Annotated in this window: 55 protein-coding genes and 1 other RNA gene (2 of these 56 cut by a window edge); 13 read left to right on the top strand and 43 right to left on the bottom strand. The window is 61.1% G+C overall.

Features of this window, described 5'->3' with window-relative positions; genetic code table 11:
* The 7 genes from ACZ6WW_RS08140 to dusB form a co-directional block, all read right to left on the bottom strand.
* Positions 1-411 carry the 5' portion of a TrbJ/VirB5 family protein gene (locus ACZ6WW_RS08140; RefSeq protein ID WP_465273758.1) on the bottom strand. Its footprint begins 336 nt before the window's first position, so only the first 411 of its 747 coding nucleotides appear in the window; the start codon lies at positions 409-411; its stop codon lies beyond the left edge, outside the window.
* Positions 412-462: 51 nt separating this feature from the next.
* Positions 463-2,883, bottom strand: coding sequence for a VirB4 family type IV secretion/conjugal transfer ATPase (locus ACZ6WW_RS08135; RefSeq protein ID WP_465273757.1), 2,421 nt, complete (start codon positions 2,881-2,883; stop codon positions 463-465).
* 11 nt (positions 2,884-2,894) lie between these two features.
* A complete protein-coding gene (locus ACZ6WW_RS08130; RefSeq protein WP_465273756.1) occupies positions 2,895-3,221 on the bottom strand; it encodes a VirB3 family type IV secretion system protein in 327 nt (108 codons plus the stop codon).
* Between the two features lie 2 nt (positions 3,222-3,223).
* Complete coding sequence (locus tag ACZ6WW_RS08125; RefSeq protein WP_465273755.1) at positions 3,224-3,550, bottom strand: TrbC/VirB2 family protein; 327 nt, start codon at positions 3,548-3,550, stop codon at positions 3,224-3,226.
* Positions 3,551-3,650: 100 nt separating this feature from the next.
* A complete protein-coding gene (locus ACZ6WW_RS08120; RefSeq protein WP_465273754.1) occupies positions 3,651-3,950 on the bottom strand; it encodes a hypothetical protein in 300 nt (99 codons plus the stop codon).
* Between the two features lie 84 nt (positions 3,951-4,034).
* Positions 4,035-4,985: an alpha/beta hydrolase gene (locus ACZ6WW_RS08115; RefSeq protein ID WP_465273753.1), complete on the bottom strand. Its 951-nt coding sequence runs from the start codon at positions 4,983-4,985 to the stop codon at positions 4,035-4,037.
* Positions 4,963-5,949 (bottom strand): tRNA dihydrouridine synthase DusB, encoded by a 987-nt coding sequence (gene dusB, locus ACZ6WW_RS08110; protein ID WP_465273752.1) that lies wholly within the window; start codon positions 5,947-5,949, stop codon positions 4,963-4,965. The genes ACZ6WW_RS08115 and dusB overlap by 23 nt, the downstream gene beginning before the upstream one ends.
* A gap of 81 nt (positions 5,950-6,030) precedes the next feature.
* Between dusB and ACZ6WW_RS08105 the strand changes: the two genes are divergently transcribed.
* A complete protein-coding gene (locus ACZ6WW_RS08105; RefSeq protein WP_465273751.1) occupies positions 6,031-7,824 on the top strand; it encodes a GGDEF domain-containing protein in 1,794 nt (597 codons plus the stop codon).
* On the opposite strand, the gene ACZ6WW_RS08100 is transcribed toward ACZ6WW_RS08105, so the two are convergent.
* Together ACZ6WW_RS08100 and ACZ6WW_RS08095 are read right to left on the bottom strand one after the other, a co-directional pair.
* On the bottom strand, positions 7,825-8,391 hold the full coding sequence (locus ACZ6WW_RS08100; RefSeq protein WP_465273750.1) for a methyltransferase family protein: 567 nt from the start codon (positions 8,389-8,391) through the stop codon (positions 7,825-7,827).
* Positions 8,392-8,546: 155 nt separating this feature from the next.
* A complete protein-coding gene (locus tag ACZ6WW_RS08095; RefSeq protein WP_465273749.1) occupies positions 8,547-9,857 on the bottom strand; it encodes a NupC/NupG family nucleoside CNT transporter in 1,311 nt (436 codons plus the stop codon).
* A gap of 174 nt (positions 9,858-10,031) precedes the next feature.
* Here ACZ6WW_RS08095 and rhtC point away from each other — a divergent pair, with 174 nt between their 5' ends.
* Positions 10,032-10,655: a threonine export protein RhtC gene (rhtC, locus tag ACZ6WW_RS08090; RefSeq protein ID WP_465273748.1), complete on the top strand. Its 624-nt coding sequence runs from the start codon at positions 10,032-10,034 to the stop codon at positions 10,653-10,655.
* Here rhtC and ACZ6WW_RS08085 read toward each other — a convergent pair.
* The 34 genes from ACZ6WW_RS08085 to ACZ6WW_RS07920 form a co-directional block, all read right to left on the bottom strand.
* On the bottom strand, positions 10,578-11,456 hold the full coding sequence (locus ACZ6WW_RS08085) for a hypothetical protein (RefSeq protein WP_465273747.1): 879 nt from the start codon (positions 11,454-11,456) through the stop codon (positions 10,578-10,580). The genes rhtC and ACZ6WW_RS08085 overlap by 78 nt on opposite strands.
* A gap of 68 nt (positions 11,457-11,524) precedes the next feature.
* A complete protein-coding gene (locus ACZ6WW_RS08080; RefSeq protein ID WP_465273746.1) occupies positions 11,525-11,866 on the bottom strand; it encodes a GFA family protein in 342 nt (113 codons plus the stop codon).
* A gap of 121 nt (positions 11,867-11,987) precedes the next feature.
* Complete coding sequence (locus ACZ6WW_RS08075; protein WP_465273745.1) at positions 11,988-13,667, bottom strand: type IV secretory system conjugative DNA transfer family protein; 1,680 nt, start codon at positions 13,665-13,667, stop codon at positions 11,988-11,990.
* Positions 13,668-13,740: 73 nt separating this feature from the next.
* Positions 13,741-15,354: an XVIPCD domain-containing protein gene (locus ACZ6WW_RS08070; RefSeq protein ID WP_465273744.1), complete on the bottom strand. Its 1,614-nt coding sequence runs from the start codon at positions 15,352-15,354 to the stop codon at positions 13,741-13,743.
* On the bottom strand, positions 15,351-15,953 hold the full coding sequence (locus ACZ6WW_RS08065) for a hypothetical protein (protein WP_465273743.1): 603 nt from the start codon (positions 15,951-15,953) through the stop codon (positions 15,351-15,353). The genes ACZ6WW_RS08070 and ACZ6WW_RS08065 overlap by 4 nt, the downstream gene beginning before the upstream one ends.
* Before the next feature lie 69 nt (positions 15,954-16,022).
* A complete protein-coding gene (locus ACZ6WW_RS08060; protein ID WP_465273742.1) occupies positions 16,023-17,360 on the bottom strand; it encodes an XVIPCD domain-containing protein in 1,338 nt (445 codons plus the stop codon).
* Between the two features lie 31 nt (positions 17,361-17,391).
* On the bottom strand, positions 17,392-18,003 hold the full coding sequence (locus ACZ6WW_RS08055; RefSeq protein ID WP_465273741.1) for a hypothetical protein: 612 nt from the start codon (positions 18,001-18,003) through the stop codon (positions 17,392-17,394).
* Positions 18,004-18,093: 90 nt separating this feature from the next.
* Entirely contained in the window at positions 18,094-20,556 is a 2,463-nt protein-coding gene (locus ACZ6WW_RS08050) for a VirB4 family type IV secretion/conjugal transfer ATPase (RefSeq protein WP_465273740.1), read from the bottom strand.
* A gap of 57 nt (positions 20,557-20,613) precedes the next feature.
* Entirely contained in the window at positions 20,614-20,925 is a 312-nt protein-coding gene (locus ACZ6WW_RS08045; protein WP_465273739.1) for a VirB3 family type IV secretion system protein, read from the bottom strand.
* The gene (locus ACZ6WW_RS08040) at positions 20,918-21,322 is read right to left on the bottom strand and encodes a TrbC/VirB2 family protein (RefSeq protein WP_465273738.1); all 405 of its coding nucleotides are present in this window, start codon (positions 21,320-21,322) and stop codon (positions 20,918-20,920) included. Before ACZ6WW_RS08040 ends, ACZ6WW_RS08045 begins: the two co-directional genes overlap by 8 nt.
* A gap of 237 nt (positions 21,323-21,559) precedes the next feature.
* Complete coding sequence (locus tag ACZ6WW_RS08035; protein ID WP_465273737.1) at positions 21,560-22,711, bottom strand: lytic transglycosylase domain-containing protein; 1,152 nt, start codon at positions 22,709-22,711, stop codon at positions 21,560-21,562.
* Between the two features lie 20 nt (positions 22,712-22,731).
* The gene (gene virB11, locus ACZ6WW_RS08030; RefSeq protein ID WP_465273736.1) at positions 22,732-23,772 is read right to left on the bottom strand and encodes a P-type DNA transfer ATPase VirB11; all 1,041 of its coding nucleotides are present in this window, start codon (positions 23,770-23,772) and stop codon (positions 22,732-22,734) included.
* A gap of 22 nt (positions 23,773-23,794) precedes the next feature.
* Entirely contained in the window at positions 23,795-25,081 is a 1,287-nt protein-coding gene (locus ACZ6WW_RS08025; protein WP_465273735.1) for a TrbI/VirB10 family protein, read from the bottom strand.
* Positions 25,078-25,848 (bottom strand): TrbG/VirB9 family P-type conjugative transfer protein, encoded by a 771-nt coding sequence (locus ACZ6WW_RS08020; RefSeq protein WP_465273734.1) that lies wholly within the window; start codon positions 25,846-25,848, stop codon positions 25,078-25,080. Before ACZ6WW_RS08020 ends, ACZ6WW_RS08025 begins: the two co-directional genes overlap by 4 nt.
* Complete coding sequence (locus tag ACZ6WW_RS08015) at positions 25,845-26,873, bottom strand: VirB8 family type IV secretion system protein (protein WP_465273733.1); 1,029 nt, start codon at positions 26,871-26,873, stop codon at positions 25,845-25,847. Before ACZ6WW_RS08015 ends, ACZ6WW_RS08020 begins: the two co-directional genes overlap by 4 nt.
* Before the next feature lie 40 nt (positions 26,874-26,913).
* On the bottom strand, positions 26,914-27,384 hold the full coding sequence (locus ACZ6WW_RS08010) for a hypothetical protein (protein WP_465273732.1): 471 nt from the start codon (positions 27,382-27,384) through the stop codon (positions 26,914-26,916).
* A 153-nt stretch (positions 27,385-27,537) separates the two neighbouring features.
* Positions 27,538-27,699 carry a hypothetical protein gene (locus tag ACZ6WW_RS08005; protein WP_465273731.1) on the bottom strand — a complete coding sequence of 54 codons (162 nt, stop codon included), beginning with the start codon at positions 27,697-27,699 and terminating at the stop codon, positions 27,538-27,540.
* A 656-nt stretch (positions 27,700-28,355) separates the two neighbouring features.
* Positions 28,356-28,946 carry a hypothetical protein gene (locus ACZ6WW_RS08000; RefSeq protein ID WP_465273730.1) on the bottom strand — a complete coding sequence of 197 codons (591 nt, stop codon included), beginning with the start codon at positions 28,944-28,946 and terminating at the stop codon, positions 28,356-28,358.
* Positions 28,947-29,112: 166 nt separating this feature from the next.
* Positions 29,113-30,801 (bottom strand): XVIPCD domain-containing protein, encoded by a 1,689-nt coding sequence (locus ACZ6WW_RS07995; RefSeq protein ID WP_465273729.1) that lies wholly within the window; start codon positions 30,799-30,801, stop codon positions 29,113-29,115.
* Positions 30,801-31,382, bottom strand: coding sequence for a hypothetical protein (locus ACZ6WW_RS07990; protein ID WP_465273728.1), 582 nt, complete (start codon positions 31,380-31,382; stop codon positions 30,801-30,803). Before ACZ6WW_RS07990 ends, ACZ6WW_RS07995 begins: the two co-directional genes overlap by 1 nt.
* 344 nt (positions 31,383-31,726) lie before the next feature.
* On the bottom strand, positions 31,727-32,224 hold the full coding sequence (locus ACZ6WW_RS07985; RefSeq protein WP_465273727.1) for a DUF4189 domain-containing protein: 498 nt from the start codon (positions 32,222-32,224) through the stop codon (positions 31,727-31,729).
* Positions 32,221-33,312, bottom strand: a complete 1,092-nt coding sequence (locus ACZ6WW_RS07980) for a TrbL/VirB6 family protein (protein WP_465274046.1) — start codon at positions 33,310-33,312, stop codon at positions 32,221-32,223. The genes ACZ6WW_RS07985 and ACZ6WW_RS07980 overlap by 4 nt, the downstream gene beginning before the upstream one ends.
* Positions 33,313-33,356: 44 nt before the next feature.
* Positions 33,357-34,172, bottom strand: coding sequence for a hypothetical protein (locus ACZ6WW_RS07975; RefSeq protein WP_465273726.1), 816 nt, complete (start codon positions 34,170-34,172; stop codon positions 33,357-33,359).
* Between the two features lie 21 nt (positions 34,173-34,193).
* Positions 34,194-36,653 carry a VirB4 family type IV secretion/conjugal transfer ATPase gene (locus ACZ6WW_RS07970; RefSeq protein WP_465273725.1) on the bottom strand — a complete coding sequence of 820 codons (2,460 nt, stop codon included), beginning with the start codon at positions 36,651-36,653 and terminating at the stop codon, positions 34,194-34,196.
* Between the two features lie 57 nt (positions 36,654-36,710).
* Positions 36,711-37,016 carry a VirB3 family type IV secretion system protein gene (locus ACZ6WW_RS07965; RefSeq protein ID WP_465273724.1) on the bottom strand — a complete coding sequence of 102 codons (306 nt, stop codon included), beginning with the start codon at positions 37,014-37,016 and terminating at the stop codon, positions 36,711-36,713.
* Entirely contained in the window at positions 37,009-37,398 is a 390-nt protein-coding gene (locus ACZ6WW_RS07960) for a TrbC/VirB2 family protein (protein WP_465273723.1), read from the bottom strand. Before ACZ6WW_RS07960 ends, ACZ6WW_RS07965 begins: the two co-directional genes overlap by 8 nt.
* A 148-nt stretch (positions 37,399-37,546) precedes the next feature.
* Positions 37,547-38,344, bottom strand: a complete 798-nt coding sequence (locus ACZ6WW_RS07955) for a lytic transglycosylase domain-containing protein (protein WP_465274045.1) — start codon at positions 38,342-38,344, stop codon at positions 37,547-37,549.
* A gap of 32 nt (positions 38,345-38,376) precedes the next feature.
* Positions 38,377-39,423 (bottom strand): P-type DNA transfer ATPase VirB11, encoded by a 1,047-nt coding sequence (virB11, locus tag ACZ6WW_RS07950; RefSeq protein ID WP_465273722.1) that lies wholly within the window; start codon positions 39,421-39,423, stop codon positions 38,377-38,379.
* A gap of 6 nt (positions 39,424-39,429) precedes the next feature.
* Entirely contained in the window at positions 39,430-40,584 is a 1,155-nt protein-coding gene (locus tag ACZ6WW_RS07945) for a TrbI/VirB10 family protein (protein ID WP_465273721.1), read from the bottom strand.
* Positions 40,581-41,351 carry a TrbG/VirB9 family P-type conjugative transfer protein gene (locus ACZ6WW_RS07940; protein WP_465273720.1) on the bottom strand — a complete coding sequence of 257 codons (771 nt, stop codon included), beginning with the start codon at positions 41,349-41,351 and terminating at the stop codon, positions 40,581-40,583. Before ACZ6WW_RS07940 ends, ACZ6WW_RS07945 begins: the two co-directional genes overlap by 4 nt.
* Positions 41,348-42,244, bottom strand: a complete 897-nt coding sequence (locus tag ACZ6WW_RS07935) for a VirB8 family type IV secretion system protein (RefSeq protein ID WP_465273719.1) — start codon at positions 42,242-42,244, stop codon at positions 41,348-41,350. Before ACZ6WW_RS07935 ends, ACZ6WW_RS07940 begins: the two co-directional genes overlap by 4 nt.
* 44 nt (positions 42,245-42,288) lie before the next feature.
* Positions 42,289-42,756 (bottom strand): hypothetical protein, encoded by a 468-nt coding sequence (locus ACZ6WW_RS07930; protein ID WP_465273718.1) that lies wholly within the window; start codon positions 42,754-42,756, stop codon positions 42,289-42,291.
* Positions 42,757-43,435: 679 nt separating this feature from the next.
* Complete coding sequence (locus ACZ6WW_RS07925) at positions 43,436-43,792, bottom strand: YraN family protein (RefSeq protein WP_465273717.1); 357 nt, start codon at positions 43,790-43,792, stop codon at positions 43,436-43,438.
* Positions 43,793-44,189: 397 nt separating this feature from the next.
* A complete protein-coding gene (locus ACZ6WW_RS07920; protein ID WP_465274044.1) occupies positions 44,190-46,025 on the bottom strand; it encodes a penicillin-binding protein activator in 1,836 nt (611 codons plus the stop codon).
* A 212-nt stretch (positions 46,026-46,237) separates the two neighbouring features.
* Between ACZ6WW_RS07920 and rsmI the strand changes: the two genes are divergently transcribed.
* The 11 genes from rsmI to murG all read left to right on the top strand — a co-directional run.
* A complete protein-coding gene (gene rsmI / locus ACZ6WW_RS07915) occupies positions 46,238-47,062 on the top strand; it encodes a 16S rRNA (cytidine(1402)-2'-O)-methyltransferase (RefSeq protein ID WP_465273716.1) in 825 nt (274 codons plus the stop codon).
* A 2-nt stretch (positions 47,063-47,064) separates the two neighbouring features.
* Positions 47,065-47,431: RNase P RNA component class A (rnpB, locus tag ACZ6WW_RS07910), an RNA gene on the top strand.
* A 293-nt stretch (positions 47,432-47,724) separates the two neighbouring features.
* Entirely contained in the window at positions 47,725-48,171 is a 447-nt protein-coding gene (gene mraZ / locus ACZ6WW_RS07905; protein WP_281850333.1) for a division/cell wall cluster transcriptional repressor MraZ, read from the top strand.
* Positions 48,172-48,255: 84 nt separating this feature from the next.
* On the top strand, positions 48,256-49,185 hold the full coding sequence (gene rsmH, locus ACZ6WW_RS07900) for a 16S rRNA (cytosine(1402)-N(4))-methyltransferase RsmH (RefSeq protein WP_465273715.1): 930 nt from the start codon (positions 48,256-48,258) through the stop codon (positions 49,183-49,185).
* A gap of 5 nt (positions 49,186-49,190) precedes the next feature.
* On the top strand, positions 49,191-49,454 hold the full coding sequence (gene ftsL / locus ACZ6WW_RS07895) for a cell division protein FtsL (RefSeq protein WP_281852964.1): 264 nt from the start codon (positions 49,191-49,193) through the stop codon (positions 49,452-49,454).
* Complete coding sequence (locus tag ACZ6WW_RS07890) at positions 49,451-51,265, top strand: peptidoglycan D,D-transpeptidase FtsI family protein (protein WP_281850331.1); 1,815 nt, start codon at positions 49,451-49,453, stop codon at positions 51,263-51,265. The genes ftsL and ACZ6WW_RS07890 overlap by 4 nt, the downstream gene beginning before the upstream one ends.
* Positions 51,262-52,737 carry a UDP-N-acetylmuramoyl-L-alanyl-D-glutamate--2,6-diaminopimelate ligase gene (locus ACZ6WW_RS07885; RefSeq protein WP_465273714.1) on the top strand — a complete coding sequence of 492 codons (1,476 nt, stop codon included), beginning with the start codon at positions 51,262-51,264 and terminating at the stop codon, positions 52,735-52,737. The genes ACZ6WW_RS07890 and ACZ6WW_RS07885 overlap by 4 nt, the downstream gene beginning before the upstream one ends.
* Complete coding sequence (locus ACZ6WW_RS07880; RefSeq protein WP_465273713.1) at positions 52,734-54,101, top strand: UDP-N-acetylmuramoyl-tripeptide--D-alanyl-D-alanine ligase; 1,368 nt, start codon at positions 52,734-52,736, stop codon at positions 54,099-54,101. The genes ACZ6WW_RS07885 and ACZ6WW_RS07880 overlap by 4 nt, the downstream gene beginning before the upstream one ends.
* On the top strand, positions 54,091-55,191 hold the full coding sequence (mraY, locus tag ACZ6WW_RS07875) for a phospho-N-acetylmuramoyl-pentapeptide-transferase (protein WP_281850328.1): 1,101 nt from the start codon (positions 54,091-54,093) through the stop codon (positions 55,189-55,191). The genes ACZ6WW_RS07880 and mraY overlap by 11 nt, the downstream gene beginning before the upstream one ends.
* Positions 55,192-55,193: 2 nt before the next feature.
* Positions 55,194-56,450: a putative lipid II flippase FtsW gene (gene ftsW / locus ACZ6WW_RS07870; RefSeq protein ID WP_465273712.1), complete on the top strand. Its 1,257-nt coding sequence runs from the start codon at positions 55,194-55,196 to the stop codon at positions 56,448-56,450.
* A protein-coding gene (gene murG / locus ACZ6WW_RS07865; protein WP_465273711.1) for an undecaprenyldiphospho-muramoylpentapeptide beta-N-acetylglucosaminyltransferase crosses the window boundary here: on the top strand, positions 56,447-56,758 show its beginning. Its footprint extends 762 nt past the window's final position; only the first 312 of its 1,074 coding nucleotides appear in the window; it begins with the start codon at positions 56,447-56,449; the stop codon falls past the right edge of the window. Before ftsW ends, murG begins: the two co-directional genes overlap by 4 nt.

The following is a 56,758-nucleotide window of genomic DNA, read 5'->3' as shown; positions in this document are numbered from 1 at the left end:
TTCTTTCTCTTCTGCGTTGAACTTGTCGCCAATGGCGGTTGCCAGTTCCTCGACACGGCCGCCGCCCTTGTAGGCCTCCAGCGTTTCCTGCCAGTTTCGTGGGATCGAATCCCCATAATCCTGCGTCTGGATACTGCCTTTGCCACTCGAGCCGGTGACCGCGTCATTGGTTTTTTTAACTTCGCCGGTCTGCTGCTTGAGTTCGTCCAATTGCTTGGCCATATCGGCTAGCTGTTGCTGGAGCACGGCGGTCTGTGCCTGCTGCTCCTGATAGGACTTGGCGTCGTGAACGGCTTGCTCGCCGCCCGTCCCGCCGCCTGAGGGTGGCGACGTGGTGTTGTCGACGTAATCTTGGGCATGGCCTGGAATCGCTGCGGCAAAGAGCAGGCACAGCGTCGTGGCTTTCAGCACGGTTTTCCTTTCCATGAATCACTCCTCGTGGGTGGGTGTTGAATGCAGCGCCTATTGGCGCTCGCGGCGAAGCTGATGAAAGACCGGCAGCCAGTCATCGGGTTGAGGGCCGACTCGCGCGATGGCGCGCTCGGACAGCTCGACACTACCGGCGGTGCTGGAAAGCACCGCCAGGTCGTCGTCGAAGCCGTGCAGGTTGAGTTCGCATACGGTCGAATGCGAGCCCTGCTTGAAGAGAAAGCCACGAAGATTCTGCTCGACCATGTCCTTTCGCACGATTTCATACTCGCGCTCGCTGAGCTTGAAGCCGTCGATGTAATCTTCGCGCGCCGCTTTCGGGTTGGGCAGATAAAGCTGGCTGACACATTGTTCGATGAGCTGACGACTGATGCGTGAGCGCAGGACATCGGATGGGCTCTGCGTACCGAAGAGCGCAAGCGCGTTGCGCTTTCGATAGGTCTTGACGGCATCCAGCGCCTTGCCTTCGAAGTATTCGTCCTGAAGCATCTTCCAGAACTCATCCATGTTCAGGATGAAGCGTCGCCCATCGATGAGCTGCTCCATGCGGTGGAACAGGTACATGACAGTGACGGTCCGGGTTTCATCGTTCTCGAGGAAGTCGGTCACATCAAAGCCGAAATGGCGGCCGCCGGAAAACTCCAGCAGGTCGCGCGGATTGTCCAGCAGCCAGCCCAGCGAGCCGCCCGTGCACCATTTGCGGAAACGTGCGGCGTTGCCGTTGGGATCGGTCGGATCGAAAAATTCCAGGAGGGCTGAAAAGCGCCTCGCTTCGAACGGCATGGCATAAATGCCGTCAACCGCATCCTGGATTTCCTTCTCCCGTTGCGGAGAGAAACGATAGTCCAGCTCTTCGCCGCGGATGCAGCGTTTGACTAGCTGGATAAGCATGCTCCGGTTGCCGGGTGTGTCTTCCATGGCGCACGGATTGAAGCCTGTCGGTATGCCGTTTTTGAGGGTCGCGTAATGGCCGCCCATGGCGCGGATGAAGTTGGCCTGGCCTTGATCCTTGTCGAAGGTAAATACCGTCGGTTTGTATTTTTCCGCCTGAGCCAGCATGAACGCCTGAATCACGGTCTTGCCTGCGCCGGTCGGTCCCAGCAGCAGGGTATGGCCCGGCACACGATCGTCGGAATCGGCCTCGTTCACGCCACGGCGTGATGATGGCGGCAGATGAAAATTGAAATAGAACGGGGTGCCCGAGGTCGTTTTCAACAACGTCAGCGCATCACCCCATTGATTGCCGTGCAGGCGGCCATGCGGATAATTGTGGAATCCCGTATAACCGATGATATTGCTCGAACTGATCGGCGCCGGTCGTGGACGAAGCTGAAAGTTGCCCGGCAGTTGGGAAAAGAAAGCCGCTTCGATGCATTCGTCTTCACGGGCGACCAGAAAGCCGGCGTCTGCCAGCACGGATCGCACCGTCGCCACGCGCTCGGTCAGCGTCTTGTTGTCGTCGGCGAGCAATTGCAGGCTCAGGTGATGCTCACCGAATACCGAGCGGCCGGCCACCAGGTCATCCAGCGCTTGAGCGATGTCGTTGACCTGGGTCTGGGAAGCGTCTTCCACGTTGACCAGAAGTCGTTGCTGTTTTTGCAATGCAGCCATCGCCTTGCCACGGCTGAACATGCTGAAGGACTGCGTCAGCACGAACGGAAACGGCAGCGTAAGCAGCACATTCAGATGCCCCGGTTCAGTGCGTTCGATCTGATAGGCAGCCGCGCCGAGCATGGCGCCTATCTGGGACCGGTCGGGCAGCCGCAGTTCGAACTGATCCACGCCGAAGGAAACACGGGCATTGGTCATGCCGTGAGCTGCGCGTCCCTTGGGTACGGCGATGCGTTGGCGTTCGCCATTGATCAGCAGTGCCAGGAATTCCAGCGTTTCGGAAAAAACCACGCCGTTTTGCTGGTACAGCTCAAGTCGGCGTGCGCCGTAGCGGGCGAGTGCAGCCATCACCGTATTGCATATTTCGTCGAGCCGGGCGCTCGCGTCGTGGATGGATTCGCGGACGCTCTCCTGCGTGCGGCGTGTTCCGAAGTTCAACAGCGAACCACGGGATAGCTTGCCGCGAACCAGAACGGTCAGATAATGTGAATTGACCATCATCTGCAAGCCGCTGAGACTCGCGCGATAGCGGCTGTTGAGACGTCCCGCAAAGTCATCGTCGAAATAGCCGCCGGGATACTCCGAGCGCGGTTCGCGCACCGTATGCACCCATAGCGCAATGTCTTCCGAAGCGATATTGCGTATCAGACCGGTCAAGGCGTCGTGCCATGCCTGAATGTCTTCGTCATCGGCGGCCTCGTGCGCGGCGCCGTTGATCTTGATGATCGTCAACGTATCGCCCGCCTGGGTACGCAGATTGTGTGGGGACACCATGGAGGTGTAGGGCACATACTCCTGCAAGGAGCGCGAGCGATTGATCAACGACTGTTTTGGCGACAGCATCGTGGTTCCGGTCAGTAACGCTTGCGGGACGGCAGTGGCGAGTACGAACCGCTATGCCAGTAGGCGCGCGCCATGTGCCGTCCTTTGGTATTGAGCTGAAGGGCGACATAGCGCAGCGCGCGAGGATCGCGGGCGCAGACCAGCCGGGCGAGCCCGTACAGGACGCCGCCCATGCCGAGTGCGCCGATCTTCCAGCTCACATCGGCGTGCAGGATGCCGGCGACCAGGAACGCGATGGTGCTGCCTGCCAGCACGAAGATGAGTACTTCCACCGGCAGACCGAGCATGCTGGGTGGACGGGTCAGGCCACCGAACAACGGGTCGCTTCGCAAGGCCACGATCAGCCGCCGCCACCGTAAAGGGCATTGACCACTTCGGTAGCCAGGCCCGCGACGATGGCGCCTACCAGCACCTGTCCGACCGTCACCCAGCTCATACGGCCGAATGCAGCCAGCACGCCGGAGCCGAGCACAGCGACGACGAGAATGGATTGAACGGCCGTCTTGATCCACTCGACGGCTTTGTCGGCCTTTGCGCCAATGTCCTGAGCAAATGCCAGCTCCGGGCAGAAGAGCACCGTGGTCACTAGCGCGACCATCAGCAGCAGCTGTGTCGATGGCCTGCTGGCGATGGCCAGGATGCGGGGCATGGTGATGGTACGAGACATGATTGACTCCTCCTTGGGTCAGTGACGAGACGAGCGTGACCTGGCGAAGGTCATGGAGACGCTCGCCAAGGCGGTAATGGGGTTGAAGGGGGTTAACGAATCAGCGCGCGTTTTCGGCGAGTTTTTTCCAGCGCGCCTGGCCAAAGACGTCCCAGCTCGGTGGGGTCTTTTCGATGCCAAGGGTTTCTACCGCGCCAGTGAGCCAGCGCTCGACGACATCAGGCGACTCGCCCTGGGCCACGCGCTCATTGGCTTTGTTTATAAGCGCCGTGACGCGCGGATCATTGTTCTGCTCATCGCTGCGTGGCAACGCTGCCTGGATGGCGTCATTGCCCGCATGACTGATGGGGGCGGCGAGATAGGTGGCGAACGACGCGCACAAGATCAGCGGTATAGACATCCATTTCATTCCAGACAAACTCTTCATGAGTTGACGGAATGCTAGCACTGACAAATTGTCAGTGGTTTAAAACAAATCCTAATTTCAAAGTTGCTTATGCTCGGCCGTCTGATGCCCGTTTATAAAGTCCAATATGTCCTTAAGTACATATTCATGCCCCAGTGGTCGAGACAACGAAAACACCAGAGACGAATGGCCCATGCCGGGATAGACGCGCATCGTCACATCCTCGTGTTGAGCAAGCATGGCGTTATCCAGGGAATAGGTGTTGGCGATGTCGACTTCCTTGTCCGCCGTACCGTGCAGCAGCAGCATCGGCGGTTCGTGGCCTGTCACGAAGTGAACGGGTTCGGCGCGCAACTGTTCCTGGGTCGAGCGGCCGAATACGTCGAGCATGTCCTTCTCAAACGGCGGAATCGGGACGAAGTCGTAGCAGCCGGCCAGGCCGATAAGACCAGCGAGGTCGTTCGGGCGCCGCCCATAGGCGGTTAGCCAGGAAGGGTCGGTGGCCAGTAGTGCGGCGATCTGGCCTCCCGCCGAATGGCCCATGATGAAGATGTCCTCGGGAGAAGCATCGAGTTCTTCGGCGTGGTCGAACGTCCATGCGACGGCCTCGGCCGCGTCGTGCATGAACCCGTCCATGGTGACCTGCGGATATTTGCGGTAGTCCGGGATGACTACGGTGACCCCGTGCGACGCGAGTGAGGCGCCGACGAAGCGGTACCAGTTGCGCTGCCCCCGCACCCAGCTTCCACCATAGAAGAAGACCACGACGGGAGCATGGATAGCATGAATGGGACGATAGACGTCCAAAGCCAGATGCTGCTGCTTGTCGAACTCGACCGAGCGTTGCGCAACGATGCCTTGCCGTTGGTCGGTAGCGTTAAGGCCGGCAAAAAGCGTCGCTTCGCAGCCGCCCAACAGCAGCGACAACCCCAATAACAGCAGTTTCGGTAATGCTGAAACCCATGTGGCGCGCAGGTGCGGCCGTCCGTTTACCGGCGTAAGCCGGTCAGGCGGCGATGCGCGGAGCATCCCGCAGGCCGTCGAAATATTCGCGGGTCAACCGTAGCTGTTCTTCGGCAGCTTCCGCACGCAGCGCCACGTGGCGGAACGCGGCATTTTCCGGGCGATCCTTGGCGTACCAGCCAAGATGTTTGCGTGCGATGCGCACGCCTTGCTCCTCGCCATAGAACGCGTAGAGCTGATGAAGATGATCCACCAGGATCGCGCAGATTTCGGTGAGCGAAGGCTCTGGCAGATGCTCGCCGGTGGCAAGGTAGTGCGCAATCTCGCGAAAGATCCAGGGCCGGCCCTGCGCGCCTCGGCCGATCATCACCGCATCTGCGTTGGTGGCTTTCAGGACATGGCGTGCCTGCTCGGGCGTGGTCACGTCGCCGTTGGCAAGTACAGGGATATGCACGGTAGCCTTGATCGCCGCGATGGTTTCGTACTCTGCCTCGCCCTCATATTTGTCTGCGCGCGTGCGCCCATGCACTGCCAGCGCCGCAATGCCTGCATCCTCAGCGATGCGAGCGATAGTGAGTGCATTCCTGTGCTCGCGGTCCCAGCCGGTACGGATCTTCAACGTTACCGGCACGGACACCGCGTCGACGACTGCCTTGACGATACGTGCCACCAGCGGCTCGTCCTGCAACAGCGCCGAGCCCGACCACACGTTGCAGACCTTTTTGGCCGGGCAGCCCATATTGATGTCGATGATCTGGGCGCCATTGTCCACGTTGAAGCGGGCTGCCTCGGCCAGCATGGCCGGATCGTAACCGGCGATCTGGACGCTGACCGGCTCGGGCTCGCCCTCGTGATCCATGCGCTTGAGCGACTTGCGAGTGCGCCAGAGGCGGGGGTCGGCGTTGGTCATTTCCGACACGGCCAAGCCCGCACCCAGCCGTTTACACAGCAGGCGGAAGGGCTTGTCGGTGACCCCGGCCATCGGTGCGAGCACCACGGCGGGGTCGATACGGTAGGGGCCGATCTGCATAACCGGTCCATTGTAACGGGGAAGGGAGCGCCGAATCGCTATAATGGCGCCGTTGGCACTCAACGCGGGGGGCGTCGGTCAATGCTACGGGGGGCCTGGGGCGTATTCCTGATTGCCGGACTATGGCTGCCGATTGCGGCGGCTGTGCCGGCGCCCCATGTCTCGATGAACCTGTTGCGGGGCCCGGCAGTGACCGATCCGGCCGGGACCATCACCAAGGTACGGGCCGAACTGGATGCTGTCGACCCGGCGCTCACCGCGGCCCGCGAGCGAGCTCTACTGTGGGGTATGGGCACGGCCGCCATCAACGCGAACGACGATTCCGCTCTTACCGAATCGCTATTGCGCCTGGACAATATGGCCAACACGGCCGCCGATCCGGTCGCCGCCGCCACCGCGGGTTTTCTGCGCTCGCGCCACGATATCGCCAATGGGTTGGGCGACAGCGACGGTGGCGGTTTGAGCAATGCCTTGCTGGCCGCCGACAAGGTGCTCGGACACGCCGATCCGCAGATCGTCGCCTGGGCGCGCTTTCAGCTCTGTGACGCTTTTGCTCTGGACGAGAAGGCGGACAAGGCGCTGGAGGCCTGTCACCGTGCGGAGAGTAGCTATGCCGCATTGGGTGACCGTTGGGGTGTCGCCGATGCGCTCAACGATGAAGGCATCGCCTTGATGTCGCTCAGCCGCTATGCCGAAGCGGCAGCGACGTATCAGCGTGCACGTACGGAATTCAATCGCATCCATGCCGATGAGCTGGGCGTAATGGTCGGCGACAATCTGGCGCAGGCCTATCTGCAACTAGGTCGTCCCGCCGAAGCGTTGCCGCTGTCGCAAACCTCGCTGAAGCACGAACTTGCCGCCGGGCGAATCAGCGACTCGTTGTTTTCCAGCGCCGACGTTGCGCGTGCAGAGGCGGCCCTGGGTCATCCTCAAGAAGCCTACGAACGCATTCGTGCCACCGTAGCGCAGGCTCGAGATGCCGGCATCGGGGGGCAGTTGACCGATCTTTTGAAAACCGAGAGTGAGCTGGCCGAGCAGGCCGGGCAACTGAAACAGGCGCTGGCGGATGTGCGCGAAGTGCTTGCATTCGACAATGCGACCAACACGCCGAAGTTGCGTGCCATGGAAGCCGAGCTGGAGCATCGCTACACCACGCGCGAAAAGGAGCTGCAGATCGGTGAGTTGGAGCGCAGCAACCGGCTCAAGGATCTACAGCTGAAAACCGCGCAAATCGAAGCGCGTGCCGAGCAGCAACGACAGAAGCTGATCAATCTGATCGCGATTCTGATCGCCAGCGCGCTGGTAGCCATTAGCGTGCTGCTGTTCCAGTTGTGGCGCGGACAGCGTCGTCACGCGGCCGAGTTGCGTGCACAGACCCTGCGCGATCCATTGACCGGCATCGACAACCGTCGTGCATTTCAGGAGCGCGCACTGTCGCTGCTCGATTCGCGTCGCGTCCCATCGGCACACCCGCATGCCTTGCTATTGATCGATATCGATCACTTCAAGGCCATCAACGATAGCGTCGGTCACCCGCAAGGTGATCTCGTGCTGCTGGAAGTGTCGAGCTATCTCTCTGCAAACGTCGATTCGGCCTGTCATCTCGCCCGTATCGGCGGCGAAGAGTTTGCCGTGCTGTGCCCTGCCTACGGTACCGATGCGGCGATGCGTTTGGCCGAGACCCTGCGCGAGGGCGTGGCGACGCTCCTGCTTACTGGGGAGTTGAGACATCTGCGAGTGACGATCAGTATCGGCGTGGCGTTGTTCGACGGCACGCATTGCCATGATCTGTCGACGTGGATGCGCGCGGCGGACGGTGCGCTTTATTCGGCCAAGTCGTGTGGGCGCGACCGTGTCATGGCAAGTGCGGCCTGATCAGTACAGGCCGGGCAACAACCGCCAGGTCCGCGCACGATAGGTGTCCCAACGGGTACCGAATGCTTCGGCGAGCACGCGCTCCTCTACCTGGATACGGCGCAGAAATACCGGCACGGTCAACAACACGATAGCCAGCAGGGATACGGTATTGCCGATCGCCAGGCCCAGGCCGATCAGGGCCATCAGCGCGCCGGTATAGGACGGGTGCCGCAAGAAACGATAAGGGCCGTCGTCGATCAGCGGCTGGTCGGCGGCAATGGCGACGTTCACGGTAAACCAGCGGCCGAGATAGATGATCGAATACCAGCGAAGGATCAGGCCGGTGATCACCATGATGTCGCCGATGGTCGCCAGCGTGGATTCCCAAGGCAATTGCCATACAGGCTGATGCAAGGACACCGCCGCCCAATAGGCGATGAACATGGCCACCGGGATGGCGGTCCAGAACAATGCCAGCGAACCGGAATCTTTGTTGGTCGCGCCGCTCTTGGCGCGGCGGCTCAATGAGAGGACCGTTTCGGAAACACCGAAGACGACGCCCAGCCAAACGGGAGATATCAGCATCGCAACCGGCCCCTGCCCCAGAGAAGAATCGATGGAGTGGACTATGCGCCGGGTGCCGGCTGATGGCGAGTCGCGCCGGTCAGCCGGTTCACGTGACGGATGTCAGTTCGACGCCGGATGGAAACGGATCGCTCCGCTTCCGAACTAACCGGCTCTCAGCCAACGTGCTCGAGCACGCCCGCGATGGTCGCCGTCATGAACGTCGCCAACGAACCACCCAGCACCGCGCGCAGACCGAGGCGAGCCAGGTCGGCACGACGTCCCGGTGCCAGCCCGCCGATACCGCCGATCTGGATCGCGATGGACGAGAAGTTGGCGAAGCCGCACAACGCATACGTAGCGATCAGGCGGCTCTGCGGCAGCAACTGGTCGGTGTGCTTGGAAAGATCGACATAGGCGACGAATTCGTTGATCACCACCTTCTCGCCGATAAAGCTGCCCACCAGCGTCGCGTCCTGCCACGGCACGCCGATCAGCCAGGCGATCGGCGAGAGAATCCAGCCGAAAATGGTCTGCAGGCTCAAGGCCACGTCGTGCCCGGCCATGCCGGAGAGCCAGCCATTGAGCGAGCCGGTGCCGCCCCAGGTGCTGGTGCCCAGCCACTGGATCGGGCCGTTGAGCAGGGCGATCAGCGCGATAAACGCCAGCAGCATCGCGCCGACGTTCATCGCCAGCTTCAGGCCATCGCCGGCGCCGGTGGCGGCGGCATCGATCACATTCGCGGTCGTTTTCTCGACCTCGATCTTTACCGTGCCACGGGTCAGCGGCACGCCGGTTTCCGGCACCAGGATCTTGGCCAGCATCATGGTGGCCGGTGCGGCCATCACCGAGGCGGTAAGCAGGTGTTTGGCGTAGAACTGCATTTCGACCGGATCGTTATGGCCGAGCAGGCCGACATAGGCGGCCATCACGGAGCCGGCGATATGCGCCATGCCGCCGATCATCACCGTCATCAGTTCCGACTCGGTCATGCGCTCGATATACGGCTTGATCGTCAGCGGCGCCTCGGTCTGGCCGATAAACACGCTGGCGCATACGCTGGTGGTTTCCGCACCGGAGACGCGCATGACCTTGGTGATCACCCAGGCCATCGCCTGCACGATCTTCTGCATCACGCCCAGGTGATACAGCACACCGGTGAGCGAGGCAAAGAACACGATCGTCGGCAGCACGTTCACCGCGAAGATAAAGCCGAAATTCTTGGTGTCCATCAGACTGCCGAAAATGAAGTTGGAGCCTTCATTGACGTAGCTCATCAGCTTCACGAAGCCGCCGGCGATGGCGTTGAACACATCGCGGCCCAGCGGCAGTTTGAGCACCGCCGAGGCGAACACGATCTGCAACAACACGCCCGTACCGACCAGTTTCCAGTCGACGGCGCGCTTATTGTTGGAAAACAGAAACGCGATGCCCAAAAGCATCGCAAGGCCGAACAGGCCGAAAAGGATATGGCCCAGCAATTCCATCGTATTTGAACCCCGCAGATACGGCCGCAGGGTCCCCTTAGGCCATCAAAAATGCTCACAAAACAATCAAAGAGTAGAGGAGGGCGCCCTAGGCGGCAAGCTGCGCTGCGGGCAGGTGAGCCGGCGCGGGGGCAAAGCCTATAAAATGGCGCCACCCCGCCCCGGAGTCGCCGCATGAGCCTGTTCCTGACCATTGCCCTGGTGCAAATCATTGCGTTGATGACGCCGGGCCCGGATTTCTTCTTCGTTTCCCAGACGGCCGTCAGTCGCTCGCGCCGGCAGGCGTTCTTCGGGGTGGTCGGTATCGCCCTGGGCGTGGCGATCTGGGCGGCCCTGGCCTTGCTGGGCCTGCAGTTGCTGCTGCAGAAGCTGGCGTGGCTGAGCCGGGCGATGACGATTGCCGGCGGCCTCTATCTGACCTGGATGGGCGTGAAGATGCTGCGCGGCGCTTTTACCGCGCCCAAGGTGGCTGGCGAGCCGCGCGCGGTACTGCAGCAAGGCGACCTGGCGACCCTGCGGGCCGGGTTGTTCACCAACCTGGCCAACCCCAAAGCCATCATCTATTTCGGCAGCGTGTTCTCCGCCTTCCTCGGCAGCGGTGTGGGCCATGCGGCTCGCTGGGGCATCTGGGTGCTGGTGGTGGCCGAGACCGTGTTGTGGTTCGCGGTGGTGGCGGCCGTGTTCGCCATGCCCGCCATGCGCCGCGGTTACCTGCGCCTGTCACGTTGGATCGACGGTTTTGCCGGTGCCATCTTCGTGGCGTTCGGCCTGCACCTGATCTTTGCTCGTCGAACGTGATAAAGGCGGCGGCTCGGTGTTGGCGGTCAGCGCCTCCTGCTTGAGCTGCTTCCGCTTGATCCAGAACATGACCGCTCCCAGCGGGAACGAGATCGAAAGTATCCAGGGGCTGTAGATCCGCGCCACCGCCGATGCGCTCAATAATTGGATCGAAATCAATTGGAAGCTGAACTCACCCGTGCTCCAGTTCAAGCTGAGCGTGACAACGCCGAGCAAGGTTGCAACGGCCCACAGCCATTTACGTCGGCGAATCGGTGTGCGCAGGCACACGATGAAGCTGGCAAAGCAAAATAGCGGTAACGCGGCGACGAGCGCCGCGATCAACCAGTAGGACACCGGCTTGCCAGAGAGCGTAAAAGTGCTTCTCTGTGCCAGAGACTGGGTCTCGCGCTGCACGTGCATGCCGGCAACTTCCAGCTCGTTTCCGCTTCTTACCAGCACCACGTTCGCCAGAACCCAGCTCTGGGGAAACTGATATTCGTAAGTAAGATTATAGGTCGTGCTTCCCGGCTTATTGCTGGACACGCGCGACATCATGTACGTCCCGACGACTTTCGTCGACACGATCTCGCCCGGTGGGAATTCATCGGCCATTTTCCCTAGCGTTGCGTCGAGCCCGGGTGTGCTGCGCAGCTTAGGCGCGAACGCGGTCTCGACCTGGTCGAGCTGACGCTCACGCAGTTGCTTCAAGACGTTCTGCGCGTATTCCGATTCTGGATGCGGTACCAGTTTGTCGATCGCTTCCTGCTGGGTGCACGCGACAATCCCCAACCCGAGCCCAAGTACAAGGAACAATCGCATCCAACGCGGGCTATTTCCTATGTCCGACACACCTGCTCTCCGATAGCTGGATCACACCCGACCAATGACTATAACGCGCGCCCGTCGTAATGGGTGACCGGAATGGCTTCCAGGTCGACGCCTTCCAGGCAGCGGATATTGATAGCTGCCATCCGGTTGCCCTTCGGGTCGGTGCCAGTGCCGAACGGATGCATGCCGCAGGTGGCGCAGAAGTGATGCTTGATCGCGTGCTTGTTGAAGGTATAGGTGCTCAGGTTCGCCTCCGGCGTCTCCAGATGCAGTTGGTCGTAACCCACGAACCACATCAGTGCGCCTTTGCGCTGGCAGATCGAACAGTTGCAGGCCATCGCCTGGGTCGGTTCGCCATCGACTTCGAAACGGATATTGCCGCAGTGGCAGCTGCCTTTCATGATGTTTTCCTCCTTCAGGGGCGCGCCTGAGACCTTGAGGATGCCGCCCTAATCGGGCGCTGTCTTGACGCTTCGCATCAAAAAAAGCCCCGCTCGAAGGGCGGGGCTTTCGCAGATCCATTTAAATCTTGAGCGTGGGGACATCCACCTTGGCCATAAGCCGCTCGGTAAAGTGTTTGTCCTTGTAGTAACGGATCTTGTCGCACAGCACCGGATGCGGGATGCCTTCGTAGAGGAAAACCTCCTTGTCCGGTCCCATCGCCTTGAGCTCCTGCGGCAGCATCAATGCACGGCGCTCTTCGGATTCGCTGCGCGAATCGCCACCCTTGGCACGCGTGCGGTTTTCCTTGCGCACGGTGGTATAGCCGAGCATGTCGGAGTAATCGTTGGCGTCCTGCTGCTCGCGCGGTGCGTAGACGATCTGCAGGGCGTGGTTGGTGATCAGCGTGCGCGAAACGTCCTTGCCGTAGGTGGCATCGAGCTGGGCCATGCTCTGGATGATCGGCAGCAGGCGGATGTTGTAGCCGGCCATATAGGACACCGCCGAGGCGATGATCTCGACCTTGCCGATCGAAGTGAATTCGTCCATCAGCAGCAGGCACTGGTACTTGAGCGCCTTGTTGTTCTGCGGCAGTTCCTTGGTGTTCTGGTTGATCAACTGGCTGAAGAACAGATTGACGATCAATCGGGCCTCGGCCAGCTTGTTGGGCTGGATGCCGATGTAAATGGTCATGCGCTTCTTGCGCACATCGGTGAGCAGGAAGTCGTCGGCGCTGGTAGCCGCATCGAGCACCGGATTGATCCAGGCGTTGAGCGGTTCCTTGAAGGTGCCGAGGATCGAAGCAAAAGTCTCGTCGGCCTGCGACAGCATGTTGGAGAACGCCGAGCGAGCATTGCCGGACAGGAACGCCTGCTGCGAGAGCTGCTGGTACAGCTTTTTCAGATCGGTACCGTCGCCGGAAGAAAGGCGATACACCTGGCCCAGGGTCGGCTTGCTACGCAGCGCGATAGGGATGTTGCGTGCTTCGTCGTCTTCCCATTTCTCGAACAGGTACAGGGTGAAGGCCATGAAGGCGTTGCGCGCCTGGCTGACCCAGAATTTCTGATCGTCCGAGCCGTCCGGGTAGAGCATGGTGGCGATGCTCATCAAGTCGGAGACGCGGAACGCCGGATCCGACGACACATAGGTCAGCGGGTTCCAGCGATGGGTTCGGCGGTCTTCGGCAAAGGGGTTGAAGAGATAGATCTCCTGCCCCTGCGAGGCGCGCCAGCCGGAGGTGAGCTCGAAGTTCTCCTGCTTGATATCGAGCACCACCATCGACTCCTGGTACTCGAGCAGATTGGGGATGACCACACCCACGCCTTTACCCGATCGGGTAGGGGCGGCCAGGATCACGAACTGCTGGCCGCTCAGGCGTACCAGGTCGCCCTTGAACTTGCCCACGATGATGCCGTTGCCGGAGGCCTTGAACATGCCGTGCTTGTTCAGGTCGCCGCTGTTGGCGAAGCGCGCATCGCCGTGCATGGCTTGCTTCTTGGGACGGCCGATAAAGTAGAACGCGATCAGCCAAAGGATCAGCGGCACGCCAAAGCCGATATAGCCGCCGATCTTGATCTTGTTGACGTAAGGAGCCACCTGGGGCAGGTCCAGGGCGCCGATGTAGCTCCAATACGTCCCGAACCCGAGCTCCGCCGTGCCGAGCTTAAGCAGCAGCAGCGTACATAGCCCGGACAAGTATTCGCCTGCGGCCAGCGCTGCAAGCAACAGCACCGTTACCCAAATCCACTTGCTCTTACTCATGAAATCCTGCCCTGAAATGTCGCCCCCTGACGGGGCCTCCTCTGAATGACGCCATTCTCGCGCATCAAGCCGATCACGTCATGCGCATGGAGGGGTTCTGTTGCTGGGTTTGTTCGTGTTGAGAAGCTTGCGCCCGCTGGTGCTGATCGATCTGCTGTAACGATTGTGTGCTCTTGTCCAGCGGGGTCGCCATGGCCTGCTGCGTGTGAACGTCGGCAATCTGTTTGAATGGCGAATTGAGATCGCCCTGGACAGCGAAAGCGCGCGATCCGTCGTCGCTCAAGGCGACATGGTTGATCTGGCTCATGCCGTCCTGTTTGGCGGCCACCACCAGTGCGCCTGCCAGGTTGCTGCTGCCTTGATCGGGTGTGCGGCTGTGGGCTGCATCGAGTCGATGCACGCCCTGTAACGCCTGATTGAACATGGCGTGGTCCGGATGAGCGACCTGGTCGAGCCGGGCCGTCGGTTTGGCCGCCGCATTGCTTTCGAACAGGTGGGACGGATGGCGCAGCGTATCGAAGACCTGCGACGCTTTGTCGCTTACGTTCTTGCGAGCCGCGTCCAAAGCCTCCGAGGCTTCATGTAATTTCTCGCCGATGGCGTGCTTTGCGGCATCGAAGGCTTGAACCGCATCATGGCCGACCTTTTGTGCGGTTTGCTCGACAAAGTGCACGCCCTTGGACAGGTCGTCGGTCACCGTCTTGCGAGCCGCGTCGACCGCATGTTCGACGCGGTCCACCGTATGGTGCGCTACCTCGGATACCTTGTGGCCGATATTCTCCGCGGTCTTATGCAGCGCATCGTAAGTCTGGGCGAGTTTTTGCGCGGCGGCATGCTCGAGCGACTCCGCGCCGTGCACGACGGCCCTGGGAATTTCCCAACCTGCCGAAATGACCTTGCGAGCATCCATTACGTCGGTCCTGTACCGATCGATCATGCCCTTATGCGCTTCATAACGCGCTTCGTTTTCCGGCGACATGATCGATTGACCGAGCGTCTTGCCGTTGGGCACGAAATTATCGATCGCGTGCGCGCTCAGGCTGGTTGCCGCCACGGCGATCGGATTGCGCAGGCTGAGCGCGGTACTGTTGTCGCGGTAGCCGTCCTTGGTGAGCTTGTCGATATCCTGTTGCACGGCAAAGGTACGGACTTCGCCGAAATGCGCGCTCGCCGCGCTCACCACGTCGGTAGCACGCACGTTGTCGATGACTTGATTGCCGCCCTTGGGAATGCCCTCGAGCAAGCCAGCCGCGCCATAGGCATTGAAGGTCTGGCCGTGCAGCCCGAATTTATAGGCGGTGGCTTCGGCCAGCGTGCCACCCAGCGAATGCCCGGTAACCGTCACATCGGCGGTGTAATGTCCCTTCGCAGCGTCGCTTTTGGCTTCATCCATGACACGCTTGGTAAAGGCCACTGCATCGCCCATCTGCAGGTTCAGGCCCGTCAGCACCATGCCGCCGTCGGTGATGACGCCATCGCGTATCACCTGTTCGGTGCCGCGATGGGCAATGACCACCTCGCCGGTATCCAGGCGCTGGTAGGCGGTGCCCTGGTAGCCGGTGACCGGATCGTTCATATGATCCATCACGCGGTACGAGACGCCGCCCAGCTCGACCTTGCTATTGTTCTCGCGCGTCTTGTACGAGTCCTGCGACAGCAGGGCATAGTCGGTTGCACTGAGCGTCATTGGAAATCTTCCTTGGCGGCGAGCGTGACCGTAAATACGTCGGTGCGCGACTCGGGCTGAAAGAGCGAGCGGTTGGTGGTGCCGAAGGCGCTATGCGGCTTGGTGTTGTCGGTGTAATCGCCTTTGACGAAGTACGTCGACACCGCGTGTTGCGCCTCGATGTCCTTATGAAAAATAGCCGGGCTGAATTCGACGGCGTTATTCTTCAGCACCGCCGAAGCGGCAACGACCTGCCAGTGGCAGATCCCGAGCCCGTAGTAATCCTCGTCCTGCATCAGATCGGCGTAGATCGCGCCGATATAGACATTGCCCGCTTCGTGCTTGAACACCACCGGTACCTTCTCTTCCGGGGCGATCGTGGCGCCGCTGACCGGCTCGAGCGGGACGCATTCGTCGTTGGCGACCTTGTACTCCACGAACCCGGTGATCGAATCGAACGGACCGGGCGCGCCATCGACCGTCAGAGTGATGTCGTAGCGCTTTTTCGGTGTCGGATTGTGTTTGATCGCGGGGTTTTTCATAGCGGTTGCATAAGCCGAAGTGAGAAAGCCGAAAGCCAGCACGGGAAGCGCACGGCGCAAGCCTTGTGCGAAGTACATGTCGATATCTCCTGGCCGCCCCGGACGATGTAGAGGCGCGCATGATCGGAGTGTCTGCCGAGGGCCATCCTAACGCTCGTGCGTCAGGCGAGGAGGGGCATGCTGGTGGGCTTCATGCTCTGCCCGACGTTCGGCACGGTGCTCCTGGATGACCTCGACAATGTGCCAATGGCGCTCCTGCATCGCTTGTTGCTGCTCAGTGACGCTGCTCAGCATCTCCAGCGACGCGCTGCTGCCCTTGACCGGCGTGATAGCGGCCTCGGCGGTGGACACGCCGGCGATCCGCTTGAGTGGCGAATCGATCTCGCCTTGCACGGCATAGGTATGCGCCTTGTCTTCACTCAGGATGACGTGATCGATTTTGCTCAACCCCTCGCGTCGTGCGGCAACGGTCAGTGCGGCAGCCAGATTTTCACTATGCTCGCCGGGATCACGCTGGTGCTGTTCGTCCAGTTTACGTACGGCACCAAGTGCCTGCTTGTAAAGCGCATGATCGGGGTGCGCAGTGTTGTCCAGTTGCGCTCCGGCAGCGCTGGCGAGGATGTCCCGACGAATCGCATCGCAGGTTTGCGTGTCGGCTATTCCGTCGACACGCAGACGGCGATCGTCCTGAAATCGACTCACGGCCGCAGCGGTAAGCGGGCCGTACTCGCCGTCGGCCTGCAATGCACGGCCTGCTGTGGCGCCATAGCCCAATCGGGCGAGGTCGGACTGCAGCTTGCGCACGTTATCTCCACGCGCGCCCTGTTCCAGCGAGGCGCGTGACGGGGCGACCTCCGCTTCGCGTTGGCTCCGCGTTTCGGCCGGACGCTGAGGCGCGCCCGCCGCCGGTGTGGTACTCGCTTCGTGCAACGGCTTACGGACCTGGAACTCGGGCTTTGCGCGCAACGCGCCGACAATTTCGAAGTCGCCTCCGTTCCAGTAGCCGCCAGGACGTGTTCCGGTGGTTACCAGAGCCGGTCCGGTGCTCACCTGGGAGCCGAAAAACTGGATATTTCCCTGCGCGTCGTAGCCCCGGAAGATGCCCACGTGCTGACCATGTCCACTGCGGAACATGATGATATCGCCTGCCTGCAGCGCGCCATGCTGGCGGCTCGCATCCGCCGCGGAAATCACATCGAAATGTTCGCGTGCATACGGCGTAGTGCGTTTGCCTTCGAACAATTGCGAGGTGGCGAAAGGGGTCTTGCCGACGTCGTAGCCGGCGTTGCGCAACCCGCGCCAGACAAGCGAGGAGCAGTCCACGCCACGCAAGCCATCCCCATCCAGGTCCTGCTCGGTACGGCTCGCGTCGGAACGACGATTGGGCGAATGGTTTTTCAGTGGGCCATCGCCGCGACCGTATTCGTAGCGTCGTCCCTCTTGCGTGAAGTGGCGATATGCTTCTTCAAAGATCTCGCGACCCATACAGCCTCCGGCTATCGATCCAACAATATCGTTAAAGCCCGTTCGAAAATTCGCTGAAATTCTCGGCCTTTACCCAGCCCGTTGCGCAGGCGCCGGTATAGTTGCCATCGGCACCTGCATGACAAGGAGCTGCCTGTGCCGGCACGGCCCATTCGATGGGCAACTTCTCCGGTCCGCATACCGACTTGCCCTTGCAGGCTTTGACGCTGTCGCGCGGTATGGCTTTCAGGTAATACCAGACGACGTCGTTGTGCCCCGCGACGCGTGCTTCGGCGGTAGCGCAAACCAGTTGTTCATCGTGCAGCTTCGCGACGACCTTTCCGTTCGGAAAACCATCCTGCACCACAACCGTCGACGATACTGTGGCGTACACCATGCCGTAGAAGCCATGGGCGCCGCAGCCGTCAGGATAGGTGGCGATCTCGAAATCTCCGTAAGTGCATTGGAGATTCCAGCCTTTGTCCTGGCGAGCGCAGGTAATCCCCGGCAATCCGGAAACCGAGCCGGGCAAGTTGGCTACATCGGCTCGCCCGGTCTGACCGGTCGACGTGGGGGCAGGCAACGCATAAGCGGCTCCGAATACACAAAGCGCCACAACGATCAGCCACGCACTCGTTTTGATGACACGGGTTGAACACTTCACCGGCATTCCTTCGCAAAAACGCGGGTGGCTGCCTGTTTCACGCCTCTGGCGGCGGCAGCCTCCCGGAAAGTGCTTGTACAGCCTGTTTTGTTATCTCGTTGCCGATCGAGCATTGAGCGATTCGGTGGATGTCTTGCGTTTGCCGCTGCCCTTCCGGTTTTCGTAGAAGACTTCCAGCCACTGTTCCGGTCGCAGGTCATCGGCCTTGACGCCTTCCGCTGCGGCGCGCTCCTGCAAGATCTCATGCATGATCTCGATATTGTCCGTCGAGGCAGAGATCACCGAGAGTGCGTCGTCGAGGCCGCGCAGGTTCAACTGGCAGACGGATGAGGCGTGGCCCTGCTTGACCAGGAAGCAGCGCGAGCGCTCGTCGAGGCTCACGACGACCTGATATTCGGCATCAGTCAGCTTGAGGCCTTCGATATAGTCTTCGCGGCTGGCGTTGGGATTGGGCAGCAGGATCATGGTCGCGGTCTGCTCGATCAACGACGCGGCGATGTCGCTGGCGAGCGCGTCTTCCGGACTCTGCGTGGCGAAGATCCCCAAGCCGTTCTGCTTACGGATGGTCTTCTGCTTGTTCTTGGCGAATTCTTTCAAGCCACCCTTGCCGTCGAGAATCTTCCAGAACTCGTCCATGACGTAGATCAGCGGGCGACCATCGATCAGCTCTTCCAGGCGGTGCAGCAGGTAATTGATCACCGGCGCTCGTACTTCCGCGTTATCGATGATGTCGGTGTAGTCGAAGCCGATGATGTTGGCTTTTTCCAGGTCGATGGTGTCGACCGGGTTGTCGAACACCCAGCCCAGCGAATTGCCGGCGGTCCATTTCTTCATGCGCACGAACAGGCCGTCGTCGCCCATATTGGGCAGGCTCTTCTGGAAGTTCGTCATGTTGCGCAGGTGCTGAGGGGTATCGAGCATGTTCTCTACCGCGCGGAAGATGTCTTCTTCCTCGCGCGATGAGTAGACACTCTTGCCTGCCAGCACCTTGATCAGGTCGGCCAGGAACTGCACGTTGCCTTCGTTGCGCTCGCAGTGGAACGGGTTGAAGCCGGTCGGCTTGCCGTTTTCCAGCGCGAGATAGTTGCCGCCGCAGGCGCGCACGAAAATTTCCGCGCCACGATCCTTGTCGAAGAAGAAGATCGTCGGCGAGGGCTTGAGCTTCTGTACCTGGCTGAGCAGGAAGTTGATCAGCGCGGTTTTACCGGTACCGGACTTGCCGATCACCATCGTATTGGCGATGGCTTTCTCGCCCAGCGAGTTTTCGGCCGGATGGGTGGCGTGAAAGTTGAAGTGGTAGGCCTGACCGTTGGTGGTCTGCAGCGTGGTGACGCAATCGCCCCACGGGTTATTTTCTTTTTTGCCGGTCGCGAAATTGTGCAGGGGAGAGAGACCCAGGAAGTTCAGCGAGCTGACATTCGCCAGGCGTGTGCGGAATTTCCAGTTGCCGGGCAACTGGGCGTAGAACGCGGCGGTGACCGCGAGATCTTCCTTCACCGTGACGAAGCCGGCGTTGGAGAGTTCCGCGCGGGTAGCTGCTAGCTGCTGCGACAAGGCCTCCTGGCTGGGCGCATAGATCGCGATGGTGAAGTGATACTCGCCAAGTACGAAGTTGCCTGAGGCGAGCTGATCCATGGCATGGTCGAGCTCGGCGATCTGACTGAACGCCTTGTCGCCGGACGACACCATCATGCCCTTGGTGCGGTCGAGTGCCTTGAGCGCATCATGGCGCCCCATGGGACTGAAGGAGTGCGTGATGACGTACTCGAAGTCCAGATACTTCAGGCCGTTCAAGATGCCCGGATAGGTCGCGTCCGCATACTCCTTGATATTGAGGATCGCGCCGAAATGATTCTGGCCGGTAGGCGTGGTGAGTACGAAATCGCCTGTTTTTGCGGAGAATCGTTGCTTGCTCACCGGTAGATAGTCATAAACCGGCGCTTTGAGAACCGGCACCGGTTCATCGATGCGGTTGAGGATATACCCGTAGAATTCCAGGATTTCGGAGAACACGACACCATTGGCGGCTTCGTACATGCCAAGACGATTGGGCGCGTAATCTTTCAGCACCGCTTCGAGGTTGCCGGCCAGTTCCTGAATGGTGTTGACGGCTTGCAACTGCTCGGCTTCCAGCTTCGCTACGTCGCTGGACTTTTCGGCAAAGCGTTTACCACTGACTACCGGGCGGTAGAGCATGGTCAGATAAAGTTCGTTCTGCATCAGCTTCTGCGCCGACAATGCGTTGTAGTACGCATCGGACATCTGCTGATTGAACCGCTGGTTGAAGCGGCTGTTGTCCTTCAGACGCCGGCGCCGACGCAGGTCATGCACCCAGAAGGCCAGATTGACGAAATCCGGTGCACGCAACGTTTGCAGCAGGCGATTGAAACTGTTGTGGCGATGCTCGAGGTCCCACTCTTCACGACCGACGAACGGTAAACCACCCAGACGCCACACCATCAGGAAATCACCGCCCGTCGTCTTCACGACAGTAGGTGAGACATGGGTGGAGATCGGAATGAACTCGCTGATGGGGGCGTCTGGGTTAAACATGATGTCGGTACCGTCGTTATCTGAAGAAACGCCCTGGCAGATACTGCCAGGGCTTCTTTACTGCTTCGCCTTGCCCGGCTGGCGATAGTTGTTGGGCGTAAAGACCCACATGCCTTCGTTGTCCTTGACGTTCCTTACCCGCGTGCGAACTTGCAGGCGCAGTCCCAGCAGGCGGAAGATCATTTCGTCACGGCGCGCCATTTGACGCATGATGAAAATGGCCACCGGAATCAGCAGCAGGTAAAGCATGTTGCCCAGGTACATCGCCATCAGCAGGAAGCCGCCCGCACCGAGGAAAAACGGGATATAAGGGACCCCGAGAAACATCGGTGGGCGCGTGCAACCGCGAAATAGCGCGTCCTTACGCATAGTGCAGGAACTGCATGCCCGTGGTGATCGCAGCAGAGCAGGTGTTGCCGGTCGTGCCGATGACCATGTTAGCCACCTGGCCGGCTGCACCGATCAGCACGCCACCGATCAGGACGGGGGCGACGTCGCCGATGCGCTTGTGCGCAAACGCGATCTGATAACCGGAGAACACCACCGCGGCGGTCACGACGGCGATCGAGGTCATGTTCAGGATCTTGTTGACGTTGCCGAAGAAACCGCAAACCTTGTTGCCGGTCGCGGTGAAGTCAGGATTGTCCTGAGCAAATGCCAGCTCCGGCAGCAGCATGAAGGCCAGCAGAATGATGCCCATCATCAGGCCGGTCAGTACGGTCTTGGCCTGGTGTTCGGTGTACTCGTTGTGCAGTTTCGGTGCCATCTCGGTTTTCCCTCTGAATAGTTCGGTAACAGTGCGGTTGTGCGTCAACCGTTATGTCAAGAAAAGCTGCGCAATGAGCAGCTGGTTTTTACGAACTGCTTCGAACCGAAGTTCGCAGCAGTGTGGCGGCCCGAAGGCCAGCGCAGCGGGTGACAGGCTCCCGCTACGCAAAGCGAAACCGAAACCGTTCCATTGCCCTCGCGCGTGGCGGGTCGGGCCAGGATCCGTTCGGCACATTCAAAAGACAAAGGCGCCATCGCCGCTCCCCTGTCGAAGATCTGCCTGGTCGGCCGCCGGAACGGGCTGTTGCTGCCCGGCGACTTGTTGTCCGGGTGCTACCGGCTGTGCCGCTGCTTGCGGCTGGCTTTGCACTGGATCGTTTGGGCCGCGCACTTGCGGTTCGAAGACATCGTCGGATGACACCGTGCCGCCCGCCGTGGCCATCGTTGGTGCCTGTTGTTGCGACACCGCCGGCGCTATCGGCTGGTCCACGGCGCCTTGTGCCTGCGCCGGACCGTAGTTGGCTTGTTGGACCTGCTGCATCATCTGCTGCATGGAACTGATGGGGGCAGTAGGTTGCGCCTGATTCGGGTAATTGGCCTGCTGGACCTGCTGCATCATCCGTTGCAAGCCGTTGCCTGGTGTGCCGGGCGCTTGCGCCTGTGCCTGCTGATTTTGCATCTGCCCGTTGCCCTGCAACTGGGCGGCGGCCTGCGCGGCGGCGGGATCGATATCCGCCGCGGAAGCGACTGCGGGTGAAACCAGGGTGTTGAGCGCCGTATCGATCAAGGAGCTGCGGATCGCGACGCGGTATGCCGCACCCGTGGGCGTTACCGGGACCTGTACCTCGCGTACGGGTGCGGTGGCAGGCAGCGGCGTTACGCGCGGGTTGGCTGGCTGCTGACCGGCCAGCTGGATCGGCGTGACGCGAGGGCTATTGCTGGCAAGCATCGCCGTGCGATTGATCGAGTCGAATACTTTCTGGACGTAACCGGTGCGATAGCCCGTGACGAAGTTGCCCGAGTAGTAACAGCTGAAGGCCTTGCCCCAATCGCCACCGGAACTGTTGTAGCACTCGGCGAGAATCTGCGAGCCGGCCGCCAGGTTGGAGCACACCGAGAACGCCTTTTCATAGGAGTCCAGGCCGTACTTGCCGAGGTTGTTGCGATTGACTTGCGCAATACCCAACGAATAGTTGTAACCCTTCGACTCGAGCATCTGCGCCGTGACAATGGCCTCGTCCATGTTCTGCGGCTGACGCACGAGCTGACCGCCAACCACGCCGATGGCATACGGGTTCTTGCCCGACTCCACATTGACGATGTGCTGCATCACCTCGGCGGGAACCGACAGGTTGGGGCAGGACATCATTTCAATTCCAGCGATCATCTGGCGTTCTCCCGATTCGTCTATGCCCGGTTTTCCGCCAGATGGCGGCCCGGGTTGAAATCGATACCGGTGATGTAGCGGCGGCCGGCATGCGCCTTGATGTGCACGACGATGTCGATGGTCATCATCAGCAGGCGCTTGATGGTCTCGAATTCGAGACCGGCACCTTCGTTGGACGCCTTGACCATCAAGGCCAGCTGGTCCCAGGTCTGCTCGGTGCTGCCGGCGTGGCAGCTGGTGATCGAACCGGGGTGACCGGAGGCGCAGTTACGGATGAAGTAGAACGATTCGTCACCGCGCAGCTCGGCCAGGATGATGCGGTCGGGCTTCATACGCAGACACGCTTCCATGCAGCTCTTGGCGGTGACGTTGCTGGTGCTCTGACCGCCCTTGGAATAAAGCAGGTGCACTACGTTGGGCTGGTCGATGAACAGCTCGCGGGCGTCCTCGATGGTCACCAGGCGTTCGTCGGCCGGAATGTGATGTACCAGCGACTTCATGAAGGTGGTCTTGCCGCTACCGGTAGCACCGGCGACGACGATGTTCTTCTTGTTGAGCACGGCCTGGCGAAAGAAATCGGCGTAACGCCGGCTGCCGCGCAGGTCCAGCAGCTCACGATCGCCGGCGCTGATCTCCGGCGGGTTTTCCAGAATCTCGTCGAAGAAGCCGTCCGACTGATACTGGGCCAGGGTCTTGGTCTGCTTGGAGGGCAGACGGATGGTGATGGAGATCTTGCCGGCGTCGACCGCCGGCGGGATGACGAACTGCGCACGCTGACCGGTGGGGAAGGTGAGCGAGACGACCGGGTCGACATCGGTGATGCGCTGTCCGGTGTTGCTCTCGTTCACTACCGCGGTACAAAACTGGCGGGCACGCTCGAAAGTGAGAGACGGCACGTCCATGCGCTGCCAGCCGCCCCGGCTTTCCAGGTAGAGCTCGCCGGGACGGTTGATGCAGATTTCGGTGACGTCCGGCGACGCCATGAACTCCCGGATACCCAGCACTTCGTACTGGTATTCCAGGAATTCGTTTGAAACTTGTGCTAGCGCGCCGTCGTCCATTCTTCAGTTCATCGTCTTTAGGTTAGAAGCGTGCGACCACGCCACTGAAGTCGACGTCTTTGGCGACGTAGACATACAGGATCGTGCCCTGGTTGATGGTGACCGTACCCGGGCGGTTAGCCGAGTCGCGCACCGCCTGTTGCGCCAGGTTCTGCAGTGTCTGGGCGGTGTTGCTCTGGAACGGTGTTGCCGTGACGGTACCGCTACCGACGCCGACGGTCTGAGTCTTGGGGCCGTGCTCGGCCGCTTCGTACGAGAACGCGTCGCTGAGCATGCTGACCAGCAGAGCGGCGCCGATACGGCTCGGCCAATGGTTGTTGAGATAACCCGGATTGCCCGAACCGCCAAGGTTGTCGATACCGGGGCTGGCCATGTTCACGTCGATACCGGTCGGCGTCAGGATGCGATCCCAGATCACTGCCATGCGATCGCCGATCGGACCCATGTCGTACTTGCCCAGGACTTTCGAGCCCTTCGGCAACAACAGGCGCTTGCCGTTGAACGAGTACACCGGCTCGGTGACGATGCATGACGTGAAGCCGGGGATGTCGCTGATGATGCGGGTTTCCAGCACGCAGCGAATGTACGTGCCACGCTGCATCATAGTGTCAGGCGAATACAACGGTTGCGCACTGGAGATCTCGGGCAAGCCAACCGGCGAGTTCAGCGGCGCGTGCTGCTGACCGGAAAGGCCTGGCACGCGTGACCATTGTTCCTGGCCGCCCATACCCGGGCGTTGCTGTGCCGGTGCATAACCGGCGGGGGCCTGCGGGCCACCCGCGCCCGACAAGCCGTTGCCGTCGCCCGATTGCGCCGCGGCATCGCCCTGCATGCGGCGCTCCATCAGCGTAGGACCATGCGGAGCTGAAGGCGCTGCCTTGGCCTGGACCGGCAGCGGTGGGGGCGTGGGCGAAAGCTTGATCGGCTCGGGTAGTTTCGGTATTGGCCGGGCGGTCTGCTGTGCCAACTGCGGAACCGGGGCTGGCGCCTGCGGCACCGTCAGCGTCTCTTCGCGTGCCTTGGGCTTGTCGTCGTGATGCGCGCCCTTGATCACCCACACGGCAAGAAAGGCCACCAGTGCCACGATGGCTGCGAGGAACACCATCGCGCGCCGGTTCATGCGGGTCATTTCGGTCGAACGCAGCTGCGGTGCGCCGGCATCGAGATCCGGTGCCTCGGCCGCACGCTGCTGGTTCGAGTAAGGGTTGTTGGCCAACGGGTCCGACGCACGGTTCTCGCGCTGCGGCGGAACGTTTTCGTGCTCGTTCTCGTTGCCTTCGTCAGGCATATAGGGATTATTCGGGCTCACTTTTTAGTATTCCTGCGCAGTCCCACGACATTGTTTTCCTGGCGAATCACCAAAAACGGATAGGTGCCGTGCACGACGATCGTGTTGCCTTCGACGGTCGAGTTCACGAGCGAGTCTTCGCCGTGTTCCTTTTCACGCATGTAGACGGCAGGAAAATTTCCGGTCGGAAACTGCTTCATGTCGCCCATCTTGATGTAAGTGAACTGGCCATCGTCATAGACGTTGACCGGGACCAGCCACGGCGCCTTCTTGCTGCTATGCGTCGCGTAGTCGTAGTTGAAGTTGTAGTTTCGCCCTTTGACGAGCGACGTATTCAGCTGCGGGACGTCGGCCTGCTCGTCGGTCTGCTTGGAGAACGCCGAGTCGGAGGGGTAGGAGAAGGTGATCTTGTACTGCACGCCGGCACGTTTGGCCTGATCGAGCGCCTTCCAGTCGGTCGCGACCACCTTCAATTCAAAGATGTACGAATGGGTCGCCGTACGAATCATCATGTTCGTGTCGACGTCGACGTTCTTCGGCTTGAGATAGAACACGTTCTCGCGCCGGGTCAGCTCCCAGCCGCTGCTGAAACCGGTGCTGTAGTCGAGAATCTTCTCGTACGGGCTCAGCTCGATCTGGGTGGTGATGCCCAGGCCGGTGCGCACCTGGTAGACGCGGTCAGGCTGATATTCGTATTGCTGCACGACCTGTGCGCTGACTGGCAGCACAGTCGTGGCCGCAAGCAGGCCCATCACGCCGGCCAGGGCGAATTTGATTGGTCGGATCATCGACGGCCCACTCCATTAGCGGCGTTGCGTGGATCTGGCGTGGCGGGTGCCTGCGCCGGTGCATAGGATTGTGCGGGGGGCTGACCTGTCGGCGTGCCCACCGGTGCGGATTGCGGTACTGCCGTCGGCCCGAATTGCGGTCCGGCAGGCGGTGCGAACTGCGGTGCGGCAGCGGGCTGCGCGGTGCCGTCGGCAGCGGTGCCTGGTGCCGGAGCGCCGGCTTGGGTCGCCTGCGGATTGGTCGCGGCTGCCGGGTCTGCGGTCTGCTCATCGGCAGGTGCCGGGGTTTCCTGCGGGGCGGAAGTCGCGTAATCGTTGTCGACGCGATAGCCGGTCACCTGAAAGCCCAGCGGATTTTCGATACGTGACGCATCGTCCATCTTGAGGTTGCTCTTATAGGTGAATTCGATCGTCGCGAGCTTGCTATCGAGCGGGCGGGTCGCACCTGTCAGTTTTTCCATGACGCTGCGCTGGAAACGGACGGTGGCGCCGTGAGGGGCCTGGCCCTGGCCGCCGCCAAGCAGCACGATGCTGAGCAGCTTTACCCGGATGGCGCGCTCTTTCCCATAGGTCTTATAGGGATTTTCCGGGTTACCCAGTTGATATAGCGTGGTGTAGGCGGCGGCAATGTCCGGCGCAGACATGGTCAAGACCGTTGTCCAGTCGTGCAGGCCGATCAACACGTAATCGTACGATTCGCGTGCGAGTACGAAGTGCGCGACGTTGCTGCGATTGATGGCTTCGCTGGAGCTGATCTGACGGTTGGTAAAGTCTTCAGTCAGGCGTGCAACGGTACTGGTGCCGGTGTACGCGTCGGCCATGACGATGTACGGTACTTTTTCCTTCAACGGCAGCATGTAGAAGTAGCCGCCGGCGAGGATCAGCGCAAGCGCGACCGCGGTGAATGCGACCCACCATGCACGCTTTTCGCTGCGTCTGGCCAGGTCTGACACCGTAACTTCGAAATTGACCGAATGCGCGACCGCCTCGTCAATTTTCTTGCTGGATGTTTTCTTGTTGAGCATTAGCGTGCACCCATGTCAGCTGTCATGTCGAATAGGAAGGTCATGACTTGGTGCTCGCCGGTGCGTTTTGCGTTGGAGCAGCGGGCGCCGGCACTGGAGCCGCTGCCGGAGGCGCGTCGGTTGCCGGGCTGGTCGCGTCAGGGACCGAGGTCGTTGCTTCTTCGACAACGATCTGGCGATCGTTCACGGTGATCTGTACGCCTTCACTTGCGTAGATCGCGCTCAACTCCGCGGCGGCGGCTTTCGCGTTCGGCGTGTGGATCTGCGAGACCGGCTTGAACAGCGTGTAGTCCGAATGCAGCTGATAGGACAGCACCATGCCGGAGTCTTTCGACCAGCGTGTCAGCATCGCTTTGAGCGTGCCGTCCATAGGCGACGCGTAAAACGCATATGGCTGCGCAAGCGGAATTTCGGTGGGCGCATCCTGGAACCGGTTGACCGGCTTCCACGAGCCACCGAAATCCTTTGCCGGCGGAGTTCCGCAGCCGGACAAGGCCAGTGCCGCAAGCATCGAAGCGCCCCCAAGGGCTCGAGTTACGTAAACCTTTTTCACGTCGTACCCGCAAAGTGAGATTGAAATAGCTGGATTCGCGCGGAAAACCCGCGTGTCACGCTGCGTGCAAGTACTACGAGCACGCCAAAAACGCCCGCCAAAGTGGCAGCGTCAAGTCAAGGCGAATAGCAAAGCTTCGCCATCCTGCAAGGATGGCGAATGCTCGAGCAGCTTGAGAAAAAAGTCGGCGGTAAGTCCGCCCGTAATCCCCTGTTTCTTCGCTGCTACAGCGGCCGAGCAATGCGGCCGCGGACTGTAAATCGTCGATTCCATTCAGGCTCCCTGTCAGACTGGCTTTTAAAGCCGTCCACATCTTTTGAACCGTCCAATGCGTATCTTGGAAAGCGAGCGCCCCGCGCGCCCGACCCGTAGGCTTACCGAGATGACGACATTGACCCCTGGAGGGGGCCCTAGTCCCCTCGAGCCGGATTCTGACGCAAGATGTCTGATTGTGCTAGTGCACGTCAGAAAAATAAGGGTTTTTGTGTTTCAAACGATTGCATGAGGCTGCGTCGCAGCATGGCGTTTATCGAGTCATTCGTAATTTATTGCGTTCGATTGGACGGCCAAATGTGATGCGCGTCTCATTTGTTTTGATTGTCATTATCTCGTCATTGGATTGAAGGCAATGGAGACTTTGTAGGCGAATGCTGACAGATAATGTAGGCGCATTAAGATAAGTCGATTTGCAAAGCGTCAGGCAAACGTAAGACAGCGATACCTGTTTCTGTTTGATAATGATTTTTCAGGTTTTTTTGTCTGGTGCCCGGAAAGGGCTGCCGGGGACATGGGGAGCGGAGACAAGAGCCGACGGAAAACATCGTGTGTATCGCGAAATTTGCGCGGTCAGATATTCAAAACACGAATATCTCTCCTGGATGCTACCGCAGCGATAGAGCGCCGACCGTTGCGGCGAGGCGTAGCCGACCTTACTTCGCGGCTTCCGGCGCGGTCTTTACGGTAACGCGGGTGGACTCGTCGATGGGGCAGGGTGAGTCCACGCGACGCGTGTCACAGACCGTTACCTTGCCCAGATACGCCATCCACTCGGCTAGTTGCGCCTTTGACGGCTGAAAGTGAGAGGCCATCTGCACCACATACGTCGCGTCACGGCCCTGGATAAACTTGAACAGCGTGATCTCCGGCTTCTTCTGCTTGTCCTTGAAGGCGCAAACCTGTAGCCACACGTGAGTTGCGTAACCGTTCTCGCTGTTGTCGGAGAACGGCTGGACATCGGCTACATCGCAAGCCTTCGACCAGCGGTCCTTCATCTGGCCTTGGTACTTGGCGAAAAAGGAGGCGTCGCTCAAGCCACGGTAGACCTGGGTGGTCACCATGCGCGACCACTGATCCACCGTCTCGTTGGCCGGGACCATCTCCGTCAGCGAAGCACTCCCTTCGGTCTGCTCGTTGGCGATCCGGAACCCCGTTGGGAACGGTTGCAGCAGGTTCTCGCCTTGCAGGGCGGCCAGCGCGTGCCCGCACACCGACAGCAAGGCGCAGAGAGCGATGCTCCGCACGCCATGTCGACGGGTAAGAAAAGAGGCGGCAGCACGACATGTCATAGCGAATTTGGAGCCGGCTGGAAAGACCCGAGGTGGACACTACGGCCAGAACTCGCTCTTCGCAAGTTGATCCGGGCCGGCACCCCTGTCGATGCGCGAAGTGTTCGAAGCATCGCCCTCGTCACATGCTATACGCGGGATTAAGCGGCTGGGCCTTCGGATGAGTTTGATGATGTGGCTCTTGCTGCTGGGTTTCCTGATGCGCAAGCTGCTGCCAGTCCCGACTGTGCTGCTCGACGGGGGTACGCACGGCCCACGCCGTATCGACGCCGGCTAAGCGCATCGAAGGAGATAGCGGCTCGCCGTGCATGCCGAAGGCGCGCGAGGCATCGTCGCTGAGCACGACACGGTCGATGCCGGGGAGGCCTTCGCTGCGGCCCGCGACCGTCAAGGCGGCGGCAAGCCGCTCGCTGCGATGATCGGGTGCGCGGCCTTGTGAGGCATCGAGATGCTTCACCGCCTTGAGTGCGTCGTTGTAGAACGCATGATCCGGGTGAGTGGAGTGATTGAGCGAGGGGACAGGTTTGTTGTCGCCAAACAAAGAGCTAAGCTTCGCGCGGACTTGCGAAAGTCCATCCGATACCGAGTGGGCGGCAGACGATGCGGCCTCACTGGCAGCCTGCGCTTTACGGTGAATGACATCGGCGCCGTGTTGAGCGGCTTTGGCAGCATGCTGAACGGCACTGTCAGCAGCGATTTTCGCCCGATGATGTAAATCCTCTGCGCCGTGTTTAATGTCCCGGTAGGTTTCTTGTGCTTGATGCTTGATGGCATCGGTGGTGCGGTCCATAGCGTGAGACGTGCGCCTGGCGGTATCGACCGCTTTCTTCTGCGCCCATTCGGCGGCAGTGACGCCCTGGTCGATGATCTGCGCGATCTTTTCCTTCCCTTTGGCATGGGCCTCTTGGGCCGGTGCGACGGCAGCGTCGAATGCCTGAGACCGCAGTTTCTCCATCGCCTTTTGATTGGCCAGGTCAGGTACGCCTGCTTCACGGTTTTTCAGATAGGTGGCAACGACTTCGCGGTTCTGCTGGATGTGACTACGATACGCATCGATTTCAGCCTTATAGGCTTGAGCGCGCGCCTCGTTCTCCGGGCTGATGAGCGACCTCCCAAGAATGTCATTGTTCGGTAGAAAGTTTCCCATGCGGTGAGCGGTGATGCTCAAGGTCATGAACGGGTTTGGCTCGGTGCCCTTAGGGGGTGAGTCCAAGTAATGGCCTTGTTTGAGTCGATCGATATCCTGCTGCGATGCATAGATATGCGTTTCGCCGAACTGACGGCTAGCAGCACTCACCAGATCGGTGGCGCAGATGTAGTTCTTGACGAGGTGGCCGCCCTCGGGGACGCCGTAGTTCAGGCCCGCCGCGCCGTAGGCGTTGAAGGTGATGCCGGGGAAGTTGTACTTCTCGGAGATGATCTGGGCCAAAGTGCCGCCCAGTGAATGGCCGGTGGTGCTGAAGGTGATGGGGTGCCTGAAGATTTGCTCTGTTTTCTTGGCTTCCCGAATGACGTCTTCAGTAAAGACGATAGCGTCGTTGTATTGGCTGTTGACCCCATCGCGAACCATGCCGCCATCGGCTTGCATGCCATCACGGATGGGTTCGCGGCCAAACTCTGTGCCACGCTCGGCGATGATGACATGCCCGGTATCGGCACGTTGATAAGCAACTGCTTGATAGCCTGATTTTTTGTCGGCGACGACTAGGATATTGTATTTAATGCCGCCAATTATCGGCTGATCACCTTTGTTACGTTTGTTGTAGCAATCATCGGCTAGTAAGGAGGCTTCCTTGACATTGGCATCCATCAATGTGCTCCCTTCGCAGTCAATGTGATGGAAAAGAACTGGTCCTTGGTCTCTTCTGTTGCCGGATTGAACATAGCTCCGCCACTGACGCCCGGGCTTGATGTATCTGTGTACTGAGATTTTGAGAAGTAAGAGGTGATTGGGGTCTGAGCCAAGATCTCGTCGTTGGAGATGCCTGGATAGAATTCGTTTTTGTTCGCTTCCATGGCGACAGTGACGGACACCAGCTTCCACTGGCATACACCTAATCCAAAGTAGTCGCCGCCTTCAAGAAGGTCGAGGTAGATATCGCCAACATAGACGCCGTTACCGTTATCGGTCAGTTCGAACTCTGGGCGTTCGATGGGGGATGATCTGGTGCCGCTGATCGGGTCTTCTGGGACGCATGATTTATTTTGCACTTCGTACATCATGCGCCCCTTGATGCCGTTGAACGGACCCGGTGCGCCGTTGATGGTCATTATCAATTGATAGTGCATCCTTGGATGCGGGTTTCGTGTGACGCTTGGATTGGTCATGGCTGATCCACAAGCTGAAAGAAGAAGCGCGAAGGCGGCGGCATTAATCCATTTACGTGGCATCTGTCTCTGCTCGGCTGCGATCAAGGGCTGGCGTTGGCAGGGTCGCTGTCGCCAGAACTGGTCGATGACGTGCCGCTGCTTGTGCTGTTGAACGCCTTGGGACAAACCCGGGCGAACGTCATGGCCGACTCGGCGTTAAAGCAGTACTGATTGGTTACTGTGAATGTGCCGGTAGCTGGATCGATAGGCGCCCAACAGTCTTCCGGCACGCCGACTGTGCAGAAAGTGAAGGGGTCGTTGTTGTAGTACTGAAGGTGCTCGTAATATCCGTCCGCAGCGGCGGATGTGCTTGTGACAAGTCCAACTAGCGAAGCTACAAAAATTTTCATAGTTATTAGTACGTATTATTGGATCCGCTCAGGAAGGCTGCAATCGCTATAGACGACTTTGCAGCCTGAGGTGACTTTGTCGCAACTTGATAAGGCTTCGATTTGGGCGGAGCTAATCGTCGGGCCACGACCTACGCTGTCGTTTCGATCGCCCCATGCCACGGCTGCACATTGGTTGTAGTAAGTCATGCGAAGCGTGCAGTTGTGGCTCCCGCCGCTTTCACACGATGCTATGGCTTCTTGAACGGCTTCCCGCTTTGTCTGACGGTTTGCTATGAAGCCAGCGTCGCCGGTTTTACTATCAAGAACCAATGCGCCCCATCTATCTTGCCATTGCGCTGCGGGAGTGTGATTGTCGCTGTTGTTGTATTCGCCTGAAGGAGAGCCCGGCACATCAGGCGGAATGCAGCCGGGATTGCCTGCGCTAGGAATGCCCGGTGCGCATTGTGACCATGCCGTTGGCGTATAGATGATGGCTACGAAGGTAAGCGCCAAATAAATTTGTTTTTTCATTTCAAAGCTCGTTTCAATTCGTCGTTTTGTTGTGGCAATGATCCAGACGATCTTGTGGCGTGATTGCTCACTGCTGTTGGTCTGGCACCATCTGAACCTATGTTGTGTGAACGGTCCTGATTGGGGATGGGGTGATTTTCAATGTTTGGACCTGGCACCCCCGGCGGCCTCTGCGCCGTCTGCGACCCCACATTCCCAAACGACGAATACGACGAGAACGCAGCCAGCGTGCCTTGGAAGAATGTCGCCGCTACAGGCGGAGCGGAGACAATCAGAATCGACAGCACCAAGCCCAGGCCCCCTTGTTGCAGGGCCATACTGTTGATGCCGTTCATCTCATTGCCGAGATTGAGAAAGTCCGCCGCGGCATAGCGCGCCAGAAAGGATGCGGCTACTGCCTCTACCATCTTCAGCGACAAAGTCACGGTGAAGCTCAACACTCCAAGTGAGAACATCGTGCCGATGCCGTAGAGAAGCCACTTGCTGAAAAGCGACTTCGTCTGCGGAAACAACAACGCCAGAATGAACAAAGGCCCCAGCCCAACGAACAGCGCAATGGCAATCTTGTTGAGCAACAGCATCGAGCCGGCAATGACCCCGGGCCCCGCCAAGCCAATGCCGGTAAACCACATCGCGCGGCTCTTGGCGTCATCCTGCGCGCTGCCTTGTCCGCCACTGAGCGAATCGATCGTGGTCAGCGTCAGCTGCATGTATGCCAGATTTTTGTCGATACTCTGAAATGGACTGCTGCTCTTGCCGGTAACGAGCGTGCTGACCTGATTGGCGGTGCCGTCGGTCATGGCCCAGTACAACTGCGAGGAGCCGCCGGCCATGCTCGTGGCAAGGCCGATGATCAGGGCGGCTTTGAGCGAGTTCCCGACCAACGCCATCATCGGCTCGCGCGATTGCCCGGTGACGATGCGGTAGCCCTGGATCATGATCCACAGGGTCAGGAAGATCAGCGCGAGACTGCCAACCCACAGGGTCGTGCGCTGCAGCAGCGACCATTGAAAGATGTCGATTTCGTCGCGCAGAAAATCGTTGATCACCTGGAAGAAGACAAATTGTGTCGCTCCTTCCAGGTCCAGGCCGGCCTGTGCTAGCGGTGAACCGCTGAGTGTGTCGAGCATGCTCATAGCGGCGACCATCCGTTCGTCGACGACAGCGTTTTCATGCCGGACGGCTTGGAAGTCTTCTCGGCTTCGAGCGCGGACTTGAGTGCGACACCGGTGACAAGGCCGGCGCCGATCTGCTTGATCATGTCCAGCGGTGAGGAGGGTGACGGGTCGCTGCCGGTCAGCATGCCATGGGTCGAGTTGGTCTGTAGTTCACGCAGGTACTTCAACCGTGTCTCATAGGCATACATGACCGTCTGCGTCTGCTGCTGATCGATCTGCAATTGCGTCTGCAAAGCGATGAGCTTGTTCGTGTTGTCTTCGAGCTTGCCGTAGTCGCTACTTTGCAGCCGGCTGCGCTCGTCCTGGATCTGCTTGAGCTGGTCGTTACGCGTTTGCGCGGCCAGCTTGTACATGGTGACCATGTAGTTCATCTGGGCATTGCGCGTCTTGACGATCTCCTCGCAGATGGGCTGCTGGCCTTTGGTGATGTTGTTGCACTGCTCGATATCCTTTTGCGGCATCTGCTCGGTGAGCTGCTGATCCGGATCGACCGCGCGGTCGCCGAGCTGCTTGTAGCCGCCGAGGGTGTAGATCTTCTGCAGATCCTGGTGCAGCGTGGTCGATAGGTCTTTATGGATCGTGTTGCTCAGGTCTTGATGAATGTCCTTGAGCGTGCGGTTGGCGTCGTTGTCGACGACTTTCCATTGAGCGTGAACAGGCGTGGCGAGTGCGGCGAGCAGGACTGTCGCGAAAGAAAGGATGCGGCGTGTGAAGACGCTGGGTTCCGGCTTTCGCCGGAACGACGAGGTGAGGGAGAAAGATGGGGCCATGGTGTATGCGTCCATGTCGAATCAGGCCGTGCGCACGGCGCGCGGCGTGGAGGGGGCGGGCTTGCCTTTGCCGCTGCCCTTGCGGTTGTCGTAGAACGCCTGCAGCCATTGTTCCGGCGTCAGGGCGTCCTGTTCGATGCCTAGCGATGCAGCCTGCGCCCGCAAGATCTCGTGCATGATCTCGATGTTGTCGGTCGAGGCGGAGATGACGGCGAGCGCGTCGTCGAGTCCGCGCAGGTTCAACTGGCATACCGAGGAGGCGTGGCCTTGTTTCACCAGGAAGCAACGCGACCGTTCGTCGAGACTGACCACGACCTGATATTCGGCTTCGGTCAGCTTCAGTCCTTCGACGTAGTCTTCACGGCTGGCGTTGGGGTTGGGCAGCAGGATCATGGTGGCCGTCTGCTCGATCAGCGAGGCGGCGATGTCGCTGGCGAGCGCGTCTTCCGGACTCTGCGTGGCGAAGATGCCCAAGCCGTTCTGCTTACGGATGGTTTTCTGCTTGTTCTTGGCGAACTCTTTCAAGCCGCCCTTGCCGTCGAGGATCTTCCAGAACTCGTCCATGACATAGATCAGCGGGCGGCCATCGATCAGCTCTTCCAGGCGGTGCAGCAGGTAATTGATCACCGGTGCGCGCACCTCGGCGTTGTCGATGATGTCGGTGTAGTCGAAGCCGATGATGTTGGCTTTCTTGAGGTCGATGGTGTCGACCGGGTTGTCGAAGACCCAGCCCAGCGAATGGCCGGCGGTCCATTTCTTCATGCGCACGAACAGGCCGTCGTCGCCCATATTGGGCAGGCTCTTCTGGAAGTTCGTCATGTTGCGCAGGTGCTGTGGGGTATCGAGCATGTTCTCGACCGCGCGGAAGATGTCTTCTTCCTCGCGCGAGGAGTACACGCTCTTGCCGGCCAGCACCTTGATCAGCTCGGCCAGGAACTGCACATTGTCTTCGTTGCGCTCGCAGTGGAACGGGTTGAAGCCGGTCGGCTTGCCGTTTTCCAGCGCGAGATAGTTGCCGCCGCAGGCGCGCACGAAAATCTCCGCACCACGATCCTTGTCGAAGAAGAAGATCGTCGGCGAGGGCTTGAGCTTCTGTACCTGGCTGAGCAGGAAGTTGATCAGCGCGGTTTTACCGGTACCGGATTTGCCGATCACCATGGTGTTGGCGATGGCTTTCTCGCCCAGCGAGTTTTCGGCCGGATGGGTGGCGTGAAAGTTGAAGTAGTACGGCTGTCCGTTGGTGGTCTGCAGCGTGGTGACGCAATCGCCCCACGGGTTGTTTTCTTTTTTGCCGGTCGCGAAATTGTGCAGAGGGGACAGGCCCAGGAAGTTCAGCGAGCTGACGTTCGCCAGACGCGTGCGATATCGCCAGTTGCCGGGCAACTGGGCGTAGAACGCGGCGGTAACGGCCAGATCTTCCTTTATGGAGACGAAGCCGGCATTGGAGAGTTCCGCGCGCGTCGCGGCAATCTGCTGCGATAGCGCGTCCTGGCTGGGTGCGTAGATCGCGATAGTGAAGTGGTATTCACCCAGCACGAAGTTGCCCGAAGCCAGCTGATCCATCGCGTGGTCGAGTTCGGCGATCTGGCTGACCGCCTTGTCGCCGGAGGAGATCATCATGCCCTTGGTGCGGTCGAGCGCCTTGAGTGCATCATGGCGGCCCATGGGGCTGAAGGAGTGTGTGATGACGTATTCGAAATCCAGGTACTTCAGGCCATTCAAGATGCCCGGGTAGGTGCCGTCGGTGTATTCCTTGATGTTCAGCAGGCCACCGAAATGATTGGCGCCGGTAGGCGTCGTGATGACGAAGTCCCCCGTCTTGGCCGAGAAGCGGTGCTTGGACACCGCCAGGTAGTTATAGGCCGGGGCCGGCAGCACCGGCACCGGCTCCTGGATGCGGTTGAGCAGATAGCCGAAGAACTCCAGGGCTTCGGAAAACACCAGGCCGTTGGCGGCTTCGTACATGCCCAGGCGGGTGGGGGCGTAGTCCTTCAGCACGGCCTCCACGTTGCCGGCCAGCTCGCGCACGGTGGCGATCGCCTGGTCCTGCTCGGCCTGCAGGCGGCTGACGTCGGCCGATTTTTCGGCAAAGCGCTTGCCGCTCACCATGGGGCGATAAAGCATGGTGAGATAAAGCTCGTTCTGCATCAGCTTCTGCGCGGACAATGCGCTGTAGTACGCATCGGATAGCTGCTGGTTGAATCGCTGATCGAAGCGGCTGCTGTCCTTGACGCGCCCGCGGCGGCGTACGTCATGGACCCAGAAGGCGACGTTGACAAAGTCCGGGGCACGCAGCGTCTGCAACATGCGGTTGAAGGTGTTGTGACGATGTTCGAGTTCCCACTCCTCGCGCCCGACAAAGGGCAGGCCCTCCAGGCGCCATACCAGAAGGAAGTCGCCGCCGGTGGTCTTGAGCACCGTCGGTGAGACGTGGGTCGATAGCGGTATGAAGTCGCTGATGGAGCTGTCGGGGGTGAACATGGTCGAAATCCATTCGTGGAGGCGTCAGGCGCGACGAGCGCGCCGACGCCTCCGGGGTTACGTCTTGTTGTTGCCGTATCGATAGCTGTTAGGCGAGAACACCCACATGCCGTCGTTCTGCTGGAGGTTGCGCACACGCATGCGAAAGTGCATGCGCAGCCCGAGCAGGCGAAAGATCATTTCGTCGCGCCGGGCCATCTGACGCATGGCAAAAATCACCATGGGCATCAGCACCAGATAGAAGAGGTTGGTGTACATCGCCAGGAGCAGACACGCGCCGGCACCCATGAAGAACGGTACATAGGGCACGCCAAGGAACATGGCGGGGCGTGTGCAGCCTCGAAACAGCGGATTCTTATGCATAGTGGTTGAGCAGATACTCGACGACCATCGAGGTCTGCCCCTGGCATTGCTGGCCGGTATCGCCGATTACCATCTTGGCGATCTGGCCGGCCGCGCCGATCAGCACGCCGCCGATCAGGATCGGGGCGACATCGGCGATGCGCTTGTGGGCAAAGGCGATCTGGTAGCCGGCGAACACGACGGCGATGGTCACCACCGCGATCGAGGCCATGTTGAGCAGGCCGTTGATGTTGGTGAAGAAGCCGCAGACCTTCTGGTCCGCGCCAGCGAACTCCTGGGCCCATGCCATGCCTGGCGCCGAGAGCAGGAAAGCCATGGCGGTGCTTACGAGCATGGCCGACAGCAAGTGCTTGTGCGAGTGGGAGGGCAATGTGTTTTTCATGTAACGCTCTTTCCTTTGGGTTGAAGACTCGCGACGTTCCATGTTCGTCGCGTTGCAAACGACTGCCTTTGAGGGCGGTCCGTACTACTTACTGAAGCCTTTCTGGTGTTGCCGGTGATGCGATGACTGAGATGCGATGCCGGTGGAGTCAAAAGACAAATGCGGCATCGCGGGTGTCGTGTTGTTGTGGGTTGGCTGTAATGGCGGACGCCGCAGGTGCGACGGCTATCGGTGCGGGTGTGGTGGGATCGTTGGGGCCGCGCACGACGGGGACAAAAAGGCCCTCTTCGGTAACGCCGGATGAGGGCAACGCCGGGGGCGGCAGCGTGGGTGCGGAAGGCTTCGTCGCCGTGGCCGGTAGCGCGGCATGTATGGCGGCGGCAGCGGCCACGCTGGCGGTATCGAGCGCGCTGCTGCGGATGGCGACGCGATAGGCGGCGCCGTCGGTCGCCGAAACGGCTTGCGGCAGCACGCGCGCCTGCCTTGCACCGGCCAACGGGACGGGCGCCGTCGGTGCGCGCGTGTCGCCCTGCATGGACGCATAGATTTTTTGCACGTAGCCATGCCGATAGCCCGTGACAAAATTGCCCGAGTAGTAACAACTGAACGACTTACCCCAGTCGCCACCGGCGCTGCGGTAGCACTCGGCCAGGATGCGCGAGCCGGTTTGCAGGTTGGTGCAGCGATCGAAGGCTTTTTCGTAGGAGTCGATGCCGTACTTGCCCAGGTTGTTGCGGTTGACCTGAGCCAGTCCCAGCGAATAGTTGTAGCCCTTGGCTTCGAGCATCTTCGCCGTGGCAATGGCTTCGTCGAGGTTCTGCGGTTGACGCACGAGCTGGCTACCCACAACACCAATGGCGTAGGGGTTGTGACTGGATTCGACATGCACGACGTGCTGCATCACCTCGGCTGGAACCGACAGGTTGGGGCAGGACATCATTTCAATTCCAGCGATCATCTGGCGTTCTCCCGATTCGTCTATGCCCGGTTTTCCGCCAGATGGCGGCCCGGGTTGAAATCGATACCGGTGATGTAGCGGCGGCCGGCATGCGCCTTGATGTGCACGACGATGTCGATGGTCATCATCAGCAGGCGCTTGATGGTCTCGAATTCGAGACCGGCACCTTCGTTGGACGCCTTGACCATCAAGGCCAGCTGGTCCCAGGTCTGCTCGGTGCTGCCGGCGTGGCAGCTGGTGATCGAACCGGGGTGACCGGAGGCGCAGTTACGGATGAAGTAGAACGATTCGTCACCGCGCAACTCGGCCAGGATGATGCGGTCGGGCTTCATACGCAGACACGCTTCCATGCAGCTCTTGGCGGTGACGTTGCTGGTGCTCTGACCGCCCTTGGAATAAAGCAGGTGCACCACATTGGGCTGGTCGATGAACAGCTCGCGGGCGTCCTCGATGGTCACCAGGCGTTCGTCAGCCGGAATGTGATGTACCAGCGACTTCATGAAGGTGGTCTTGCCGCTACCGGTAGCACCGGCGACGACGATGTTCTTCTTGTTGAGCACGGCCTGGCGAAAGAAATCGGCGTAACGCCGGCTGCCGCGCAGGTCCAGCAGCTCACGATCGCCGGCGCTGATCTCCGGCGGGTTTTCCAGAATCTCGTCGAAGAAGCCGTCCGACTGATACTGGGCCAGGGTCTTGGTCTGCTTGGAGGGCAGACGGATGGTGATGGAGATCTTGCCGGCGTCGACCGCCGGCGGGATGACGAACTGCGCACGCTGACCGGTGGGGAAGGTGAGCGAGACGACCGGGTCGATATCGGTGATGCGCTGCCCGGTGTTGCTCTCGTTCACTACCGCGGTACAGAACTGGCGGGCACGCTCGAAGCTGAGGGAGGGCACCTCCACACGCTGCCAGCCGCCCCGGCTCTCCAGATAAAGCTCGCCAGGGCGGTTGATGCAGATTTCGGTGACGTCAGATGACGCCATGAACTCCCGGATGCCCAGTACTTCGTACTGGTATTCCAGGAATTCGTTTGAAACCTGCGCGAGTGCGCCGTCGTCCATGTTCATGTGCTTTTAGAACCTCGCGACCACGCCGCTGAAATCGACGTCTTTGGCGACATAGATGTTCACGACCGTGCCCTGGTTGATGGTGACCGTGGGCGGGCGATTGGCCGATCGCTGCACGGCTTGCTGCGAAAGTTTCTGCAGCGTCTGGGCGGTGTTGCTTTCGTACGGCGACTGCACCGCATAGCCGTTGCCCAATGCGGTCGTGCTAGGGCCGTGCTTGGCGCCTTCGTACTTGAACGCATCGCTGAGCATGCTGATCAGCAACGCCGCGCCGATACGGCTGCCCCAATGCGAATTGAGATGGCCCGGATGACCCGCGCCGCCGAGCCCATCCACGCCCGGGCTGGCCATGTTCACGTCGATGCCGGTGGGCGTGACGATGCGATCCCAGATCACGGCAACGCGGTCGGTGGTGGGAACGGTGTCGTACTTGCCCAGCACCTTCGAGCCTTTGGGCAACAACAGGCGCTTGCCGTTGAACGAATACACCGGCTCCGTCACGACACAGGAAGTGAATCCCGGAATGTCCGTGATCACGCGTGTTTCCAGCACACAGCGGATGTATGTGCCGCGAAGCATGATCGCATCGGGATGAGTCAACGGCTGCGCGCTGGTAACCGCATCGTTGGGCGTCGTATCGGCCGCCGCTACCGCCGGGGTGGCAGGAGCCGCTTGGCTGGAGCCATTGCCCTGTTCCATGCGGCGCTCCATCAACGACGGTCCACGCGGTCCTTCGGACGCGACCGGCGGCGGCATCTGGCGGACGTCGGGCAACGGCGGCACCGACGCCAACGGAATGGCAGCGGCTCGCTTTTCCGGTGCGTCCGGCGGCGGCAGCATGGGCACGGCCCTGGGCGCATCGGGAATCGAGACGGTCTCCGAGCGCGGCTTGGGTGCGTCGTCGCTGCGTTGCGATGCGGTGTTCATCATCCAGATCGCCGCTGCGATAATCAGCACGACAATGCCCGCCAGGAACAACATGGCGCGATGGTTCATTCGTCGTACGTCAGCCGAGCGGAGCTGCGGGGCGTTCGCGTCGAGGTCGGGGGCGGCCGTTTCGCGCGCGTATTGCGTCGAATAGGGATTGCCGTCCTGCTCGGGCAGATCGGCGTGGCCGATGCCGTCGGCATCGCCATCGGCGTGATGCGTGTGGGGGCTCACTTTTTAACGTTCCTTCGCAGGCCGACGACGTTCTTGTCTTGGCGGATGATCAAGTAGGGATACGTGCCATGGACGACGATCGTGTTTCCCTCGATCGTCGTGTTGACCACGGCGTCCTCGCCGTGCTCCTTCTCGCGCATGAAAACGGCCGGAAAGTTGCCGGTCGGAAACTGCTTGAGGTCGCCCATCCGGATGTACGTGAATTGACCATCGTCATAGACGTTGATCGGAATCAGCCAGGGCGTCTTCTTGATGTCGTGGGTGGCGTAGTCGTAATCGAAGTTATAGCTGCGTCCCTTGACCAGCTCGGTGCTCAGCTCGGGAACGTCCGCCGCTTTCTTTGCCTCGTCCGAAAAGCTCGTGTCGCCCGGGTAAGCAAACTCGATCTTGTACTGCACGCCGGCGCGCTTGGCTTGTTCGAGCGACTTCCAGTCGGTGGCGACTACCTTGAGCTCGAAGATGTACGAATGTGTCTCCGTGCGTATCACCATATTGGTGTCGACATCGACGTTCTTCGGCTTGAGATAGAACACGTTGTTACGGCGTGTCAGATCCCAGCCGCTGCTGAAGCCGGTGCTGTAGTCGAGGATCTTTTCGTGCTGGCTCAGTTCGATCTGCGTCGTGATGCCAAGGCCCGTGCGCACCTGATAGATGCGGTCGGGTTGGAACTCGTATTGCTGGACGACTTGCGCGGCGGCCGTCTGCGCCGCGCAGGCAAGCGCCAAGCCCAGCATGCCGGCCAGAGGATGTTTGGTTGTCCGGTTCATCGGCGGCCCGCTCCTTGCGCCGGCGCCTGTGCGGCCGGCGGCTGCTCGCCCTGTTCGGTCACGGGTGGCGCGCTCAGGCCCTGCTGCATGGCATCGGCGCCAGTGGTGCTGCTGGCCGGCGCGGGCGCCGGAGATGGCGGCGCATCGCCTTGCACTTCCGCCGGAGCTGACGACGCGTAGTCGTTGTCGACGCGGTACTCGGTGACCTGAAAACCCAACGGGTTCTCGATGCGATACCGCTCGTCCATCTGCAAGTTGGGCTTGTAGACGAACTTCATGGTGGCGATCTTGTTATCGATCGGCTGCGACGAGCCGGTCTTCTTGTCGTACAAGCTGCGTTGAAACCGGACGGTTGCGCCGTTGGGCGTCTTGCCAGGACCGCCGCCGAGAAGCACGGTGCTCAGGATCTTGATGCGGATCGCCTTGTCACGGCCGTAGACGTTGTACGGCGCGTCCGGGTTGTTGGGGGCGTGAAGTGTCTTGTACGCAGCGGCGACATCCGGCGAGGACATGGTCAACACGGTGACCCAGTCGCGCAGGTTCATCATCGCCACGTCGTAGGACTCGCGCGCCATGATGAAATGCGCCACGTTGCTGCGATTGATGGCTTCGCTGGTGGAGATCTGCCGGTTGCGGAAATCGTCGGTCAGTCGTGCGACGGTGCTGGTGCCAGTATAGGCATCGGCCATCACGATGTAAGGGACTTTTTCCTTCAGCGGAAGCATGTAGAAATAGCCGCCGGCGAGAATCAGCGCCATCACGATGGTCGCGCCGGCCACCCACCAGGCGCGTCGCTCGCTGCGCCTGGCCATGTCGGCGATCGTCAGTTCGAAATTGACCGATTTGCCGATGGCTTCATCGATTTTCTTGCTTGAAGTTTTCTTGCTCAACATCGTCCAATGTCCATATAAGCTTGCTCTGGCGTTGCGGGTCCAACCTAGATCGCGCTGCGGTCTGCTGTCCCTTCAGGCGGAGAGCGAGGTGGCGCATCGGGTGTCGGCACAACCAGTGGCTGCACGACGATCTGTCGTTGATTTACCGAGATCGACACGCCTTGCGGCGCGTACACGGCATTGAGCTCCGCCGCGGCAGCACGGAGGTTTGGCGTGTGGATGCGCGCCGCGGCCGCGGTCAAGGTGAAGTCGGAGGGCATTTGGTAGGAGAGCAGCAAGCCGGTGTCTTTCGACCACCGCGTCAACATGGCTTTCAAGGTGCCGTCCATGGGGGCAGGGAAAAACACGTAGGGCTGTGCGAGTGGAATTTCCGTGGTGTCTTTCTGAAACTGGTTGACGGATTTCCAGCGGCCGCCGAAATCCTTCGCCGCAGGCGTGCCACAACCGGTGACGGCAAATGCGGCGGCAACAGCAACGCCTGCCTTGGCGAGATGAGAAAGCTGTGTTTTCACGTCGTGCTCGTAGATGAAGGGGATAACGGGCCGTCCGCGTGTTCGCAGAAACGAACGCGGAGAAGCTGACCGTTGAGACGCGCGCTCCCTAGCGGGCGGGCGTCGAGTGATTGAAGGCGGCGACGGAGCGCAGGCGCAGGCGCGGCCCCCGACGTTGGGGGCGCGGGTGGCGCTCAGGTGCGTGGGAATGAAGGAAACCCGTCGTGGCGTTACCGACGAATTCGAGCCTGTGGGAGGCTAGGCGGGCAGCATTTGCTTGCGCGCGATACACACTCGTGGATGTCATGCAGGGCTCCTTGCCCACACCGATACAGCTTTGTTATCCCTGGTGTGTACGAGTTGATTACCCCTGGGCGCCGCTCTTGCCCGACGCTGAATCTCCTGTCAGCGTCCAGCCAGGCTCATACATGCGCCCCCGTACGGCGCGAATTCTGGCGCAAGTGTCGTTGTATTGCCAGTACGTGAGGTTCTGCCTGTGATGCGGGTAGGTATTGCCCTGCATGCTGAGTGCGGTAAGAATATTTCCTTGTACTGGCAATAACTTGTCTGCAAAGGACTGGCCTGTGGCCTTGTTTTGTAGGATTACCCCTACAAGCATTTCAGAGTTATTTTAGAATCAGCGGCTCGTCACGGCATTGGCCGGCTTTGGTTTAGCGAGTGAGCCCTGCGCGCCCCTGGCCTAGTCCGTAGTAAACGCGTTACGCAGCCAGTCCATGTGCGGATGTTCCCGCGCTCCGTCATAACTGACGACATCGAACCGACATGCGTGGTGCGCGTGCTTCGGATTCGACATCAGCCATTTCTGCGCGGCGAGGATCAGTTTGGTCCGTTTGCCGCTTGTGATGGAGTCGAGTGCGCTGCCGCAGCGCGCGTTTTTCCTGTAGCGCACTTCGACGAAAACCACCGTCTGGCGATCGAGCATGATCAGATCGAGTTCGCCGTGGCGCGTGTAGTAGTTGCGGGCGAGGAGCGCCAGCCCGGCACGCTGCAGAGCCGCGCATGCGTGATCTTCAAAGACATTGCCGGTCGAGCGCATGGTTCGCTTTGCCTTTACCGCAGCCTCAAGGCGCAACCACTGTTATCGACCGTATCAGTGTGCGTGTCGAGTCGGTGCAGTGAACATGGGCGCTACTGGAAAAGAGAGCGTGCACGTCGGGAAAGTGATAACGCTGCCATCTTTGTAGGGGCGGCTTCAGTCGTGATGTCCGACTGCGTTACGGTCGGTCGCGACTGAAGGAAACCTCTAAAAATCCTCTCCTATCCGTCGTCCCGGCGAAGGCCGGAATCCAGTGCCTTACTCTTTACCGTGCTCAAGACGCTGGGCCCCGGCCTTCGCCGGGGCGACGATGAAAACCGAGGTTATTCGAGGTTCCCTGAAGCCGCTCCTACAAGAGATTGGTGAAGCGGTCGAGCATCGCGGTGACTGCGCTGGATCAATAGGTCGGCGGATTGTCGCTCGTCGCCGACTGCGGCGGCGGCCCCTGCGTTGGCGGAGCCGACATCGGGACGCTATCCATCTGCAGGCTGCCGTTCAAAGGGTGCGCGATGCCGTCCTGGAATTTCGCCCAGACAAGCACGCGTCGAATGCGACCGAACTGATCGGCGGTCAGCTGACCACTTGCACCCGGCAGATAACTGCCCGGGTGTTCATGCAGCCAATCCAGATACGGCACCAGGTTCCACGCATCCATGCCGAAGGCGAACAGGCGTGCCGACACGCCGCGTGCGGCGGGGAGTGGCGTGGCGATGTCATCGTGATTGGGCAGTCCGGGCTGTGCGTCGAACAGCCAGGGCGCATCGGAGAACTCGACGCCGTCCAGGTCGCGATTGGAGCCGGCGTCGTCCGCACCGCCATAGATATGCGAGGTGCCGAAAACCGGCGCATTGATGCGTGCCAGGCGCAGCTGCGGTAGCAGCAGGCGAGCCTGCTGCGGCTTCATGCTGATAAATACGCCGGCATCGCTGCCAGCCGATGCGGCATTCAGCCCGGTAATGACGCTGGCGTAATTGACGCCACTGCCCAATGTGCCGTTGCCGGCAACCGTGCCGCCACGTGCCTCGAATTCGGCCTTGAATGCGCTGCCGGCGCGTTGCGCGAAATCGTCGCCGGAAATGACGACATACGCACTGTGCAGGCCTTGTTCGGCCATGTGGTCGGCCGCTTGCGCGCCTTCGGTTTCCGGCAGCAGGCCGAACTCGCTCGCGCCGGTGGCCGGCAGCGCCTTGTCGTCGGGATGATTGAGCGCCAGCACCGGCACCGGCAACTGGCTCAGGCCGAAGACGCCCGATACTTCGGCACGCGTCAGCGGTCCGATGATCAGCTGTGCGCCGTCGTCGACTGCTTGCTGATAAGCCTTGGTGGCACTCGCCGCGGTGCCGCCGCTGTCATAGACGCGTACCTCCGCGCGCGGCGCATGGTTGCGTGCGGCATCGGCATAGGAAGCAAAAAAGCCTTCGCGGATGATCGAGCCCGCGCCGGCATAGTTGCCGCTGGCAGGCAGCAGCAGGGCCACCCGTCCGGGCATCTTGTAGCCTTCGCGTACATTCGCCTTGTCGCCGGGCATTAAGGTGCCGACCGGCTGGTCGAGTGCCGGCTGCGGTCTGGCCACGGCGACGCCCATATGGCTCAGTGCCTCGTCGATCCAGGGCAGCATGCGGTCGCCCGGGCGCATGCCGGCGGCGCGTTGCTTCAAGGGATCCGCGCCGACGCGAGTGAGCAGGGCGATGATCTGTTTGCGATTCTGCGTGTTGTCGAGCCCGGTGAGCTGGCTGTCCATCTCCACGCGGCTGCGTGCCGCGCCCCAATAGTCGCCGCTGGCTTCCATGGCGCGCGCGCGCAATTCCAGCAAACGCAACTGCATTGCGGCCGGCACGGCCACGGAGGGCTGTGTGGTCAATTGCAGCGCGCGGGGGGCGTCGTGCTGGCTGAGTGCGATCTCCGCCTGCAGCAGGTCGTACAACACCGGGTCGGTACTGGTCAGGCGTGCGCGCTTGATCCCGGTCAGCAGCGGAGCAGCCTGCTCGAGCCTGCCTTCCTGCCTGTATGCCTCGGCGGCGAGCAACTGATAGTGGTCGCGGTTATCCGGTGCGAGCGTCGCCAGGTCCAGGTAGGCCTTGGCGGCTTGATCGAACTGCCCCTGCCGGCTGAGCGCGTCCGCATTGAGCGATGCGGAGATTTCGGCCGGCGAACGTTGTGCTGCGGGTGGAACGCAGGCGGTCATGGCGAGCGAAATCGCCAGCCCCAGGGCCGCGGTGCGATACAGGCGCATGGTCATCCGTAGATCCATTATCGTCTTGGGTCACAATGCGCGATCATAGCCGATCGCCATGCGGCCTCGTCGTGCCGTACCCGGCATCGGCAAGTGTTTGCGATGGGCTCTTGTGGCCTGCCTCCTGGCGGACACATCTATATATAGGGTGTCCACGCTCGCCGAGCCGCAACGAAACGCTCCGCGTAACTCATTGTTTGAAGGAATCTGCGATGTCTCACCCTCAGCCGGGCCAGTTATGGGTGGTCGCGACACCGATCGGTCATCGGGACGATTTCTCGGTGCGTGCGGTGGAGACGCTGCGAAACGTTGCTGTGATCGCCGCCGAAGACACGCGCCACAGCCGTCCGTTGCTGATCCACTACAACATCGACACGCCCACGATCGCACTGCATGAGCACAACGAGCGCGATGTGGTGGATGCGGTGGTTCGCCGCCTTCAGGGTGGCGAGTCGGTGGCGCTGATTTCCGATGCGGGCACGCCGTTGATCAGCGACCCGGGGTTTCGGCTGGTTCGCGCGGCCAGGGCGGCGGGTATCCGTTGCATTCCGGTGCCGGGCGCATGTGCGGCGATTGCGGCGCTTTCGGTGGCGGGCCTGCCGAGCGATCGCTTCGTCTTCGAGGGCTTTCTGCCGCCCAAGGCCGCGGCGCGCCGTAGCCGCCTGCAGGAACTGGCCGGCGACGCGCGAACGTTGATGTTCTATGAGTCTTCGCATCGCGTGGCCGAAAGTCTTGCCGATATGCGCGATGTTTTTGGCGCGCAGCGCGAAGCGGTGCTCGCGCGCGAGCTGACCAAGCTCTTCGAGACCGTGATCGGCGAGCCTCTGGGCGAGCTGGCCGCGCGCGTCGTGGCCGACCCCGATCAGCAGCGCGGCGAATGCGTCATCCTGGTGGCCGGCCGTGGCGAAGAGGTCGATGAAAATCTGGCCGAAGGGCAGCGTGTTTTTGCCATTCTCAGCGAGGAATTGCCGCCATCGAAGGCGGCCAAGCTGGCCGCGGCGATTACGGGAGCGTCGAGGAAGGCGCTATACTCGTGAGTGGAGTCGGCCGGACAGTCGCGTCGCACGCAAGTGCATCGAGGAAAGTCCGGGCTCCGTAGGGCAAGGTGCCAGGTAACGCCTGGGCAGCGTGAGCTGACGGCCAGTGCAACAGAAAGCAAACCGCCGAACGGCATCGCAAGATGCGCGTGGTAAGGGTGAAACGGTGCGGTAAGAGCGCACCGCGCGCGGGGCTAACGCCGCGTGGCACGGTAAACCCCACCTGGAGCAAGACCGAATAGGGGGACTATGACGCGGCCCGCGTCGTTCCCGGGTTGGTTGCTAGAGCCTGGCGGTGACGCCAGGCCGAGAAGAATGACTGTCGCGCCGCAAGGCGAACAGAACCCGGCTTACAGGCCGACTCCTTTTACTTCTCTAAAGCCGACCTCCGCCGCATTTGCGGTGGGGGTCGGTGGGATGAACGCATGTTCAGAACCTGCGTTCCGGGCAACTGTGATCTGGCGCAAAAAAACGCTGCTTAAAAAGCAAAAAATCCCGAGCATTCAATCACCTTGAATGGCTTCCTCAGAAAAGGCTGGAAATACTGCCACACCATTGCCTTTCTCCTTGATTCACAAGCAAAAATCCCTTGACAGTCTCAAGGGGCGAGACTATCGTGGGTCCCGGTGTGAAATCGTGGGATTTCGTGGAGTCTGCCGGTCGTGTTTCAGGGCGAAACCGCCATCACCGTTGACGATAAAGGCCGCCTGGCTATTCCGACTGCGTATCGGGAGCTGGTTGAGGAGGCCTGTGCCAATCGTCTGGTGATCACCTACAACCCCTTCGAGTCGGGCTGCCTCTGGCTGTTCCCGCACGCGGAGTGGGAGCGGGTGCGCGACCAGGTCAATGCGCTCCCCAGCGTCAAGGCGGTGCATCGCGCATTGCAGATGAAGCTGGTGGGTGCCGCCGCGATGGTCGAACCCGACAGTGCCGCACGCATTCTCCTGCCTGGCAGCCAACGGACGGCGGCGGGCATCGAGAAGAAGGCGGTGTTGTTGGGCATGGGCAACAAGTTCGAGCTTTGGAGCGAGCAGGCCCATCTGGCGAAGATCCGTCAGACCATCGGTGAAGACGAAATCAGCGACGACATGTCCGATTTGCGCCTGTAACCGGAGGGGTTGCGGCGGGTCAGGTGGCTTTTTCAAAAAAGCGTTTTCAGGTGGTTCTTTAAGGATACGGGACGGGAGTGCGGCATGGCCGAGCAACAAGCGTTGCGGCACATCCCGGTGATGCTGGGTGAAGCAGTGGAGGGACTCGCCGTGCAGGCTGGCGGGCGTTATCTGGATGGCACGTTCGGACGCGGCGGTCACGCTCGCGCGGTGCTGTCACGCCTGGGCCCCGACGGTCGCCTCCTGTTGATGGATCGCGATCCGCAGGCCATTGCCACGGCGCAGGCGGAGTTTGCCAGCGATGCGCGTGTGTCGATCCGCCACGCCAATTTCTCTTCCATGGCCGAGTGGGACGAAACTGCCGCCGGTCTCGACGGCATCCTGCTCGACCTGGGCGTCTCCTCGCCGCAGCTGGACGAAGCCGCCCGCGGCTTCAGCTTCATGGCCGATGCGCCGCTCGACATGCGCATGGACACCACGCAGGGCGAAAGCGCGGCGGATTTCATCGCGCAGGCCGATGAGCGCGAGATCGCCGATGTGCTGTGGACCTATGGCGAGGAGCGTTTCAGCCGCAAGATCGCCCGTGCCATCGTCGAACAGCGCGCCGAAAAGCCGATCCTGCGCACCGGCGAGCTGGCTGCGTTGATCGAGCGCGTTGTCGGCCGCCGCGAGCCGGGCAAGCACCCGGCCACGCGCAGCTTTCAGGCGCTGCGCATCCGCGTCAACGGCGAGCTGGAATCCCTGAAACAGGGGCTCGACGCCGCGCTGGAGCGGCTGAACGTCGGCGGTCGGCTGTCGATCATCAGTTTCCATTCGCTGGAAGATCGCGTGGTCAAGCTGTTTATCCGCGACCATTCCGGCAAGGTGCAAGGCAGTCGCCGTGGTCCGCCCCAGGCGGCCAAGTTGGCGCGCCTGGCTGCCGTGGGCAAGGCGCAGTTTCCCTCCGATCACGAGCTGTCCGTCAATCCGCGATCACGCTCCGCCGTGCTGCGCGTGGCGGAGAAGCTCGCATGAAGGTGATCGGCGCAGCCCTCCTGCTGATCCTCCTGGTGGCCGTGCTTGCGAGCGCGATCACCGTGGTGTGGACGCAGCACGAGAGCCGCGTGCAGTTCATCGAGTTGTCGCGCCTGCAGAACGAGCGCGACGAACTCAATATCGAGTACGGCAAGCTGGAGCTGGAGCAGGCGACCTGGGCCGAGCCCCGCCGCGTCGATAACGAGGCGCGGCAGAAACTGGGCATGCTCACGCCGCGGCCGCAGGACATTCAGTTGGTGACGCAATGAGCCGGCGCGATCACTCCGCGCCGACCGCGCGCCGCCAACAGAAGAGCGGCCCCAAAGTCCGCCGTCGCATGACCGCGGTGGTCGTGGTGCTGGGACTGGCCTCGATGGGGCTGGTCGCGCGCGCTTTCGACCTGCAGGTCGTGCGCAAGCAGTTCTATCAGAACCAGGGCGACGCGCGTTTCCTGCGCGAGGTGCCGATCGCGGTGTCGCGTGGCACGATCTTCGACCGCAACGGCGAGCCGTTGGCGGTGTCGACGCCGGTGGTGTCGATCTGGGCCAATCCGTCCGAAGTGCTGGAGAACGAAGACCGCATTCCCGCGCTGGCCACGGCGCTGGGTATCAATGCGGGCGAGCTCAAGCAATACCTGCTGCAACGCGCGGAACGCGAGTTCGTGTATTTGCGCCGTCAGCTCAGCCCCGACGCGGCGCAGGTCGTGCTCGACTTGAACGTGCCGGGCGTGGCGGGGCAGCGCGAGTATCGTCGTTTCTATCCGTCCGGCGAAGTCACCTCGCATGTGCTGGGCTTCACCAATATCGAAGACCACGGCCAGGAAGGCCTGGAGCTGGCCTTCGACGACTGGTTGGCCGGCAAGCCGGGCGCCAAGCGGGTCATCAAGGATCGTCAGGGCCATATCGTCGAAGACGTGGAGCAGGTGCGTGCGCCGCAGCCGGGCCGCAACCTGACCTTGAGCATCGACCGGCGCATTCAGTTCCTGGCCTATAACGAACTGAAGAACATGATCGACAAGTCGCAGTCGGACTCGGGCTCGGTCGTGATTCTCGACGTCAAGACCGGCGAAGTGCTGGCGATGGCGAACTGGCCGACCTACAACCCCAACGCCTTGCACAACAGTCAGCCGGGCGACCGCCGCAATCGCTCGATGACCGACCTGTTCGAGCCTGGCTCGACGGTCAAGCCGATCCTGATGACGGCGGCGCTTTCCAGTGGCAAATACACGCCGAACAGCCCGCTGATCGATACCAATGGCGGCCACTGGTTCTATTACGGCCACGATATTCACGACACCCATAACTGGGGTGTGCTGACGCCGACCGGCGTGCTCACCAAGTCGAGCAACGTCGGCGCCGCGCATATCGCGACGCAGCTCGATACCAACCTGATGTACGACACCTATCGCGCATTCGGTTTCGGCAACAGCACCAATAGCGGCTTCCCGGGCGAAGCGGCCGGCCATATGAAGATCGGACGCGATTGGCGTCCGCTCGAAAAGGCGATTCTCGGTTATGGCTATGGCTTGAACGTCACGCCGCTGCAGTTGGCCAACGCGTACGCGACCATCGGCGATAACGGCATCATGCACTCGCCGACCTTCGTCAAGGGTGTTGATGGCGAGGCGCGCCAGATCGTAGCGCCGGAGATCGCGCAACAGGTCGTCAAGATGATGATCACCGTGACGCAGCCGGGCGGCACGGCGGCGCCTTATGCCTGGATCGCCAACTACACCGTCGCGGCCAAGACCGGTACGGCGCACAAGGCGTCTGCTGGCGGTTACTCGAAGAACAGCTACAGCGCCGCCTTCGCCGGTCTGGTGCCTGCATCGAATCCGCAACTGGTCGGCATCGTGGTGATCGACAACCCGAAGAAGGGCAGCTATTACGGCGGCCTGGTGTCGGGTCCGGTGTTTGCCAAGGTGATGGATGGCGCGTTGCGCCTGCTCAACATCCCACCCGACAACATCGGTCGCTGGTATGCCGGTGGACCTTTGCAGGGCAACAACGGCCTGGTCGGCAACAAGCCACCGGATGCGCCCAATATCGAGGAAGCGCCGGTCGAGGACGCGACGCCATGACGACACGCCGCCTCGACCAACTGCTCCACGGCATCGCCGACACTGCCAGTGCCGGCGATATCGTCGTTTCGGGCCTCAATCTCGACTCGCGTCGCGTGCGTCCGGGCGATGCCTTCTTCGCGCTGCGTGGCACACGCGAGCACGGCATCAAGTTTGCCGCCATCGCGGTGCAGCGTGGTGCGCGCGTGGTGCTGGCCGAAGCGCCGGCCCCGAGCGAAACCACCCTGGACGTGCCGGTACTGTGGATCGACAACCTGCATAGCCGCGTCGGCGATATCGCTGCGCGCTTCTTCGGCGAGCCGTCGGCTGCGTTGAGCGTCATCGGCGTGACCGGCACCAACGGCAAGACCTCCACCGTGCAACTCCTGGCGCATGCGCTGGAGCACCTGGGGCATCGCGCAGCCACCATCGGAACGTTGGGTGCCGGCTTGCATGGCAACTTGCAGGCCGGCGAACGCACTACGCCCGATGCGATCGAGGTGCAGGGTCTGCTGGCCGAATTCCGCGCTGAAGGTGCGACGCATGTGGCGATGGAAGTGTCGTCGCACGCACTGGAGCAGGGTCGCGTGGGCGCGGTGAAGTTCGATGTCGCCGCGTTTACCAATCTCACACGCGACCATCTCGACTATCACGGCAGCATGGAGGCCTACGGTGCTGCCAAGGCCAAGTTGTTCGCGTGGCCGAGCCTGCATGCCGTGGTCATCAATATCGACGATGCCTTCGGCCGCGAACTTGCGACACAGTTGCCGCCGAACGCACGTGCATTGCGCTACAGCGCAGCCGGTGACGAACAGGCGGACATCGCCGCGACGGCCATAATGACCTCATCCGAAGGCTTGAACTTCGTATTGCGCACGCCATGGGGCGAACGCCCGGTGAGCAGCCGCCTGCTGGGTCGCTTCAACGTCGCCAATCTATTGACCGTGGTCGGTTGCCTGGGCGCGCTTGGCGAGCCTTTTGAAAGCATCGTCGAGGCGGTCGAGGCAATGGAGCCGGTCAACGGCCGCATGAACCGCCTCGGCGGTTTCGGCAACGAACCGCTGGTCGTGGTCGATTACGCGCACACCCCCGATGCGCTGGAGCAGGCGTTGACCGCGTTGCGTGCGCATTGCGCCGGCCAGTTGATCTGCGTATTCGGCTGCGGCGGCGATCGCGACGCCGGCAAGCGCCCGGTGATGGGTGAAATCGCCGAGCGTCTGGCCGACAGCATCGTCGTGACCGACGATAACCCGCGTAGCGAAGACGGCGATGTCATCGTCGCGCAGATCGTCGCCGGCCTCAGCAGGCCCGGGCAGGCGAAAGTCGAGCGCGACCGCGCTGCTGCGATTCGCTGGGCGGTAACCCGGGCCAAGCCGGGCGATGTCGTGCTGGTCGCCGGCAAGGGCCATGAAACCTATCAGGAGAGCGCCGCGGGCAAGCGGCCTTTCGACGATTTTGCGGTCGCACGTGCGGCGCTGGAGGTACGCGCATGATGCGGGCGACGATGATTGCTTTATGGACACACGGCCAGCTGATGGGTGCCGATATCGATGTCGGTGATGTCAGCATCGATACGCGCAAGATCAAACCGGGCGACTTGTTCGTGGCGATCAAGGGCGAGCGCGTGGACGGCCACGACTTTGTTGCCCAGGCGGCAGCGAGTGGTGCGGCCGCGGCACTGGTAACACGCAAGGTCGACGCGTCAATCGCGCAGATCGTCGTCGACGATACCGAGCTGGCGCTGGGTGACCTGGCCAGCGCGGTGCGGGCGCAAAGTAACGTGCAGGTGGTCGGTATCACCGGCTCGAACGGCAAGACCACGGTGAAGACCCTGGTGGCCTCGATCCTGTCGCGTCACGGCCGCACGCACGTGAACGCGGGCAACTACAACAACGAGCTCGGCCTACCGCTGACCCTGCTGGCGATGCCGGCCGATACGCAGTACGCCGTGCTGGAAATGGGCGCGGGCAAGCCGGGCGACATCGCCTATCTTGCTGCCATCGCACGGCCCGATATCGGCCTCGTCAATACCATCGCGCCGGCGCATCTTGAGCGCATGGGTAGCGTGGAAGGCGTCGCCGAAACCAAGGGCGCGCTGTATCAGGCGTTGCCGGTCGACGGCGTGGCGGTAATCAATGCGGATGACGCGTTCGCCAGTTTCTTCGGCGGCCTGGCCGGCTCGCGCCGCCAGTTGCGCTTTGCGCTGGATCACAAGGCCGATATCGGCGCCGACATCGTCGAGCTCGGCGTCGACGGCTCGCGCTTCGTCTTGAGCACCCCGGTCGGCGATGCCGAAGTGGATCTGCCGTTGCCCGGGCGCCACAACGTCGGCAACGCGATGGCCGCCGCGGCGATCGCGCTGGCGCTCAATGTTCCGCTCGACACGATCGTCACCGGACTGGAACAGGTGCCGGCGATCGCCGGCCGCTTGCGCGCCGAGACGATGGCGGCCGGCTGGGTGCTGATCGACGACAGCTATAACGCGAACCCCGGTTCGGTCGGCGCCGCCATCGACACGCTGGCGCTCGCGCAGGGCGAGCGCTGGCTGGTGCTTGGTGACATGGCGGAGCTCGGCCCCAACGCGCGCGCCATGCATGCAGGCATCGGCGAGCGGGCAAAGAAGCAGGGTATCGACCGCCTGTTTGCGGTCGGGCCACTCAGCGCAGCGGCGGTGGAAGCCTTTGGCGAACGCGGCGCGCACTACACGGATAAGCAGGCATTGGCAAAGGCATTGAACGAACAGTTGCACGGTGGCGTCACGCTGCTGATCAAGGGGTCGCGCTCGGCCGGCATGGAACAGGTCGTTTCCGCCTTGCGCAACGACAAGCACACGGGAGGAGCCTCCGATGCTGCCTGAGCTGGCCGAATGGATGGCGAAGTACTTCACTGCGCTGCATCTGTTCCAATACATCACCTTCCGCACCATCGCCGCGGCGCTGACGTCTTTGTCGATGTCGTTGCTGATGGGCCCGTGGTTGATCCGCAAACTGGCCGCGTTGAAGGCGGGACAGGTCGTGCGCAAGGATGGTCCGCAGACGCATCTGTCCAAGGCCGGTACGCCGACCATGGGCGGCGTGATGATCCTGCTGTCGGTTGCTGTGGCCACCTTGCTGTGGACCGATCTGCACAATCGCTATGTGTGGGTGGTGCTGGCAGTGCTGCTGTGCTTCGGTGCGATCGGTTTCTACGACGATTACAAGAAGCTGGTACTCAAGGACAGCCGTGGTCTGGCCAGCCGCTGGAAGTATTTCTGGCAGTCGGTGTTCGGTCTAGGCGCCGCGCTGGTTCTTTACTACACCGCCCCGCATGCGATCGGCGCGCAGCCGGCGGCCGAGACGGCGCTGTTTCTGCCGTTGTTCAAGCAGGTGGCCTTGCCGCTTGGCCTGTTCTTCGTGGTGATCGCGTATTTCATGATCGTCGGTTTTTCCAACGCCGTGAACCTTACTGACGGTCTGGACGGTCTTGCGATCATGCCGTCGGTGCTGGTGGCCGGCGCGCTGGGTGCGTTCGCCTATCTTTCGGGCAACGCTGAGTTTTCGCGTCACTTGCTGATTCCGGTCATTCCGGGTGCGGGCGAGCTGGCGATTTTCTGCGCCGCATTGGCCGGCGCCGGATTGGGCTTCCTCTGGTTCAACACGTATCCGGCGCAAGTGTTCATGGGCGACGTCGGTGCGCTGGCGATCGGTGCTGCGCTCGGTTGCGTCGCGGTGATCGTGCGCCAGGAAATCGTGCTGATCGTGATGGGCGGCGTGTTCGTGATGGAAACGCTGTCGGTGATGATGCAGGTGGCGAGCTTCAAGCTCACCGGCAAACGCATCTTCCGTATGGCGCCGATCCATCACCACTTCGAGCTCAAGGGCTGGCCCGAACCGCGGGTGATCGTGCGCTTCTGGATCATCAGCGTGGTGCTGGTGTTGATCGGCTTGGCAACCTTGAAGGTGCGCTGACGATGATCTTCGACGCAACCCAGGCAAAACGGCGGCAAGGACCGCGCGGCAAGTTCGATATGCCGCTGCTGGTCGCGCTCGTCGGTCTGGCGAGCCTCGGGCTGGTCATGGTCACCTCCAGCTCGATCGCGGTCGCCGCCGCGAACTCGAACCTGGGCGAGTTCTACTTCCTCAAGAAGCACCTGCTGTTTCTTGCGCTGGGTTTCGTGGTGGCGGGCGTGGCCATGCGCACGGAACTGAAGTTCCTGGAGAAGAACGCGTTCCTGCTGATGCTGCTTGCCTTCAGCCTGCTGCTTGCCGTGTTTCTCCCGTTCCTCGGGATGAAGCTCAATGGCGCGCATCGCTGGTTGAACCTGGTGGTGACCAGTTTCCAGCCGGTGGAAGCGGTCAAGCTGATTCTGGTGATCTATATCTCCAGCTATCTGGTGCGTCACCGCGAAAGCGTCGAGACGCGCTTCATGGGCTTGTTCAAGCCGTTGCTGGTCGCGGGCCTGTTCGTCTTGCTGCTGCTGGCGCAGCCGGACTTCGGTTCGGCCACGCTGATGATCGGTGTGGCGATCGCGATGGTGTGGCTGGGCGGTGCGCGGCCGATCTTCTTGTTCGGCATGGGCCTGCCGCTGATGCCGTTGCTGGCGATCGCGGCAACCAGCGAGGCGTATCGCATGAAGCGCCTCACCTCGTTCATGGATCCGTGGAAGGATCCGTTCAACGACGGATTTCAGCTGACCCAGTCGCTGATGGCGATCGGCCGCGGCGAGTGGACCGGTGTGGGCTTGGGGCAAAGCGTATTGAAGCTGTCCTACCTGCCCGAAGCGCATACCGACTTTATCTTTGCCGTGATCTCCGAAGAGCTGGGTCTGGCCGGCATCCTCTGCGTCATGGGCCTGTTCTCGATGGTCGTGTGGCGCGGCCTGTCGATGGGCATCAAGGGTGTCGAGCTGGGCCAGCGTTTCGCCGGCTATGTCGCCTTTGGCATTTCGTTGATGATCGGCTTGCAGACGATGGTGTCGATCGGCGTGAACCTGGGCGCGCTGCCGACCAAGGGCCTGACGCTGCCGTTGATCAGCTATGGCGGTTCGTCGATCGTGCTGACCTGCGCGATGGCCGGCGTGTTGTTGCGTGCAACGTATGAAATCAACCGCGCACTCGATGCGCGTCAGATGGCCACGCGCATGCCTGCAACGGCCGTGCCTGATGCGAAAGCGGCAGCGGCTGGTGCGGCGGTGGCGACGCCCGTACGCGAGGCGGTGGGCGCATGACGGCCAACGCACCCGTGCTGATCATGGCCGGCGGTACCGGCGGCCACATCTTCCCCGGCCTCGCGGTAGCCGAAGCACTACGCGTGCAGGGCGTGCCTGTCGTGTGGCTGGGCGCCGATGGCGGCATGGAAACGCGTGTGGTGCCGACGCATGGCATCACGCTCTATACCGTGCCGGTAGGCGGCTTGCGCGGCAAAGGCCTGAAGACGCGCGTACTGGCGCCGTTGATGCTGGCGCGTGCATTGATCGCGTCGTTGTCCGTGTTGCGCCGGGTAAAGCCGCGCAGCGTACTGTCGATGGGGGGTTAC

This window comes from Dyella sp. NPDC103356, assembly GCF_055584465.1.
This window is presented reverse-complemented; position numbering and strand designations above follow the sequence as displayed.

What these genes read in the sequence shown, in the direction of transcription:
- ACZ6WW_RS08075 (WP_465273745.1), bottom strand. Translation starts at nt 13,667, where the DNA reads ATGAGTAAGAGCAAGTGGATTTGGGTAACGGTGCTGTTGCTTGCAGCG.
- ACZ6WW_RS08125 (WP_465273755.1), bottom strand. Translation starts at nt 3,550, where the DNA reads ATGTCTCGTACCATCACCATGCCCCGCATCCTGGCCATCGCCAGCAGG.
- ACZ6WW_RS08135 (WP_465273757.1), bottom strand. Translation starts at nt 2,883, where the DNA reads ATGCTGTCGCCAAAACAGTCGTTGATCAATCGCTCGCGCTCCTTGCAG.
- ACZ6WW_RS07880 (WP_465273713.1), top strand. Translation starts at nt 52,734, where the DNA reads ATGATGCGGGCGACGATGATTGCTTTATGGACACACGGCCAGCTGATG.
- ACZ6WW_RS07940 (WP_465273720.1), bottom strand. Translation starts at nt 41,351, where the DNA reads ATGAACCGGACAACCAAACATCCTCTGGCCGGCATGCTGGGCTTGGCG.
- rsmI (WP_465273716.1), top strand. Translation starts at nt 46,238, where the DNA reads ATGTCTCACCCTCAGCCGGGCCAGTTATGGGTGGTCGCGACACCGATC.
- ACZ6WW_RS07935 (WP_465273719.1), bottom strand. Translation starts at nt 42,244, where the DNA reads ATGTTGAGCAAGAAAACTTCAAGCAAGAAAATCGATGAAGCCATCGGC.
- ACZ6WW_RS07960 (WP_465273723.1), bottom strand. Translation starts at nt 37,398, where the DNA reads ATGAAAAACACATTGCCCTCCCACTCGCACAAGCACTTGCTGTCGGCC.
- ACZ6WW_RS08085 (WP_465273747.1), bottom strand. Translation starts at nt 11,456, where the DNA reads ATGCGATTGTTCCTTGTACTTGGGCTCGGGTTGGGGATTGTCGCGTGC.
- ACZ6WW_RS07965 (WP_465273724.1), bottom strand. Translation starts at nt 37,016, where the DNA reads ATGCATAAGAATCCGCTGTTTCGAGGCTGCACACGCCCCGCCATGTTC.
- rsmH (WP_465273715.1), top strand. Translation starts at nt 48,256, where the DNA reads ATGGCCGAGCAACAAGCGTTGCGGCACATCCCGGTGATGCTGGGTGAA.
- ACZ6WW_RS07990 (WP_465273728.1), bottom strand. Translation starts at nt 31,382, where the DNA reads ATGCCACGTAAATGGATTAATGCCGCCGCCTTCGCGCTTCTTCTTTCA.
- ACZ6WW_RS07885 (WP_465273714.1), top strand. Translation starts at nt 51,262, where the DNA reads ATGACGACACGCCGCCTCGACCAACTGCTCCACGGCATCGCCGACACT.
- ACZ6WW_RS08035 (WP_465273737.1), bottom strand. Translation starts at nt 22,711, where the DNA reads ATGATCGCTGGAATTGAAATGATGTCCTGCCCCAACCTGTCGGTTCCC.
- ACZ6WW_RS08040 (WP_465273738.1), bottom strand. Translation starts at nt 21,322, where the DNA reads ATGGCACCGAAACTGCACAACGAGTACACCGAACACCAGGCCAAGACC.
- ACZ6WW_RS08050 (WP_465273740.1), bottom strand. Translation starts at nt 20,556, where the DNA reads ATGTTTAACCCAGACGCCCCCATCAGCGAGTTCATTCCGATCTCCACC.
- ACZ6WW_RS08010 (WP_465273732.1), bottom strand. Translation starts at nt 27,384, where the DNA reads ATGCTTGCGGCACTGGCCTTGTCCGGCTGCGGAACTCCGCCGGCAAAG.
- ACZ6WW_RS08065 (WP_465273743.1), bottom strand. Translation starts at nt 15,953, where the DNA reads ATGTACTTCGCACAAGGCTTGCGCCGTGCGCTTCCCGTGCTGGCTTTC.
- ACZ6WW_RS07890 (WP_281850331.1), top strand. Translation starts at nt 49,451, where the DNA reads ATGAGCCGGCGCGATCACTCCGCGCCGACCGCGCGCCGCCAACAGAAG.
- ACZ6WW_RS08100 (WP_465273750.1), bottom strand. Translation starts at nt 8,391, where the DNA reads ATGCTGATATCTCCCGTTTGGCTGGGCGTCGTCTTCGGTGTTTCCGAA.
- virB11 (WP_465273722.1), bottom strand. Translation starts at nt 39,423, where the DNA reads ATGAACATGGACGACGGCGCACTCGCGCAGGTTTCAAACGAATTCCTG.
- ACZ6WW_RS08120 (WP_465273754.1), bottom strand. Translation starts at nt 3,950, where the DNA reads ATGTCTATACCGCTGATCTTGTGCGCGTCGTTCGCCACCTATCTCGCC.
- ACZ6WW_RS08105 (WP_465273751.1), top strand. Translation starts at nt 6,031, where the DNA reads ATGCTACGGGGGGCCTGGGGCGTATTCCTGATTGCCGGACTATGGCTG.
- ACZ6WW_RS08060 (WP_465273742.1), bottom strand. Translation starts at nt 17,360, where the DNA reads ATGGGTCGCGAGATCTTTGAAGAAGCATATCGCCACTTCACGCAAGAG.
- ACZ6WW_RS07975 (WP_465273726.1), bottom strand. Translation starts at nt 34,172, where the DNA reads ATGGCCCCATCTTTCTCCCTCACCTCGTCGTTCCGGCGAAAGCCGGAA.
- ACZ6WW_RS07970 (WP_465273725.1), bottom strand. Translation starts at nt 36,653, where the DNA reads ATGTTCACCCCCGACAGCTCCATCAGCGACTTCATACCGCTATCGACC.
- ACZ6WW_RS08015 (WP_465273733.1), bottom strand. Translation starts at nt 26,873, where the DNA reads ATGCTCAACAAGAAAACATCCAGCAAGAAAATTGACGAGGCGGTCGCG.
- ACZ6WW_RS08005 (WP_465273731.1), bottom strand. Translation starts at nt 27,699, where the DNA reads ATGGAATCGACGATTTACAGTCCGCGGCCGCATTGCTCGGCCGCTGTA.
- ACZ6WW_RS08045 (WP_465273739.1), bottom strand. Translation starts at nt 20,925, where the DNA reads ATGCGTAAGGACGCGCTATTTCGCGGTTGCACGCGCCCACCGATGTTT.
- ACZ6WW_RS07920 (WP_465274044.1), bottom strand. Translation starts at nt 46,025, where the DNA reads ATGCGCCTGTATCGCACCGCGGCCCTGGGGCTGGCGATTTCGCTCGCC.
- dusB (WP_465273752.1), bottom strand. Translation starts at nt 5,949, where the DNA reads ATGCAGATCGGCCCCTACCGTATCGACCCCGCCGTGGTGCTCGCACCG.
- ACZ6WW_RS08070 (WP_465273744.1), bottom strand. Translation starts at nt 15,354, where the DNA reads ATGACGCTCAGTGCAACCGACTATGCCCTGCTGTCGCAGGACTCGTAC.
- rhtC (WP_465273748.1), top strand. Translation starts at nt 10,032, where the DNA reads ATGAGCCTGTTCCTGACCATTGCCCTGGTGCAAATCATTGCGTTGATG.
- ACZ6WW_RS08080 (WP_465273746.1), bottom strand. Translation starts at nt 11,866, where the DNA reads ATGAAAGGCAGCTGCCACTGCGGCAATATCCGTTTCGAAGTCGATGGC.
- ACZ6WW_RS08095 (WP_465273749.1), bottom strand. Translation starts at nt 9,857, where the DNA reads ATGGAATTGCTGGGCCATATCCTTTTCGGCCTGTTCGGCCTTGCGATG.
- ACZ6WW_RS08020 (WP_465273734.1), bottom strand. Translation starts at nt 25,848, where the DNA reads ATGATCCGACCAATCAAATTCGCCCTGGCCGGCGTGATGGGCCTGCTT.
- ACZ6WW_RS07985 (WP_465273727.1), bottom strand. Translation starts at nt 32,224, where the DNA reads ATGAAAAAACAAATTTATTTGGCGCTTACCTTCGTAGCCATCATCTAT.
- ACZ6WW_RS07995 (WP_465273729.1), bottom strand. Translation starts at nt 30,801, where the DNA reads ATGGATGCCAATGTCAAGGAAGCCTCCTTACTAGCCGATGATTGCTAC.
- ACZ6WW_RS08115 (WP_465273753.1), bottom strand. Translation starts at nt 4,985, where the DNA reads ATGCTCCGCGCATCGCCGCCTGACCGGCTTACGCCGGTAAACGGACGG.
- ftsW (WP_465273712.1), top strand. Translation starts at nt 55,194, where the DNA reads ATGATCTTCGACGCAACCCAGGCAAAACGGCGGCAAGGACCGCGCGGC.
- ACZ6WW_RS07925 (WP_465273717.1), bottom strand. Translation starts at nt 43,792, where the DNA reads ATGCGCTCGACCGGCAATGTCTTTGAAGATCACGCATGCGCGGCTCTG.
- mraY (WP_281850328.1), top strand. Translation starts at nt 54,091, where the DNA reads ATGCTGCCTGAGCTGGCCGAATGGATGGCGAAGTACTTCACTGCGCTG.
- virB11 (WP_465273736.1), bottom strand. Translation starts at nt 23,772, where the DNA reads ATGGACGACGGCGCGCTAGCACAAGTTTCAAACGAATTCCTGGAATAC.